Origin of the sequence: Shewanella sp. Isolate11 (assembly GCF_022398315.1) — a bacterium.
GTDB lineage: Bacteria > Pseudomonadota > Gammaproteobacteria > Enterobacterales > Shewanellaceae > Shewanella.
This window is the reverse complement of record NZ_JAKEVF010000002.1, coordinates 806,865-864,535: the sequence shown is the minus strand read 5'-3', so window position 1 is coordinate 864,535 and position 57,671 is coordinate 806,865. Positions and strand designations below refer to the sequence as shown.

The window sequence follows — 57,671 nt, the reverse complement described above, 5'->3', positions numbered from 1 at the left end:
GTGCCTGTTGCAATCTTGTTTACAGTTTTAATATATTTCCTATCCCCTTATATTGCAGGTGCATTATTTAAAAAAAATGAACTAAATAGCGTACTGTCATCAATGTCACCATCAATTGTTGGGTTTTGTATAGTCTATTTATTAGCAATGAGTTTACAGGCCAGACATAAACTTTTGGCTAGTATCCCTTGCCAGGGAATTGCTCATTTTTTGCTTTGTGGTAGTGCAATTATAGGTTTTAATGTAAATAATGCAGAGCAAGCTTCGCTATTATTTAGTTTATCGTTAGGATTATCGGCAATTTTTTTCTACAGGTTAAGTATTCGAGGTCTATCTCATAATGAGCTAGATTTTGATGAACATGACAACTTACCAAAGAGTATAAGTTTGAGAGATATACGGAATAGTGCTATGCCTAATTGGGTTATCACTATAATGTTACATATTGTACAGTGGTCAGCTCCTATATTTATAGGTGTTTATCTTGTTGCTGAACAGGCTGCTTATTTTAGTGTGGCTCAACGAGTAGCGATGTTATCTAGTTTTGTTTTAATGGCTGTTAATTTGGTTGTTGCCCCTAAATTTGCCGCTTTTTGGAATAAAGGTGATATTGAAGGAATACGCACAACTGCATTATTTTCAGTTCGTCTATTAATTTTAAGTGCAATGCCAATAGTATTACTAATGCTTATTTTTCCTGATTTTTTGATGGGTTTATTTGGTGATGAGTTTAAAAAAGGTTCAACTTTACTACAGATCTTGGTGATTGGTCAGACTGTAAATGTATTAACGGGTCCTGTAGGTTATTTATTAACAATGAGTGGAAATGAGCGAGACTTGCGTTTCTCAGTTTTAGTTAGTGGTTTTGGGGTACTGTTTTTGGTACCTATTTTTACTTTCTTTTATGGTGCTATTGGGGCTGCGTTTGTAACCGCATTCTTTGTTAGTATTCAGAATTTACTTGCTGTTGTATTTGTAAAAAAACGACTCGGATTTAATACCTTAAAGTTTTGGAACAAAATATAAAATATCTTTAAATCATAAGGTTATGGTTTTAATGCTTAATGCTTAATGCTTAATGCTTAATGCTTAATGCCTACCACCTACAAAATTTTTTCTTATTGAGGACCGATATGAAAGTTGTTATTCCCGTTGCTGGACTTGGAACACGGATGTTACCTGCGACCAAGGCGATTCCTAAAGAGATGTTGCCTTTAGTGGATAAGCCGTTAATTCAATATATAGTTAATGAATGTGTTATGGCGGGCGTGAAAGAGATAGTGTTAGTGACTCACGCCAGTAAAAATGCCATTGAAAACCATTTTGATACCTCTTATGAGCTGGAATCCACGCTTGAAAAGCGGGTAAAACGTCAGTTATTAGCGGAAATTCAGTCCATTTGTCCACCAGATGTCACCCTTATTCATGTGCGTCAAGGTGAAGCAAAAGGCTTAGGGCATGCGGTGTTGTGTGCTAAATCTTGTATTGGTAATAGCCCGTTTGCGGTGGTGTTGCCGGATGTGATTTTAGATGAATATACCGCAGATCAAAAAAGCGAAAATTTAGCCGCAATGATTAAGCGTTATAAAGAAACCGCTATAAGCCAAATTATGGTTGAGCCTGTACCAGAGCAAGACGTTTCTCAATACGGGATTGCTGATTGCGCTGGTGTTGTGCCTGCTATTGGCGAGTCTACCAAAATTCTTTCAATGGTAGAAAAGCCCAATGTTGAAGAAGCACCGTCAAACTTAGCTGTAGTAGGACGTTATGTATTATCGGAAAAAATATGGGAATTACTCGAAATCACTCCTAGAGGGGCAGGTAACGAAATTCAGCTCACAGATGCCATTGATATGTTGATTGAATCAGACGTTGTTGAAGCCTTTAACATGGCCGGTCGTTCACACGATTGTGGTAACAAATTGGGTTATATGACCGCCTTTGTCGAGTATGGTCTGCGTGATAAAAAACTAGGTCATGAGTTTGAGCAGGCCTTAAAAAGCATGTTAGGCGTTGCTTCTAAAGCGCAAAGCGAAGATAAAGAATCGCTAAATTATGTTGCCTAAATTTGATTTTGTGGCGCTAACATCAAGCCTGACTTGGCGCGAGTTTAGGTCAGCTAACTAGAACTAACAACTAACAATAACCTCTGAGGCCCGTATTCTGCTGGTCTTTTTACTAATAATCATAATATCGATGGACAATAATTTATGAGAACCTCGGCAGTTGTTTTCTCTCTGCTTGGCTGTACTATTTTTCAGGTAAATGGTGCAGAAAGTGTGGTGGGAGAGAGTAGCAAATACATCCATAAATCCTATTCACTACAGGCATTTACCGGGGCATTTAATACTCCTAGTGCAGAGGTTATCGACTATGGTGATTTCGCTTTTGGTTATAGCGATAATTATTACGATCAAGGCCATATTGTTAATAAGCAAGACGGATTTCAACGGGCGACAGATTTAAAGTTTGGTGTGGGATTATTGCCGAACCTAGAAATTGTGGGTCGCTTGGGTACCCGAACCATGGACTGTAATCATTATTTTGATAAGGGTTGTGGCTTTAGGGATCTTTCTGGCTCAATAAAATGGCAGTTGCCTTATATCCCTGAAAATTGGTTTAAGGTTGCCGTTGGTGGCCAAGATGTCGGTGGCTCAGTGATTAAGTCGCAGGCTTATTATGTCAGCGCTTCCAAAGACTTTGATTTAGGCATGCTGGGCGGTATGCGTACTAGTGTTGGGGTCGGGAAATCTGATAACGCCGTTAATTATATGGATGGCATATTTGGTTCGCTTGAATACCAGCCATTAGAGTTTGTGCAATTGGTAGTTGAATACGATGTTAATGCCGTCAATGCGGGACTGAAACTGTTTACCCCTGAAGACTGGCTACCTAAAGGTTGGCAAGTATCTGGTTCGGCACAGCTTTATTCGAGCGATCCTGCGCATAATCAAAAAGATCAATGGTTTGGTGTTAATTTAACTGTGCCTATGGGAACGACTCAGCCTCGTGCGACAACGAGTAAATTAATCCGTTCAGCGACAAGTGTTGAACTTGATAATGACACTTCTTATTCTGGGACAATTAATGAGGTAGTGGAAAATAGTGCTACATCAAAATCTGCTAAAGAGCCAGTTGAAATTGCAGCCATAACTTCTGAGTCAGTTTCTAAATCGGTCAAACATTCAGAATCAAGCTTATCGATTGCTGATGTTCAGGCCTTTGCCGACATCCTTGATGATTATGGCTTTGAGTCAATAAGTATTGGTTTAGACGAGCAACATCGCCTTGTTATTGAGTTTGAAAATAACCTTTATAACCGTAATGAAGATGATGCCATGCAAGAGATGGCAAAGTTAATTGAGCAGCATTTACATACCAATGCCATTGTAAAATTAACTAACTTTGGCTTAGTGGTTAACACAGTAACCTTAGATTTTGATGACAATAAAACAATAACATCGACAAGTTACCCTTCGAGTAAAGATGGCAATTTAGTCTCGCGTTGGCTGATGAATGATGATGTGAATTGGATGGTAAAGAACCAATCAAGTGCACACTTTGTTCCGCGTTTAATCGTTGCACCAGCTTTGGCTTCATTAGTTGGCACTGAGTATGGTTCGTTTGATTATCAACTTCTGATGAGTCTCAACCTGCAAATGTCTTTGTGGCCAGGTGCTTTAGTCGATTTTCGCTATATGACAGATTCTATTTTGGAATCTGATGATTTCGAAAATAATAGCTATATCTATAACCGTTTTGGTATTAAAGAGGGCGTCGATCGTCGCTTATTCCATCAAGCGTTTTCATTGCCATTTAACGTGTTTACGCAATTTTCGTATGGACGGATTTATGGACAGTCAGATGGCTTTTTAAATGAATCTCGCTGGCAGAGTAATAACAGCCTGCATCGTGTTTCTTTCCTTGGTGGTGACTTTGAAACACCATCGGCAACTTCACCTTATGGACACATTCATAATCAACCCATGCTATTGAAATATCGTTACCGATATACACCGTTGAATTGGGATCTTGAATTAACTGCGGGCCAATATTGGGGAGGAGATAAAGGCTTTACACTTCGTTCGTTACATTGGTTTGACAACGTTCAAGTTGGGTTGAAATACCGCCGAACCAAATTTGATGAAACTGATGGTGGCGAGCAAGAAGACTTTTTCGCCATTGGCTTTTCTATCCCTCTTAACTTTAAAAAATCGATGACACCTAAGTATGGTTTCCAGGTAAGAGGCATAGAGCAGTGGAATTACTATGTCGAAACTTCACTGACAGAGAAAAACACCGGTAACCATATCAAATCCGGCTTTGGTCAAGAGCCTGCGTTATACAACAATGTTAACCAAGTTTACTTCAATCGAGATCGTTATTGATGAGTTTTTGATTGACCTGATTGGTCAGTTTTCTAGTTCATACCGTTCGAAAGTTATTAATAACATTAAATATTTTTTAAAATATTGGATGATTTTTATTTACCAATGAAAACAAGCTGCGCTAAGATGAAGCAAAGCATAATAATCAACATTCATTTGAGGGAAAATCAATGAAATATAAACTTCTGGCGATGTGTGTTTCAGCTGCAATTATTGCTGGCTGCCACGATCATAAGGATGATGAGACGATTACCGTAACGCCACCACCGCCACCGCCACCAGCCTCCGTATTAGCAATTCAAGCTTTTGATGGCGCGGTATGGGGTATGGATGCTGAGGCCGTTTGTGACGGTGTTACGATTGAATTGGGTGCGACTGATTATTATGGTTTTGTTTATGGCGAAACTATTACCGATCCCTCTATTTGTTCATTTACTTTCTTACCTACAGAAAATGCTATCGATATTTCTAACGGTAAGGATATGAGCGATGTGACATACAAAGTGCCAGTGGGCTTAGTGACTGCCGATGCCGAAAAAGTGTCTGCTTCGCCTATTTCTACGTTAATTGCAAATACACTCGGTGATTTACCTTATGACGAATCAACCGCCGTTGAAGTGTTGGGCGCATTAGGTTTAAGCAATTTAACCTCTGTGAGTGGTATTTCGATTGCAGATTTCTTGCTTGATGTTGAAGGCAGCTTAGCCACGATTAAAGAAGCCGGAAACGGTGAGCTATTTAGCCAACTTTCTGTTGTTAACGTGGTTTTATCTGATGCGTTGGTTGCGAACGTAGATGTTGACCCTGCTAACTTAGCGACTGCAGCGGCTAACCTTGCAGCTTTGGTATTAGCAGCATATCCAGATTATCCAATGAATGCAGATGGCGAGGAAATTGTCATCGATGTGAAAGAAATCGCTAAAAAGATTGAAGATTTAATCGATCCTGATTTCGATCCACAAAACCCTCCTGGAACAATCGTATTGCCGACACCTAAGCCGACGACGCCTCCAGAAGAGCCTGAAGATCCAAATGAGCCTCCTACCGGTGGTACTGGCGGAACAGGTGGTACTGGTGGTGGCGGTACCGGCGGTTAATCTGTAGCATTTGATATGAGAGCCAGTTGAGAAATCAACTGGCTCTTTTGTTTTCTGTACACTTTATTCTAAAAAGCATTGTTTTAAATAGGGACTATTTGGATTTTCTAAAGTGTATTAATCTAATGGTTCTACTTCATCCTCCTCATCTAGAGCCAAAGTTGTGAGCGGGTTGCTATTCAAATATTGATAGAAGTATTCCACTAACAAAGTATATTCATCTTCGATCAGACCACTATTCATCAGTTTTTCACGAACTGAGCCTAGTAGGCCTTCGCGTTCTGATACATCTTCGAAGTCTTTATCTCTAATATTCTCAAGTTCTGAATCAATAACTTCATCGAATGTTTTGATAATGCTTTTAAGCCAGATAAGGTGTAACTCCATCCCTGAGCGCATAAATATTTCTCCTGATTTTAAAAATTAAAATTATTTATGGTCACCATGACCATGTTATTAACTAAGAGCAGGTGAGGAGAATTTTTAGTGAAAAGGTTGGTGTTCTATAAAATAAATTTTTTAATCATAAAAAAAGCGAGCCTGTCGGCTCGCTAGTAAGTGTTACAAAACATCATCCWATCGATTTGCCCAGTGCTGCTCAGCGAGTTCAAAATATTCAGTAGGGTAGAGACCAAAAATATCCAAGAACTCAGATTTAAACAGCTCACAAAAATGTCTGATCTCTTCCTTCAACAATAAGAGGATGATGTACATCTCAATCCCCTCGAGATATAGAGTAGTGAACTCAGGAAAATCTTCTAGGATAGACTTACTAACGCTTATCCCTAAAATTCTCCCAGCGGTGTCCCTGTGTTGATAAATGTATTGAGAAAACCCCAGTTTGATGGTGCCTTCATCGTCGATTTGGTGGTCGGCGAGTAATAGCACTGTACTGTGGTCTGTCCATGGGCTCTTTGATTTCCTTTGATAGACCCTGACGAATTGTGATTTTTTGTCGCTCATTGCTGTTCCTTGTTTCCTAATGAATGTCCTCCTGGATAACTAGGTTCGCTGGCGGCGAATTATGTAAACATTCCTCTAAAAAGTTCAACATGAGCTCTGCTGTACCCTCATCTAAACCATTTCTTCGGAGATACCTGCGCACTGAAATTAGCAGAAATTCTCGCTCAGTTATCAATTGAAATTCCTGTTCACTCGCGTAGTTAAGCTCTTCATCGATAGCTTTACAGAGTTGTTTGATAATGCAGCTCAGCCAGTTCAGCTGAAGGTTGAAGGATGTGTGACTCATACTCTTTCCTCAATTGTCTTGATGCGACCCTATTGGCCGTATGAGTAGTTAGGTGCGTGGATGGAGAATTGAATGGGTTTGAATAGATTAAAAGGAATTGGGGAAATTGATCTGATCCCACACAAAATCCTATTGGAGAGAGTATCTGTAGATAATGGGGGAAATTCTGTTACAAAGAGATATTAAGCACCTTGAACCCTTAAATCATTACAAAAAGTAATTAAAAGGTAAGCATTTTAACAGCTGATTTGCGTTGTAGGTTTGACCAGAGTTTGACCGGAGTTTGACCATGTTAAAGTATTTAACAATTAAGAACTGGCCACAAAAAAGCCTGTAACTTATTAATAAGTACAGGCTTTTTTGTTTAAGTATTTGGTCGGTATGAGAGGATTCGAACCTCCGACCCCTGACACCCCATGACAGTGCGCTACCGGGCTGCGCTACATACCGATTTTTGCTTAACAGTAAGACATTGGGGTCTGCTAAGACAGGCCGAACTTTATCAACTCAATCAGGCCTGTGCAAGTGTTTAACGCTGTTGTCTTTACTAATTGCTTAGATATTAATCGTCAGACTTGTTAGCCGCTTAATGATTGTAGAATCGGCGGCTTTCACGCATCACTTGGATAAACTCTGGTGCACTGATCTTTTTACGTAAGCGCTTATTGTAATCTTTGTCATAAATACGGTATTTACCATGACGGTCGATCACTGTGATTTCATCTTGCTGATAAATACCAAACACTAAATTGTCACCGACATAGGTCCAGTTGCTGGTACTGGGCTGTAACAGACTGTGGCCTGAACTGTAATCTTGCGGATTGTTGGTACAGTTTAGCGCCTGAGTCATTAAGGTTGGTACTATTCCGTAATGGCTGGTGGGATAGTCGATTAACTTTCTTTTGTTCAGCCCTGGCCAGCTGATCACTAGCGGTACATTAACATTGGCAGGCGATAAATCGGTACGCTGTTGATCGCTATCACTAGTGAACACCTTGCCACTAACGCCTGTGATTAATACTAATGTTTGCTCTGGCAATTCACTCAAAAGGTTTTCTAGTTGGCCATCGATAAAGTTGAGTGATTGACGATATTGATTAAACAAAACCTTTTGTGCCGCTTTGAGAGGCTGTTTAGGTTTTACCGTTTCGATACCCAAGAAGCCAATGGGAGTATCGTAGCTATCAGGGCTTTGCAAATTGATTAAGGCGAACCAAGGTTGCTGCTGAGTTTGATACCAAGTATTAAAGGCGTCGACACTATGGATATCGGCCGAGGCAATGCCGTCAGTTTTATCTTGAGTGTGTTGTTGCAGATCTTGGAAAATGGCACCGGGCACAACATCCTGCATATCAGGAGAAAATAGCGCTAAGTTATAGCCTTGTTGCTTCAACTCTTGAGTAAATACCGGAGAGCGGTAATCTAAATCATGGGCCGAGATATAGCTGCCTTGTAGGCTGTATAGCAAGGAGAACATGCCGCTGGAGTTAATGTTACCGCCGCTGTGATGCTGGCTAAACGAGGTATGTTGGCTGGCATACTGATTTAAAAACGGCATGGTGTGTTCATCTACCATATCGGCTCTAAAGCCATCAATAGTAATCAATAAGATATTGAGCTTATCATCACTGCTGCATTGTAGTGGGGCAATAGGATAGTTGAGTGTGGGTTTGAGATGACTCGCCCTATTATCCGATTGCATTTTCTCAATACCGTGACGCTCCATAAAGGTGCGCGCCGTGGCAGGATAAGATAAAGGATAGATGTCATCCAAACGGGTAATTTCGCTGACGTCGGCAGCATCGGCCCAAATATGGATTAGGTGACTACTGACAAAACAGGCGCCAATAAACAACACTACCTTGTTGCCATAATTCGATTTGCGGATTTTTTCGATGCGTTTCCACAGAAAATTCGCTGCCGTCAGCTCTAAGATCAGTATTCCTAACGGCGTGACAATATAAGAGGTGCCTTGCAGCAAGGCGTTTAAGTCTGCCCAAGCTATATCGAAAACGAAGGGGCTTAAATGCAGGCCGTAATCATCATAGATAATGGTGTCATACAATAAGATACACAGGCCGAGAGTGGCTGCGATGGCCGCTAAACCTCTGAGGATTTTGGAATAGGGCAAGATCAAGCTGATGGGAAATAACACCACCAGATAGACGATAAAAGCCAGAAAACTAAAATGACCTAAGGTGCTAATGGTTAAGTAGCCCCAACCAATCCAACTCTCTGGTGCGCCCACAGTCTGAATATAACGGACACCAACAATCATAGCTAAGAAGCCATTGAAAAAGGCAAACCAATGCCCCCAACTGACTAGACGAGAGACGCGATCACGCCCCATCTCTTTTTTACGCTCGATCATAGGGATCCGTTATTGATTGAAAACCATTTAATTTTAAATATTTTATAACCGACTTTGCCAGTTTTTTACGAATAAAAACAGCATTTTTAGACGTAAACAACAAATCAGCTTACGCTTTTACCGATTGAGTTAGGGCTTTGGCAAACTGTTCGGCAACTTGGCATCGAGCGGCTTCAGGCACGCGGCGGGTCAGTAGATCGGTCACACAATTACCCAATACCATTAGGCCAAGATCGGTTGGCGCTTGATGTTTATCGAGTACCGCAAGCATTTCAGCGATGATAGCTTCGACTTGCTCGTTAGAATATTTAGATTGAATAGCCATATTTGAAATTTTTTCACTTTAATTTGAAATAGCAGCATATAATAGCGGATTTCTACCATTATCACTATCGAGGCTTATGAGTATTCACGTCGAACAAGCAATTATTCACGCTATTTCTCAAGATGGCGAAGGTCAATTGAGCTGTCGTTTGCGTCCGCAACCACTATTAAACAGCCAAGCCGTAGAAACCATGCTCGAAGAGCTACACCAAACTTATACCACCAAGGCCGGTAAAGGTTTTGGCCATTTTGGTACCCATGGTGATGATGGTGAAGCAAATCCACAGTTTAAAGATTCGTTAACTGAATATCGCAATGGCAACCTTGGCTTTGTGGAATTTTCAGCAGCGGCGGGTAAATTACTGCAAGAAGAACTGGCTAAGTACGATTTTAGTCAAGGCGGCTTCCTGTTGATGGCTTGTTATACCCACATGACCAGTGACTATCTGTTTGTTTCTTTATTGAATGCCAAATCATCGATGACGGTATTAGATGATATGGAGCTGTCGCAAAATACCCATTTGGATCTGAATAATGTGCAGTTGGCTGCGCGTATCGATTTGACTGAGTGGCAAGCCGATCCTGATTCACTCAAATATATCTCTTTCGTTCGTGGCCGTGCTGGTCGCAAGGTCGCCGATTTCTTCCTCGATTTTATGGGCTGTGTCGAAGGGGTAAATCCTAAAGTACAAAATAAACAGCTGATGAATGCGGTTGAAGATTTTGTCGCCAGTAGCGAACTGACTAAAGATGAGCGTCAACAGTGTCGTGAGAAAGTGTTCGATTACTGCACTGAGCGCTGCGAAACTGGAAATGATATACAACTAAAAGATTTAGCCGACGAGCTGGCTGACTCAGGTATGGATTCATTCTACGATTTTGCCAGCGGCGGCGAATACGAGCTTGAAGATGAGTTTCCAGGTGACAAGCCTACCTTACGTCAGTTGAAGAAGTTCTCTGGTACTGGCGGTGGTGTGACGTTAAGTTTCGATGGTCAGCATCTTGGTGAACGAGTGATCTATGACCCTATTTCAGATTCGATTCTGATCAAAGGGGTGCCTGCAAACTTAAAAGATCAATTGGATCGTCGTTTAAAAGGCGGCCAATAACTAAATTTAGGCGAGTCAAACAAAGACGCCCTCATGGGCGTTTTTTGTTGCTTAAAAATTTTACCAATCCCCTTGTTGTTTTAGGCAAAAGCCGTCTAGGATTTTTTAATCGCCCGGACTTGATTGCTTGCTAAAATGGCTCAGATGATGTGAAATCGTCACTTAAACGTTTTTTAGTCCGTTGGCCAGTTGCCGATGGGACGAAATAGGGCAGACTGTACTTCTGCCTAGGAGATTAAATGCAACTTTTTGTTAGAGATTTAACCGTTATCGACTTTTCCTATTTGTGCCCAATCAGAGGCATGGTGGGCGAAAGTTGGATAGTGGATGTGTTACTCGATGGTGGCCTGGATGAGCAAAATATGGTGCTCGATTTTGCCAAAGTTAAACGCACTATCAAAGACACCATAGATAATGTCGCCGATCATCGATTATTGATCCCTACTGCCTGTTCTGAGGTGCGTTGGCAGCAACAAGGCGACCGAGTGTGGATGGATTTCAACTCTCTTCAAGGCGATATTCACCTTGCCTGTCCAGCCCAAGCTTTTGCCTTGGTGCCTACCGAAATTATTGATTTCGACAGTGTTAACGCCTTCTTGCAAAAAGCCCTGCGTGAAGCCTTACCCGATAACGTCAATGGCATTGCGCTAACCTTGCGTAACGAGCTGCATGACACGCCGTTTTATCATTATTCTCATGGTTTAAAGAAACACGATGGTAATTGCCAACGCATCGCTCATGGACATCGCAGCCCGATCAATGTATTTGAAAATGGTGTAGCCGCGCCTAAATGGGATGAATATTGGAGCCGTCGTTGGAAAGATATCTATTTAGGTTCTGCCGATGACTTAGTCGAAATCGACGAGCTTGAGCTTTCGCCGCAAACTGTAGTCAATGAAGAGACACATTACGGTTTCCACTATGTTGCGCCGCAGGGCGATTTTCAGCTGGCAATGCCTAAAAAACGCTGTGAAATCATTCCCCATGATACGACTGTGGAACTGTTGGCTGAATTTATTGCCAACACCTTAGTAGAACAAGCACCAGATTCCTCATTTAAAGTGATCGCCTATGAAGGCGTTGGTAAGGGTGCGATTTCAGTCAAAGGCTAGGCCGAGAAAACCCTATTAATGCAAAGGAGTGGTTTTGAAAAAACGAGCAGTATTAAGCAGTCTGTTAAGTTTGATTTTGTGTGGCACGGCGATGGCCGATGTCACTTTGCAGGGCAAGATGGAACAAGGTGCGTTGATTCGTGCTAAAACCACTCCGGGAACCCAAGTTTTTCTGAATGACAATCCGATTAAAGTGACTCCTCAAGGGGAATTTGCCTTTGGCTTTGAGCGCGAAGCTGAGCTAACTCAACAGCTAAAATTGGTTTATCCCGATGGCTTAACTCAGATTAAACCTCTGACGATTGCTCAGAAGCAATACAAGATTGATCGAGTTAATGGTATCGCTAAGAAGATCATGAAGCCGGCTCCTAAAGCGGTAGAACGTGCTGCAAGGGACAGTAAGCAAGTAAAAGCAGCAAGAAATCATTTTTCTGAGCAAACCGCTTTTGCTCAAGATTTTATCTGGCCATTAACCGGTAGGATCTCCGGCGTGTACGGTAGTCAGCGAGTGTATAACGGTAAACCTGGAAATCCACATTATGGTGTCGATGTCGCAGCCAAAACCGGAACTATTGTGGTCGCTCCTGCAGATGGGGTGATAAGCCTTTCTGTGGCCGATATGTTTTACTCTGGCGGCACTATGATCATAGATCATGGGTATGGTGTGAGTTCCAGTTTTTTGCATTTAAGCAAGCTGTATGTCAAAGAGGGTGACACAGTCAAACAGGGACAAGCCGTGGCTGAAGTCGGCGCGACAGGGCGGGCGACCGGCCCACATTTAGACTGGCGCATTAATTGGTATCAGATGCGACTCGATCCCGTCACGATAGTGCCTTCGATGGCAAGCGTGTTGAAACAAAAATAAGCTAGGCTTCCTTCTTTAAAGCGACCACATTGATGGTCGCTTTGTTGTTTATGGGGTATTGACATAGCGATATTAAGAGAGAGCAGGCGGAGGTGATCTAATCCTGTGCGGCTGACGTATCTGTAGTATTGCTTCAACCCGAGAAATATTGTGATAGAAAAAGCCCAGTATATTGCCACAGGTCAAACAACGAATCGTCAGTTGGCGGTATTTCCTTTGCCACTGTTTATTTTACCCGATGGTATACAGCGTCTACGTATTTTCGAGCCTAGATACCTTTCTATGGTGGCGGAGTCTGTTGCCAACAGCGCAACGACCTCTGGTGCAATATCAACTGAATCGTCAACCGAATCATTGCTGTCTGAGAATGACCCAGGTCTTAAACCACGCTTAGAAAATCAAGCCGTACCTTCGTCAGGGTTTGTGATTTCCCGTTTCGATGACAGCTTACCTTTTAAAGTACCTAACTGGGGAACTCGAGTTGAAGTTATCGATTTCCATGCGGGTGAAGATGGCATCTTAGTTATCGATGTTAAAGGCATGCAACTGGTTAATTTAAGTCAGTTTTATTACCGCACTGACAAATTGTTGATAGCCAATGTCGATATGAGATCGCATTGGACAGAAGCAGAGAAGGATGCGGAAATCTTGGCGATCAGTGATGCACTCCAGCAAATCTTCGAGCAACATCCCGCACTCGCAAAGCAATATCCTCAGCCTCGTTTTGATGATCCGATTTGGGTTTGTAGTCGCTTTTTAGAAGTATTACCTTTATCTTTGAATGAAAAGGAAAAATTTATTCAGCCCAATAGGTTCCACGCACTTAAAACCTTTTTGTATACCTACCTATTTGGTAACGATAATAAAAATTGATCCATTTGCTTTTGGCTTACGTAATGCTTTGTATACTTCAATGATGGTTGGTTTGAGATGCAGCAGAGTGTGAGTAAAAGCGATCCAAACAGGGAGAGCGCAATTATTGCCAGTCAAACCGAGTCAGCGGCTAGGGAAGTGCCCACGGAACTGTCTCATTGGTTGAATTTAGTGGCCCAACATCGTGATAAACAGGCATTTACGGCTTTGTTTCAATTTTTTGCACCCAAAATAAAGCGTTATGGCGTGCAGCAACTTAGCAATGAGGCTCAGGCAAGTGAACTGGTACAGGAAACGATGACTAATGTTTGGCGTAAGGCGCATCTTTATCATGTTAAAAAGGGGGCGGCGACCACTTGGGTTTATACCGTGATGCGTAATGCCTGCTTCGACATGCTTAGGCGAGTAAAAGCTAAGAATGAACAAAATCTCGGTGATGATATTTGGCCCATCGATCAGGCACAGCTTGATAGCGAAGCCGATGTTGAGCATTTCGCCGATCATTTAATGGAAAAACAGATGCTCAGTTATGTCGATTCGCTTCCTGAAACTCAGCGAGCCGTGGTTAAAGGCGTGTATTACCAAGAGTTGTCTCAAGAGCAGTTGGCGCAACAATTAGGGGTTCCAATAGGAACCATCAAGTCGAGATTAAGGTTGGCGCTTGCCAAGTTGAAACTGCAAATGGAGGAAGATAATCATGATTAAATATCATCCTACATCTGAGGTATTACAGCAATTTGTTTGCGGTGAGTTGCCTGCGTCGGTATCGGTTATCGTTGCCAGTCATGTTGAGATGTGTAGTGAATGCCATCAACGAGTGCAGCAATTCACTTTGCAGCAGGCCAACACGGTTTTCGAATTGGTCGATGATCAATTCAAACCGACGCTTGATGATTCACAAACTTTGATGCCGTTAACCGATGATGCTCTTGCCATGATAGATACCATCACCGATGAGCCTGCCCAAGAGTTTTCAACCAAAGTTCAAAGAGTGAATGAGATTGAAGTCGCGGGTAAGCGGATTAATTTGCCACAAGCCATGAAATCGATTGGCCTTAAAGAGTGGCAAGGTTTAGGTAAGTTGTCGCGTTCACGTTTAGCGTTGGATGATGGTGATTTACGCGCTAGCTTACTACATATCGACAAAGGTGGCAGTGTGCCGACCCATACCCATAAAGGCTTTGAGATCACCTTGCTGTTACAAGGTAGCTTTGCAGATGAGATGGGCGTATATCATGCCGGTGATTTTATCTGGCTCGATGGTAAACACACTCATCAGCCGACCACCAGTGAAGGTTGTGTCTGTCTAACGGTATCGAGTGATGCTATCCATTTTACCCAAGGGGTAAGTCAGTTACTTAACCCGATTGGGCGATTTATTTATTAAATCAAAGTCGAATTTGGTAGGTAATCGTGATGACATATCAGCCTGAAAATAAGCTCAAAATAGGCATTAGTGCTTGTGTGGTGGGCCAGGAAGTGCGATTCGACAGAGGTCATAAACGCTCGAGTTTTTGTATGGAGCAACTCAGTGACTTTGTCGAATTTAAACCGGTTTGTCCTGAAGTTGCTATTGGTTTGCCTATCCCCAGAGCCAGTATCCGTCAAATCATTAATAATGGTGTCATCACAGTTTCACGTCCCGACGGTAGTGGTGACGTCACTGATAAACTAACTCGGTTCGGCCAAGAGTCAGCTAAAGGTTATGGCGATTTAGCCGGGTTTATCTTCTGCGCGAAGAGCCCCAGCTGTGGCATGGAGAGAGTTAAGGTGCATCACCATCATGGAAAAGGCTCGGAAGCGACGGGCGTTGGGCTGTTTGCCGAACAAGTGATGCAGCTTAATCCCTTGTTACCCTGTGAAGAAAATGGTCGGCTGAATGATCCCATTATTCGCGAAAATTTTATGACGCGTATTTTTACTTATCAGAAATGGTTAGATTTACAAGCTGAAGGCCTGACGAAACATAAGCTTATCGCGTTTCATAGCGCGCATAAGTACTTGGTGATGAGCCATCATATTGAAAGTTATCGTGCTTTAGGTCGACTATTGGCAAGAGCTGATATCGAGCTAGACTCGTTAGCGCAGCAATATATTGCAGGTTTGATGCAGGCACTGAAAAATAAAGCCTCTAGACGTAGCCACACCAATACATTACAGCACCTGCAAGGTTATTTTAAGCGCCAATTAGATGAAGCCCAGCGTAAAGAGTTATCTGATGAAATCATTGCTTATCATAAGGGGCTTTCACCGCTGTTGGTACCGCTGACCTTGATAAAACATCACCTTAATAATCATCCTAATGGCTACCTACAGCAGCAGGTTTATTTAAATCCTCATCCGAAAGAGTTGAAACTGAGGTACGGCTATTGAGTGCGATTTATTGGCTGCGCCGTGATGTACGTTTACATGACAATCCTGCTTTGTGTGAGGCCATTAAAAACGGTGCGACAACCGCATTGTTTATTACCACTCCGAAACAGTGGCTGCAGCATGATGTTGCGCCAATAAAGGCTGATCTATTTCGCCGCCATTTAAATCAGTTTGCTACCGAACTCCAGCAGCTCGGCATGCAGTTAGTTTATCTTCATAGTGACGATTATACCGAGCAGGCTAAGTTACTGGTCGATTATTGCCGCCAAAACCATATCGATAAGGTCATAGCAAACAGTGAGCCAGAGCTTGATGAAATGCACCGTGATAAAACTGTGGCAGAATCTATCTCACTCACTTTATTCCAATGTGACACCATACTGCCTCCAGGGAGCGTACTAAGTCAGCAGGGCAGTATGTTTAAGGTGTTTACCCCATTTAAAAATGCTTGGCTTAAACGATTAAGAGAAGTTGGAGTTGAGTGTGTTGCCACTCCTCGTGTTGCCGAGCATCAACAAGCCGATAATAGGATTCAATTGAACAGCTTGCTAAGTGAGCTGTTACATAATTCACAGACTTTCAGTAATCAGAATAGTAACGAGAGTATCGAGCAGAAGAGTGACTCGAGCGCTTGGCCATTAAGTTCGCAGGTGATGAGCCAAGTTATCCCTTCGTTTTGGCACCATAAACTACTGGACTATAAAGATAAGCGCGATATTCCTAGCATTAAAGGGACCTCGGGTTTGTCGCCTTATTTGGCGATAGGTGCTATTAGCTCACGTTGGTTGGCGCTGCAGTTAATTCAGACACATCCCGAAGTGATCTACGATACTCAGCATGCAGCCTTTGCATGGTTGAACGAATTGATTTGGCGCGACTTTTATAAACATCTGTTGTTTCATTATCCAAACTTGATAAAAGGTGAATGCTTTCAGCCCAGATATCAGCAGATAAAGTGGCAGAATAGCACTGATGATTTTAATGCCTGGTGCCAAGGTCGTACTGGTTATCCCATTGTCGATGCCGCGATGAAGCAGCTATTGCAAACGGGCTGGATGCACAATCGTTTGAGGATGATCGTCGCCAGCTTTTTAACCAAAGATTTGTTGATTGACTGGCGTTGGGGTGAACGCTTTTTTATGCAGCACCTAATTGATGGTGATTTCAGCGCCAATAATGGCGGCTGGCAGTGGGCGGCCAGTACAGGATGTGATGCGCAGCCCTATTTTCGTATTTTTAATCCCATCACTCAGAGCCAAAAATTTGATCCTAACGGTAATTTCATTCGTAAGTATTTACCTGAGCTAACTGAGGTGCCTGATAAACATATTCATTTTCCTCATGAGTATTTGACTAAAAATGGCATGGACAATCGCTATTGTCCGCCGATAGTCGATCATAAGCAGGCGAGGTTAGCAGCGTTAGCGTTATATCAAGCATATTAGGATAACAACATCATGGCGCAATCCTTGTGGTTACAAAACTTTATCTCGGTATACAGTGAGTTATCGAAAGATAACCTTGCCGCACTTGGACAGGTATATCATCCCGATATTGAATTTTGCGATCCATTACATCGACTCAATGGGTTGCCGTCTCTGGTCGATTACTTTGAGCATCTCTATCAGAATTTACTCAGTTGTGATTTTAAGGTCGATCAGGTTCTTGAGTCTCAGCAAGAGGCCGCGGTTTATTGGACCATGAGTTTTCGCCATAAGCAGTTGAACGGTGGGGAGCTCATTACAATTTCTGGCCATTCACACCTTCGAGCCCAAGACAATAAAGTGATTTATCATCGCGATTATCTCGATGCCGGAGCCATGTTGTATGAACATGTGCCGGTGTTGGGGGCATTAGTGCGGCTGATAAAACGCCGAGCGGTGAAATAGATGAAGACCACTCACGCTACTCAAAAAAACATCCTTATCACTGGCGCAACTTCAGGTATCGGTGAGGCGCTTACTAAGGCCTATGTCAGTCAAGGCCATCATGTTATCGCTTGCGGCCGTAGCCAAAGCAAACTCGCACAGTTGGCCTCCGCTAAGCCAGCCCAATCGCAGGTAGAGCAGGGGACTGAACAAGGCAGGATTAGTCATTTGTGTTTCGACCTAACCGGCTTTGAGGCTTATCCCCAACTTAGTGCAGAACAGGGAGAATTAGATTTACTGATCCTCAATGCGGGTGATTGTGAGTATATCGACGATGCGCTCAATTTTGATGCTAAAAAGTTTGAGCGTGTTATCCAGATAAATCTTATCTCTGTGGGCTATGCCCTGCAGGCCTGGCTCAGTGCCATAAAACCCGGCGGTCGTTTGGTGTTAGTTAGCTCTAGCGCGCAGATGTTAGCTCTGCCAAGAGCTGAGGCCTACGGCGCATCGAAAGCGGCGCTAACTTATCTTGCTAAGGTGTTAGCGGTCGATTTGGCTCAACACGATATTGAGGTGAGCTGGGTTCATCCGGGCTTTGTTGAAACGCCCTTAACCGATCGTAATAACTTCGCCATGCCAATGATAGTGTCACCGCAGCAGGCGGCTGAACACATTATTAGTGGGCTTGAAAAGGGAAAGCGTGAAATCTGTTTTCCTCGCCATTTTATATTCATTATGCGCGTTTTATCTTGGCTGCCTTTTTCCTTATGGCGCAGATTAGCGAGAAGGATGACTAAAGCATGAAAAAAATCGCCATTATTGGGTCAGGCATTTCAGGGTTAACCTGTGCCTATTTACTCGATAAGCAGTTCGATGTGACTGTTTTTGAAAAGAATGATTACGTGGGGGGGCATACCGCGACGGTAGATATTACACATGAAAATCAAGATTATGCCATCGACACCGGCTTTATTGTATTCAATGACAGAACCTACCCACATTTTAATCAGTTATTGAACTTGTTAGGTATTCAAGGCCAAGCCACCGAAATGAGTTTCAGTGTGCATCATAGGCAAAGCGGGTTTGAGTATAACGGTCATGGCTTGAACTCGTTATTTGCTCAGCGTCGTAATATGTTTCGGCCACAGTTTTGGTCATTGATCCGGCAAATTCTGCGATTCAACAAACTCTGCAAACAAGCATTTCATCAACAGACTATTGCTGAAGGAAGCACCTTAGGCGACTTTTTACAACAACATGGCTTTAGTGAGTTTTTCTGTGAGCATTATATTTTGCCCATGGGCGCGGCAATTTGGTCGACCAGTTTGGATGAAATGCGTCAATTTGAGCTGAAATTTTTTATCCAGTTTTTCTATCACCATGGCTTACTTAATATTAGCGACCGACCACAATGGTATGTTGTGCCCGGTGGCTCTCGAGTGTATGTGCAAAAAATCTTAGCTGAGCTGTCTAAACCGGTGCAAACCCAAGCTCACATCGTCTATGTCAGTCGTAATAGTGACGGCGTGTTACTGCAGTTTAGTGATGGTCGCAACTTGCAGTTCGATGAGGTGATTTTTGCTTGTCATTCCGACCAAGCTCTAGGGTTACTGCAAGATGCGACTGCAGATGAACAAGCGATATTAGGCGCGATACCCTATAGTCGCAACGAAGTTGTACTGCACACTGATATCAGTTTGTTACCCAAACGACCCTTAGCTTGGGCCAGTTGGAATTATATGTTGGATGACAATTTAAGCCGACCTTCTTGCGTGACTTACAATATGAACATACTGCAAGGGATCGACAGCGATACCACTTTCTGTGTCACTTTAAATCAGAGTAATGAAATCGCCCCAGAAAAAGTGCTACGCCAATTTGTTTATCATCATCCGGTGTTAAATGAGTCAAGCGTTGCAGCGCAACAGCAGCGCAGCAAGATCTGTGGCAAACAGCACACTCACTTTGTCGGTGCTTATTGGTACAACGGCTTCCATGAAGATGGTGTGCGTAGCGCCCTCGATGTGACGCAGCGATTTGGACTGACCTTATGAGCCAGAATGATGACAGACCGAGTGCTAGGAAAGAGCAGCCTGAGGAGCATAGCGGTATCTATGTAGGGCAAGTTCGTCATCGTCGCTTTGGCGCAATCCCTCATGCCTTTCGTTATCGACTTTACATGATGGGGCTAGATCTCGACGAGTTGCCTCATTTGTTGCAGCGCAGCTTCATTTTTGGCAAGCATTGGTTTAATCCCATCCGCTTTAATGAAAAAGATTACCTCATAAGTGAACCTGGCAGCCTTAAGCAGCGTATTGCACAGAAAGTTAACGCGCTCGGAGGCGAGTGGCAGGCCGATGGCAGAGTGTTGATGTTGGCTCAATGTCGTTGTTTAGGGCTGTATTTTAGTCCAATCAATTTTTACTTTTGCTATGACCAACAGCAGCAATGCCAATATATGTTGGCCGAAGTCAGTAACACTCCGTGGCGGCAACGACATTACTATTTGGTGTCGTTAACTGGGTCGATGAAAGTCGATAAAGCTTTTCATGTTTCGCCCTTTATGGAGATGGAGATGACCTATCATTGGCGTGTCACTCCACCTGATGATAAGGCATTGATACATATTGAAAATCATAAAAATAGCAAAGTGTTTGATGCCACTTTAGCCATGACAAAGCAAAGAGTAACAGCAAAAGCTTTGTCGAAACTCTGGCTAGGAACGCCATCGATGACACTCAAAATGTTGCTGGGGATCTACTGGCAGGCATTGAAATTATGGATTAAACGAGTGCCCTTTGTTGCCCACCCCGAATCGAATGTGAAAGCCGATTAACTGTAGCGAGGTTGAAATGGAACAATTAGTTAAACAAAACAGGACACTTAAATCTCGCCGAGTTGCTTTCACTCTGGGAGATAATGCCAAATACCGTAAATTGATCATCAGACTATTGGCCGAGCTAGATGATGCCTGTATCGAATTGATCGAGTGGGATGAGCATCTGCTATTGGGTCAACGCGATGCTCAATTGACGGGGCAAATTGTGGTACACGATCCAAGCTTCTATAAAGATGTGATTATGGGCGGCAGCATAGGTGCGGCAGAAGCCTTCATTGATGGAAAATGGACCAGCCCAAATTTGACCAAACTGATCCAAGTGATGGCACGTAATCAAGCCAAACTGGATGAAATCGAAAGCAAAATGGCCTGGTTATCACGAATTAAAAACCTGTTTATTAGACAGAAAAACAGTAATACCCAGCAAGGTTCAAAGCGCAATATTCTTGCTCATTATGATATCGGTAACGAACTGTACCAACGCTTTTTAGATAACAGCATGCTTTATTCTTGTGCGGTATACAGCGACGAGGCCAAGAGTTTAGCTGAGGCTCAGCAAAATAAGATGCGCACCATCTGTGAAAAGCTGGCGCTTAAAGAGTCTGACCATGTTATCGAGATAGGTACTGGCTGGGGCGGATTAGCCATTTATATGGCAACCCATTACGGCTGCCAAGTGACCACCACGACTATCTCAGAGGCTCAGCATGAGTTTGCTCAGCAAAGCATTATCAAGGCAGGGCTTAGCGATAAGATCACGCTGCTGAAACAAGATTATCGTTTACTCCAAGGGCAATATGACAAGCTGGTGTCTATTGAGATGATTGAGGCTGTGGGGCATGAATATCTGCCGACATTCTTCGACACCTGTAACAAGCTTCTGAAGGCTGACGGCAAAATGTTGCTTCAGGCGATCACCATCAGTGATGCTCGCTACGATAAATACCGTAAAAGCACCGACTTTATTCAAAAGTATATTTTCCCCGGTGGTTGTTTACCTTCGGTTGCCGTGATGGCGAAACATCTTGCCGAGCGTACAGACATGGTGATTTGCGACATCGAAGATATTGGTTTGCATTACGCCAGAACCCTCAATGATTGGCGTATAGCTTTTGAGCAGCGTTGGACAGAATTAGCCGAGTTAGGTTACAGCGATACCTTTAAACGCTTGTGGTTGTTCTATTTTTGTTACTGCGAGGGTGCATTTAAGGAGCGAGTGATCAGTACCCATCACATTGTGAGTCGTAAGCCTCGCTATCTGGGCGCCGGTGATGAAACGGTTTTGGATTATTAATCTACTGCTATTTCAGCTTTGCTGGTTTAGCGCTGCATTACTGCCAAGTTATGCCGAAGTGCTGCTGGTGGGGTTATTGGCTGTGCACTTTTTGTTGTCACCCTCTCCAAGGCGAGATTGCAAGGTACTGCTATTGGTGCCGATAGGATTGCTGGTCGATAAATTGCAATTTGAGTTTAATGTTGCGGGCGAGACTGATGTGTTTTTTCCGCTGTGGTTACTGCTGCTGTGGTGCATGTTTATCATCAGTTTTAACCACAGCTTAAATTGGTTGACCCGATGTAACATGGCAATCGTATCGATTTTGGGTGCCTTGGGCGGCGCATCAAGCTATTGGGCTGGAGTGAGCTTGGCTCGTTTAACGACTCATCTGAGTGATATTCAGTTGTTGATGTCACTACTGCTTATCTGGGCTGTACTCATGCCTCTGCTGGTGATGAGTTACAGACAATTAATGCCCATCAAGATTGATTCCAAATGACCTTGAAGTGGCTTAATGGAGGTATTAGATGTTACGGCTAATTTCAGTATTCATCTTGTGGTTGTGTTTGCAGCTTGGCATCAGCCAAAGCTGCTTTGCTGCAGCGTCAGATACCATGCCAGCTGATCAAGTCACTGACAATGGGCTCAATTTGCAGACGTTAAACTTGTTAGGCGAAGGCGAGATGAGTTACCTGTTTTGGACCTTGTACCGTGCTCAACTGTTTAGCTCGACAGCCTCTTTTATCGCCGATGACAATAATCCCAAAGCGCTGCGAATCGAATACTACAAACATATCGACAAACAGGCGTTAATCGAAGCGACTGGCGAGCAATGGCTGCATCTGGGTTATAGCGCGAGTGCGATTGACACTTGGCTGAAACCGTTAAATCAAATATGGCCAGATGTCACGCCTGGTGACGCACTCACTCTTTATGTGACTCAAGGCGGAGAGAGCCAGTTTTATTTAGACGATAAGCTGATAGGCATGATTAATGACCCTGCTTTTGGTCAGGCTTTCCTATCCATTTGGCTGTCTAAAAACACCACAGAACCTCAGCTGCGCAGGCAACTGCTAGGAGAAAACCGATGAAAGCTTATTCTTATCTATTGGCATGGGGAAGCCTTTGCTTGATGCTAGTTGGTGTATCGGGTTGTGGTTCTGCCAGTCTTGATGAACATAAAGGCACTCAACCTGAGCTGAAATTAGAGCAATTTTTTACAGGTAAGCTAAAGGCTTATGGCATGGTGTTCGATCGCTCGGGCAACTTGCTGCGTCGTTTTAATGCTGACCTAATCGGTCATTGGGAAGGTGATACCGGCGAGCTAAAAGAATGGTTTGAATTTGATGATGGTGAAAAGTCGACCCGAGTATGGCAATTGACTAAAACCGCGGATAATCAATATCAGGGACAAGCTGCCGATGTGGTTGGTATCGCTAAGGGGCAAACTCAGGGCTCAGCGCTGTATTGGCAGTATGATTTGCTGGTGGAGGTTGAGGGAGAAACCTATCAGCTAACGCTAGATGATTGGATGTTCCTGCTGGATGAAAAACGATTATTCAATAAAACCGAAATGACAAAGTTTGGTTTTAAAGTGGGCGAAATAGTTCTCTATATCGAGAAGCTAGATGATTAATACCAATCAGTATAATGGTTTATTGTGCTTCGGATGCAATGATAGCCTTGATGCTATGAGAGTGCACTTTAATACAGACGTCTGCGCGCTTAAAGGCAATAGTGGGATTAGCTAAGCGTTCATGTTCACCTTGTGGAGAGCTGTGCTTCACTTTGATATCAGTCCTTTGCTCGAAAATTTCATTAAGCTGGGGAGCCACCTCAAGTAGCTGCTGTTGAAGCTGTTGTGTCGTTTGCGCTTCGCCGGGTAAGATGATTTCGATATGTTCCCAACCTTCAGCAGGATATGCCTTTTCGCTAGGGTAAGGTAGCTCCACACATTCAATAGCTAACTCGATAGCATTACTGCTAAGAATTAACGGCTTATCAAGCTGAAAGATCAGAATAGGGCGGCCATTAATCATATTGTTAGAAATGACTTTGCCTTGGGTTTGAAAATAGTGAGATAGACGGTCGGCAGCGGTTATAGTATTGACTCTGAGCGCGACATGGTCGCATTCAAGATTCAGTTTATCCAGTTGCAGCAGGCTGAGAAACTCGCCTATCTTAGCTGAAAATCTTGCCCAGCTTTGCTGAAGGTCGTTTGCCGTTATGCTGTCTAGGGTTTGGTGCGCGATAGGCGCTGATGGCTGTGTCATAGGGTTCACTTACTGAATTAAGGCCAAATCTCGATAGGCGTTCCGGTATCGATAGCGCGCCATAGTTCATCTATTTCATCATTTTTCAGTGCAATACAGCCATCGGTCCAGTTCAGACGCTGGGCTTCATCTGGCGTCAGTGATGAATTAGGGTTTTGTCCATGGATCATGATTTGACCACCGGGATTAACGCCTAAGGCTTCTGCTCTCAGTCTGTCTTCTTCATTGGGGTAGGAGATATGAATGGCGCGATAGTAAGCACTATCAGACTTTTTATAATCGAGAAGATAGCGCCCCTCGGGTGTGCGCTGATCGCCTTCTTGCAGTTTATGACCCGTGGGACGATCGCCCATCGCAATTTTATAGCGGCGTAATACTTTTCCTTTTCGCATTAGCGACATGCTGGCATCAGACTTGTTGACCACCACAAGATCGACCTTGCCAATATCACTTTTACTCATGTTTTCATAGGTGCTTTGACTGCTAGCTGTCGCTAAACAAAAGCCGCTAAAACAGAATAAAGTTAGCAGGAAAAAAGGTTTAAAAAGTATGCGCATCTTATATTTAACTAAAATAAAGCCATTGCTCGGCTGTTCATGATACCTCATTTTAGATTAAGCTGGAGCTGTTTCTTCCAATAACTGTGGTTAGCGACACAAACATTGTCTAGGTCACTGTTCACAAGGATTTTTGTTTAGGATGCAAGAAAATAGTGAGACTACCCGTCAAAAGTTACGAGTGATTATCTTTGGGACAGATACCAAGGCTGGTCGATATTTCGATATTAGTTTGATTGTCTGTATTGTGCTCAGTGTTGCACTGGTGTTTATCGATACCGTTGATAGTATTCATCAGCAATATGGCGAATGGATCCGCGTTGCTGAATGGTTTTTCACGCTGATTTTTACCATCGAATATTTACTGCGTCTTTATTGTTCGGCGCAGCCGGTACAATACGCTCGTAGTTTCTATGGCGTGGTTGATCTACTTTCCATCTTGCCGAGTTATCTGGCCTTAGTGTTCCCTGGCGCCAACTTCACCTTAGTGATTAGGGTATTGAGGCTATTCCGTATTTTTCGGGTACTCAAGTTATTGCGCTATCTCAGCGAAGGCAATATTTTGTTGCGTGCCATGATGCAGTCGAGCCGCAAAGTGTTTCTGTTTTTCTTCTCTGTCAGTTTGATTGTGATGGTGCTCAGCGCAGTAATGTATGTGGTCGAAGGCCCTGAAAATGGCTTTAGTTCTATGCCGAAATCTATCTACTGGACGATTGTGACTATCACCACCGTAGGTTATGGCGATATTACACCGCAAACGACCTTGGGTCAGGGCATCGCCGCATTAACCATGTTGATTGGTTATTCGATAATTGCCATTCCTACAGGGATTTTAACTGCGGAAATTTCTCAAGAGATAGTGCGTAAGAAAGACCTTCGTCGTTGCAGTAACTGTCTTAAAATGGGCCATGAATCTAATGCGGTTTATTGTGATAAATGTGGCAGTGAACTTGAAACCGATATGTAGAGTAACGGGCTTTAGTCCCTTCATCCAAGGATTGAGATGAGCAAAGCGAAGTTTGTTGAAGGCGATATCATGCGCCATATTTGGGTGATGAGTTCAACAGCAGCTATTGGTATATCGGCGCTGTTTGTCGTCGATTTATTGGATATCTTTTTTCTCAGTTTACTGGGTGAACAAGAGCTTGCTGCGGCCGTAGGTTATGCTGGCTCAATTTCTTTTTTTATCACATCTATTGGTATTGGGCTTTCTATCGCCTTAGGTGCGCTGGTTTCTCGTGCTATTGGGGCAAAAGAGTTGGCACTGGCTAAGCGCTTATTACTCAATTGTGCCGTGGTGAGTCTCGTTGTATCAGTGTTCGTCGCAATAGTGGTCTCTTTTTCCATTCCACAACTATTAGCCTTAGTGGGGGCTAGTGGAAAAACGGCCGAATTGGCAGCAGATTACTTATATATTTTAGTCCCTTCTATGCCGGTTATTTGTTTAGCGATGGCCCTAGGAGCCGCATTGCGAGCCGTGGGGGACGCCAAACTATCTATGATGTCGACCCTTTGTGGTGGCGGCGTCAATTTGGTGTTCGATCCTATTTTCATTTTCCTGCTTGCCATGGGGATAGAAGGCGCGGCTTTAGCCTCAGTATTGGCCCGTTTCGCAGTATTGTTTGTGTCAGCTTACGGGGTATTTGTTAAACACAAACTGATTGGACGCTTCGAATTCCCCGCTTTAAAACAAGATCTCAAACCTATTTTTGCTGTCGCAGGCCCTGCGATGATGACCAATATTGCCACACCAATAGGCAATGTGGTGGTCACTCGAGCCATAGCCGATTTTGGTGATAGTTTTGTGGCTGCTTGGGCTGTCTTAGGGCGTTTAACGCCAGTCGCTTTTGGGATGATTTTTGCCTTATCAGGTGCGATTGGACCGATAGTTGGACAAAATTTTGGTGCGCGACAATTTGAGCGTGTTAGGGAGAGTTTAACTAAGGCGATTCAGTTTTGTGCCGCTTATGTGGTATGTCTCTCAGTGTGCTTGTTTATCCTCAAAGAGCAGATCATAGTGATCTTTGCGATGCAGGGAGAGGGCGCTGAGTTGATCCGCTTTTTCTGCAATTATATCGCGGTATTTTTTGTGTTTTCCGGTGCACTGTTTGTGGCTAATGCCTCATTTAATAATTTAGGTAAAGCCAAGTATTCGACGTTGTTTAATGTGGGTAAGGCGACTCTGGGGACGATCCCATTCGTTTATTATGGTGCTCAGTGGGGGGGCGTTGAAGGCGTATTAGTGGGTCAGGTAATAGGCTCAATATTATTCGGCACCTTAGGTGTGTGGACTGCTTATCGATTGGTCGATAAGGTACAAAATAGCCCTGTGGTTGCAAAAACTGTCAGCGTTGATGCTTTGGATGAAGAACTGAGTCCTATTAGTCCTAATCCACTTTCTTCCTCGTGCGCGCAAATGGCGCAAATAAACGAAGAGCAAGATAGTGAGGCAAGTAATAAAGTCAGCGAACTCGTGGTGGGTGAGCGACGGGATTAGCCCGCTTAAATGGGCTAACTCGTGGTGCGGCAGGTGATTCGTGGATTTAAAGCCAAATCAATATTAAGCCTAGAAGTGTGACTAGGCTTGGCTTTCGCTTTTAACTGTTTCAGTTTCCGTACTTGTTTCAACTTCCGCTGTAGCTTCAACATCATCTTTCGATTCAATATCATCGTTAGCTTTGGCAAGTTCATTGGCTTTTGCTGCCATTTCGGCTTGTTCACGGGCTAACTCTTTAGCGCGATCGCCTTTAGACACGTACTTTTTTACCGTCGGTGGGGTATGTTTATTGTGACGCGCTTTGGCTCGTTTAGCGGTCTTTTTCATCATCTTTTGTTTTCTGTTCATACCTACCTGCTTATTCGGCTCACTGGGATAGCGTGGAGTATTTAGGATGCTAATGGTTAGTGTAACCGTTTTTAACTGCATACACCTAAACTGGGGGCGGATTCTAACCTAATCTGAATCGAGTCGCCAGAATTACTCGCATAGAGACGATGCGTGTTTGGATAGCATCTTTAGGGATTTAATCAACAAAAGCTGCTGATTTTGGCTTATCAGTCACCAGTGGGAATAGCAAGGTGATTTACACTCTTTACCCTTATTATCTTATTGTTTTAATTTAATTTTAAGGTTTACAAATCTTTACCTTTTGTTCGGGTGAAAATTTGATCTAGCTCAAAACTTGCTATCCCAGTGAGATGTTTATAATTAATCTATTCAATAAAATGTTGTCCTTACAACAAAGGAGTTAGCTTTATGTCTGCAAGTAAATGTCCGATGCATCACGCAGTGGGTGGCGGTACTTCCAATAAAGATTGGTGGCCGAATCAGCTTCGAGTCGATCTGTTACATCAACATTCTACTAAATCTAATCCTATGGATGCTGATTTTGACTATGCCGCTGAGTTTAACAGTCTTAATCTTGAAGACGTTAAAAGTGATTTACGTGCCTTAATGACCGTCTCTCAAGACTGGTGGCCGGCAGATTTTGGCCATTATGGTCCACTGTTTGTGCGGATGGCTTGGCATAGTGCTGGTACTTACAGAACGGGTGATGGCCGCGGTGGTGCAGGAACTGGGCAGCAACGTTTCGCTCCTTTAAACAGTTGGCCGGATAACGTCAATTTAGATAAAGCTCGCCGTTTGATTTGGCCTGTTAAACAAAAATACGGCCGTAAGATCTCTTGGGCTGATTTAATGATTTTAACCGGTAACGTTGCTTTAGAGTCTATGGGCTTTAAAACCTTTGGTTTTGCCGGTGGCCGTGCGGATGTGTGGGAACCTGAAAACGATGTGTACTGGGGTGATGAAACGGTTTGGCTTGAAGGTAACAAGCGTTACTCCGGTGAGCGTGATTTAGATAACCCATTAGCTGCGGTACAGATGGGATTGATTTATGTGAATCCTGAAGGGCCTGAGGGTAATCCAGATCCTGTTGCAGCGGCTAAAGATATTCGTGAAACTTTCGCCAGAATGGCAATGAATGATGAAGAAACCGTAGCGCTAATTGCGGGTGGCCATACATTCGGTAAGACACATGGTGCAGGTGATGCTGAACTTGTGGGTGAAGATCCAGAAGCCGCAGGCCTTGAGCAACAAGGCTTTGGTTGGAAAAGTGCCTATGCTAGCGGTAAAGCGGGAGATACTATCTCTAGCGGTCTAGAGGTGACTTGGACACAAACACCGACTCAGTGGAGCAATTACTTCTTTGAAAACCTATTTGCCTATGAGTGGGAGTTAACCAAGAGTCCAGCGGGCGCCCATCAATGGCAACCTAAGGACGGCGCTGGCGCAGGTGAAATCCCTGATGCATTCGACAGCAGCAAGAGCCATGTTCCAACCATGCTAACCACCGATTTATCGCTGCGTTTCGATCCTGCGTATGAAAAAATCTCTCGTCGCTTCTTGGAAAACCCTGAAGAGTTTGCCGATGCGTTTGCTCGTGCATGGTTTAAGCTGACACATAGAGATATGGGGCCTCGTGCATGTTATTTGGGTAGCGAAGTGCCAGCCGAAGAACTAATTTGGCAAGATCCGCTACCTCAAGCGCCGACTAACATCATAGGTGCCAATGAAATTGCCTTGCTTAAAGTTGAGATTGCCGGTTCTGGGTTGTCTATTTCGCAAATGGTTTCAACTGCTTGGGCATCGGCTTCAACTTTTAGAGGTTCAGACAAGCGTGGTGGTGCTAATGGTGCCAGAATCAGATTGAGTCCACAAAAAGATTGGCCTGTTAACCAACCTCAGGAATTGGCCAAAGTGTTGGCGGTTTATGAAAACATTCAGCAAAACTTCGCTCTACCTGTCTCCATTGCCGACATTATCGTGCTTGGTGGTTGTGTCGGTGTTGAGCTAGCTGCAAAAAATGCGGGTGTGGACATTGTTGTGCCATTTACTCCAGGTCGTGTCGATGCAACAGCAGAGCAAACCGATGTTGACTCTTTCGCTGTGCTTGAACCCTTTGCCGATGGCTTTAGAAACTATGTCAAAGGCCGTTACCGTATTCCTGCTGAAGCCTTGTTACTGGATAAGGCGCAATTACTGACCTTAACCGCACCTGAGATGACGGTTTTAGTGGGTGGTATGCGTGTACTAGGAACCAATGTGAACCAAGTACCACATGGGGTATTTACTGATAACGCTGAAACATTGAGCAATGATTTCTTCATTAACCTGCTTAGTATGGATAGTGAGTGGAAGAGTACCTCAGAAACACAGGAATTGTATGAAGCGGTAGACAGAGCGACGGGTAAACCTAAGTGGAGCGGAACCCGTGTGGATTTAGTGTTTGGCTCGAATTCAATACTGCGTGCGGTCGCTGAAGTTTATGCCTCTGCCGATGCGAAAGAGAAGTTTGTTAAAGATTTCGTAGCGGCTTGGGATAAGGTGATGAACCTAGATCGTTTCGATTTAGCTTAATACTGATTGGTATAAATCATCAACCGGAAGGCTAAATAAAAACGGTGGTAAGTTTTGACTTACCACCGTTTTTTTATGGGATTAGCGAGTAAATTTGGCGATGTCATCATCGCTGGCGCCATCGTTACATTCACCGCGGATCTCACCGCGACCCACTTCGATAATACGGCTTAATTCAATATAACCTTCACGGCAAAATTGCGTCATTGCAATGGTTTTATTTAACCCAAGTTCAACCTGCTGTGTCCATTGTGAGAGATCAATTGACTTCATCGAGCGTCTTTTGCCGCCATTTTGCCGCTGCATTCTTTTTAGGTCGTCAATTCGTTGCTGATGAGGCTGCTCCATGGTGGGGAGCTCAGCGTATTTAATGCTGTAGGTAAATAGCTTGATGCCATCTCCCTTAATTGCGGTGACAAATTTATCATCCACCACGGTATCAAAGTCTTCTACATCGAGTTTACGGGCTGAGCAAGCGCCGAGGCCAATAATGAAACATAAGCTAATGAGTAATTTTATATGCATGATTTTATTGTCTTTGTATGCAAGAGGATAAGCAGGAATAGTGTTATTGATTAAGCATACCGTAAATGCTTTGGGATATCATCTATCGCTGTAGATGGACAGCGATAGATGAGATAGAGCACCTTTATCTAAGGCGCCCTCAACAGTGAATGCAAAGTGAGAAGACGTTTGAGATTAAGCGAAACGTTGATTCAAGTAGTTAATAATGTCTGAAGATTCGTACATCCATTTCACTTGGCCATCTTCTTCGATACGCAAACACGGCACCATGGCTCGGCCACCTTGCTCTACGAGAGTTTGTTGATGCTCGGTTTGTTTGGCATCGATTAAGTTGATGTTCAAGCCTTGGCGACGCATGGTGCGGCGCACCTTAACGCAGAATGGGCAAGCGGCATACTGATAAAGCTGCAGACTGCGGGTTTGCTCATCAACCTTCACCTGCTCGGTGACTGGACGCTGACGTTTTTTAGGGGCGAAAATAGCGTTAAGTAACAGAATAATACGGCCAAGTAACCAACGAACAATAAACATGAACAACTTCCTCATTGTGTTTGATGGTCTGGATTCTAACCTAAGTGTGATTTGGATCAAACCTTGAATTGGCATGCGACTTTTGAGAAAGCAAGCCGACAGAGTAAGACAAGTATAAATTAGCTGCAATCACGGCAGATATTAATCAAGAGAGCGAGTAAGACTCGCTCTCTTGTGGGATGCTAAATACAGTAGGTTAATCTGCACTCAAGGTTAATAGTGCTTGACTGCCACTGGTATTGAGTTCGGCTTGGCTGTCGAGTACGAATACTCTATCGGGGCTAATTTGTGCGTGTTCAATCAGATAACTTTTCACCGCCACCGCGCGTTGCTGAGCCAGAGCTCCTAAGGCTGAATCTGCAATAGCTTGCTGGTTTAATAACATATTGTACATTGCGATATGCCAGCGGTTTTGAAGTTCCTCATCACCCAAGGGCTGTTCTTGCTGGCTGGTTATCTGAGCCTTTATCTCATTGGCCGATTGTTTTAGCTCAGCATCATATAGCTGCTTTAGCGCATCGGATAGCGGGCCAGATGTTGGGTATGTACTTGGCGTTAGATCGGTTGGTATATCGACTTTTGCCGTGCTGGCTAACTTTTGTAGTAGTAGGCTAGTCTTGAGTGCCTGGCTATCTTCAACAAGGCTGACGGCTCCGCGAGCACTGATGCTGAGTTTAGGTCTGTCGATTAAACCTTTAGCTAACTTATCTAGCAGTGATTGACTATCGTCACTGAGTATTGGACTTCCTGGGTTAAAGGCCACTTTATCCAGTTCATCATCAGAGCCCAATAGGCCTGCAATTAAGCTAAATGGCGCGGTTACCGCTTTGGTGATCACGTTAGTAAAGGCGGTTAGTATGATACTGCCGAAACTAAAGTCGGGTTCATTTAAGTCGCCAGAAACTTGTACTCCCAGGTCGATAACGCCATTTCTATCTTGCAGCAGCGCAATGGCCAGCGTCACAGGCAAAGAGGTGGCAAGGCTGCTTTCACTTTGCTTACCTAATGCTAATTGATCGATAACTAAGTGGTTATCGCCGACCAGTTGATTGTTTTCAAGTTGGTAGGTGAGATCTAATGACATTAAACCTTTGTCGATGTAGTAACCGGCATAAGTACCCGAGTAGGGGTTTACTGAAGTCAGCTCAACATGTTTAAAGCTTACGGCTAAGTCTAAATAAGGCTCGGGCAATAGTGGGTTCACTTCGCCTTTTACGGTCACAGGAGCATAACGGTCAATTTTACCTTTAATATCGACTTTAGCGGCTTTGTCGCTACTAGAAGATAGGTGAGAAATCGTGCCTTCAAGTTGTTCTATCCCACTGGCGAAATTAGGTGTCAGCGAGTTATCGGCAAAGAAGGTTGCACCGTCTTTGATAATCACTTTATTGATGGACAATGCCATAGCTGCTTGTTCCGCCTGAGCTTCCTGCATTTGCTTATTGGTAGGAGGTTCCGCATTGATTTGCGCTTCAGTCGTCTTAGTTTCTGTAGACGGTGCCGGCGTTTTGACTAACTCTTGGAAGTTAGTGGTTCTGTCTGCGGCGATTAAAATACGGCCATAGGGTTGAGTCAAAGTCACTTGGTCGATGGCGAGTTTATTGGCGGTTTTATCAAACTCTAACGTATTGATATCGAAGTTTTGCCATTTGACCAGCGTCTCTTTATGAAGCTCATCTTTGATTAACAGATCATCGACTTGCATCGCGCCCAGATAGTTAGCCTCAGCTTGAGCGTTGGCACTCAGTTCGCCTTGGGTGCTGAATAAGCCTTTCTCAAGTTTGATGTTGAGATAAGGAGCCAGGTAAGGCTGGAATTGAGCTAAATCCAGTTTGTCGAGTTCAACATGAGCTTGTACTTGCTGGGCTTTGGCATCCACTTGTCCCTGGCTGCTAAAACTGCCTTGTTGATTAATATTGAGACTAAGTTGGTATTCAATTGGCTTAGATAATGCGGCATCGACACTGCCGGTGGAGAGGGCGATATTGCTAATAATCCATTGGTTTTTACCATTAACAAGTTGTTCGCTTAAAGCCAGTTGATAATCATTTAAGTTAATTCCACCCAGTACCGCGCTCCAGTCATTTTCGGCATGAGATTGGGTATTCGCTGCGGCGTTACTTTCGGTATTAGGGGCAGAAGCCGTCTCTGTTGTCGCTGCGGTTTGGTTAACGTCGTCAGCTTGAGTTTCTGTACTGACTTGCGCTGCTTGCATCGACTTAGGGGCAAATAATTTAACTAGGTCGACCCCTTGTTTATCGACATTGGCATTAAGGCGTAACTTTTCAGAGTCGAGACTGCCGATAACTAGCTGTTTTTCGGTTAAATTAAAATCAATATCGCTTAGGGCAAACTGATCTAGTTGTAATACGGGCTGCTGTAGATGTTCAACACTGATTTGTTTAAAGGCGAATTGGCCGTTACTGGTGCTTGCAAGCAAATTTTTGTCATCGATAGCTACGCGATAACGAGTCGAGAAATCGACCAAGCCTTGAGTCAGTACCACATTGAAATCTTCGGCAACAAAGCCCCAGAACTGGGGTAAATCGATATTGCTTAGTGCAATATCACCTTGTACTTCAAAAGGTAATAATTGCACTTGGCCTTTTAGCGCCACAGTACCACCGTGTTTACCATGAAATTCAATATCGTAACGGTTGGTATCATTCGTTGTTTCGGTGTTATTCGCGACAGCTGTACTCGCTTGCGCCGATGTGGGATTACGCTTGTCTATCGCCAATGGATTGTGGGAATCAAAATATTTTATATTGAGATTGATTCTGGGATAAGTCACTTCGCTGCGGGTGATCTCATCGGCAAGATTGAGATTAGCATCGACAATAGCAAAATTAGCCAGCATAAAGTGAGGGATCACTGCGGGTTTATCTTTTACTGGTTCGGGCTCTTGAGACGCATTAGCCGCTAATGTAGCCAAGATATCAGAGAAGTTAAATTGCAATGGTTGGTCGCTGATCACGCGTCGGACTTTGGCATATGGCTCGACAATGTTGATATCGCTAAAGCTAAAGCCCCAATTAAAAATGGAGTGCCAAAATTGGTATTGAAGGCTGACTTGCTTAAAGCCCACAAAGGGGCTGTTGTCTTGTTCAGCAATGCCGAAATGGTCAAGCTGTATCGCTAAGGTAAAAGGGTTAATGCTGACATCATTTAATACGACAGGACGATTTAATAAATTGGAGAGTTGTTTCGGTGCTTGTTGAACGATAATGTAAGGAACAAGCAAACCTAAGATCAGAGTCCATACTAGATATAAAGATAATAAAATTCCACTATAGCGTTGATATTTTGGAAGTTGTTTGTATTTTTGTCTTAAACGTGCAAACACTGATGGGACGGAAGACATAATCACCTTTTAAAAAAGAAATATGGACTGTGAACTAGAATTAGTGGCTAGAGCCTGAAAAAATACACTGGAAAAATGTACAACACGCCAGCCAATTATGATTCTAGTCCGATTACAATCGATATTGAATGGTTAAAATAGAAATTTTCAAAATTAGACGGAAAAACAGATTGATATGACAGTATTTTACCTCGATGGCCAAGAGGTCGAATTTAAGCCTACCGAAACCGTATTAGATGCGCTGATCCGTCATGGCCAACAGGTAAACTATTCTTGCAAAAAAGGGGTATGCAAAACCTGTCTGCTCGAACAGGTCGAAGGGCAGATAAAGCTGGGCTCCCAACGTGGCTTAGCCCCAAGACTAAAGCAACGTAACTATGTTTGTGCTTGCCAATGTCAGGCTACTGCCGACATAAAATTTAAATCAATCTTGCCCCAAGATCTGTTTGTCGGCGCAGTGATCCAGCATAAAAAGATCCTTAGCGATACCGTGGTTAGTATCGGATTAAAGTTAGAGAACAAGTTATTTTACGAGCAAGGACAGTACCTAAACTTGCGACGTTTCGATGGCTTGACCCGAAGCTACTGCCCAATCAATGCTGCTAATGACGACATTGTCGAATTTCATGTTAAGCGTAAATATAACGGTCAGTTTAGTGACTGGTTATATCATCATGCTGGGGTGGGCGAGCAAATCTTAGTTCAGGGGCCTTTAGGTAATAGCTACTATAAAGCTGAGTATCAGGATCAAACTTTGATTGTGGTGGCTTTTGGCAGTGGATTGGGTGTGGCCTACGGCATTGTGGCTCATGCGCTGCAAAATAACCATCAGGGCGAGGTGTTTCTGTATGCTGGTGGTCGCGATGAAGGTGAGCTCTACCTGCATACTCAATTGCTCAAAATGAACTTAATTCATCGCCAGTTTACCTACCAAGCTTGTATTACCGGCCATAAGCCTTCTGTAATGAAAGGTAGTCGGGTGGTGATGGCCGATCCCTTCGTTCAAGCAGTTAAAGCCCATCGTTTCGATCGACAACAGCAGCTGTTTCTTTGCGGTGATGCTATGGCGGTTAATCACAGCCGTGAGCAGGCATTTTTAAATGGTTACCCAATTGAACGTGTACATACTTTGTCTTTTGAATATAAAGATCTGCGTAATCGTGCACGCCGATAATATTAGCAAGTTGAAATTTAACTCATTGACAAAGATGAAGTTTCTGCGCCATTATTCTTATTGATAGCAATCTCCTAAATTGTTTATGCCGTTCTTCGCTATAGGTATTGCGACGATTAATCATGAAAATACTGATTTCAAGGATGGAATATGTTGATTCGAATTGCGATTGAAGACGATCAATCAAGCTTGGCTGAGCTGTTTAATCAATACCGACAAAGCTTAGGGCAAGCCGCTGAACTTGCGGCTTGTGAAGACTTTATACAATCGAGATTACTCGAGAATGACTCGGTGATTTTGGTTGCGATTTTTGAGCAAAAAATAGTGGGTTTTATTCAACTTTACCCCTCTTACTCTTCACTTTTATTGAAACCCATTTGGTATTTCGATGACATCTTCGTTATCGAGTCGCTGCGAAAGCAAGGAGTTGCAACAGGTCTTATCGAAAAGGCAAAACAGCTTGCAAAAGAAACCAATGTCCTTGCGGTTCGCCGTACTGATTTATCAGACCATGGTTTTGTTTTACTGGAATAACTCTGCTCAACGTTGAAAGTTTACGTCTCTTGCTTATCAGGCTGTGAGCGACAATTTTCAATGTGATAAGATAGCGCGGTTTTGTTATCTGAAGATGTGGAGATATAAGTTGAACAAAAGCGTTGTAACGAATCTATTGGCCGCTTTAGTGGTGCTTGCTGGCTACCTGTTTGCTTCCCCTGTAGTTCTGAGTATTGGTTTATTCGCTCTGTCTGGCGCAGTGACTAACTGGCTGGCAATCCACATGCTGTTTGAAAAAGTTCCCGGTTTATATGGCAGTGGTGTGGTGCCTGCACGTTTTGAAGAGTTCAAAGCGGGCATTGCGCATTTGATGATGGAGCAGTTTTTTACCGAAGAAAACATTGATAAATTTCTTTCGGCCCAAGGAGAAGGCGCCAAGCATATTAATCTGCAACCCGTGATTGAAAATGTCGATATGACGCCAGCGTTCAACGCATTGGTCACTACGGTCGAGCAATCTTCGTTTGGTGGTATGCTAGCCATGTTTGGTGGCAGTGAGGCCATTACTCCATTGAAAGATCCCTTTATTCAAAAAATGAAAAGCTCGTTAATTGAGATCACGCAAAGCGATGACTTTTATGAGTTAATCAAACAAGAAATTGAACAGCCTGATGTGATGGCCGACTTACGAAGTCAGGTTGAGAGCATAGTGCATCAACGACTTGCCGAGTTAACGCCTCAATTAGTTAAAGAGATAGTACAGCAGATGATTAAGAAACATTTGGGCTGGCTGGTGGTTTGGGGCGGTGTATTTGGTGGCTTAATTGGCCTATTTGCTGCGTTGATTGCATAATCAATTAACGATGTTTTCATTGGGTTAATGGTCGCTGTCGTTACAGCAATGGAGAAGCGAATGAATAAGCACTTAACTATCAATTATCTTGAAATCCCCGTTAAAGAAATTAAGCAAACTAAAGCTTTTTTTAGCCAAGTTTTTGCTTGGGAATTTGTTGATTACGGTGACAGTTATACCTGCTTCACTAACGCAGGGATCACGGGTGGGTTTTATTGCAGTGAGACTCATTCTGAGCAAGGTTTTGATTTGGCAAATGGTGCGCCATTGATTGTGATTTATTCGTCGCAACTTGAGCAAACCATGGCGGATGTTGAGCGCGCAGGTGGCGTGATCACTAAAGCAATTTTTAGTTTTCCTGGCGGCCGCCGTTTTCATTTTAAAGACCCTAATGGCAATGAGTTTGCCGTGTGGTCGGAATAGACGTTACCAGATATAACAATAAGGATATTTTTGTATGCCTCACTGTATTATCGAATACTCGGCAGCTTTGACCGACAAACTGGATGTGAGTGACTTGGTTCAAGCCGTACATCAAGGTGCTATCGCTTGTGGATTGTTTGAACCTTCGGCGGTGAAAACTCGTAGTTATCCAAGTCAACACAATCAGGTGGGATTACTGACTGACGGCAGCTTTGTTCATATCACCTTTAAAATTATGCCCGGCCGCTCTGAGGAGCAGAAACAACTGCTGACGCAAACCGTGTATCAACACCTCAATGAGTTAGCTGAGAACGTTAATAGCATCACCATGGAAGTATTAGATATTGCAAAGTCCAGTTACTTTAAACGACTGAATTAAACGATATTTAAGTAAGCGATTGCAGTAGATGTTGAAGCTGGTTTACTCAACTCAGCTAGTGATAAAAATTCGTGTATGTGTCGAAATTGTCGGAAGACAATATAGTTTGTCGATTCCAATAAAGTTTGATCGTTTTTGAGCAATGTCAGAGGGGGATGGGGCGGACAAGCTAAAGCATTTATGCTCCAAAGTGAGTTAGCCTTGGAATGAAGGTTTGGCATTTTTTGATATTTGCTGAGTAGCGGTTGGCTGAGTACTTTTTAGAAAGGGTGTTTGAAAGTGTGCCTTCATGGCAATCTATCACCTGCGGTGAGCGAATGTGCAAACACGCTTTTGGCACGCCGCAAGCACGTCCATGTGGGCTCTGCGAAATCATCCATGATTTCGCAGGCCAAAACCGCGTTTACACAGGGTTATTTCATCTCTTCGATTTTACTTCATCTGATGCGAGTCGCTAATTCAAAAGCCAACTTGGGATTGCCCCAAAATGAGTTTCACGCCACGCCGTCAATCGAATACTCTTAACTTTTTTTGCCAAATTTTAGTATTGACGCACAGTGTCTATTGAATTGGGGGCTTACCAGTTTTATATAACTCTAACGTGTGCGTAGTTGGCACTACATTATCGTAATCTGTAATTTCAATCACTCTTCGAAGCTCAGGAATACATTGCACAGATACATCACCTTGTTCGTATTGTTCTGAAGCAGAATTTACTTTACTGTATGATTTACGATAATTTTTTTGAGTCTTACTAGTGTGTCTATACATGCTNTCTTCGAAGCTCAGGAATACATTGCACAGATACATCACCTTGTTCGTATTGTTCTGAAGCAGAATTTACTTTACTGTATGATTTACGATAATTTTTTTGAGTCTTACTAGTGTGTCTATACATGCTTGGCCTCCTACCTTACAAGGTAGCGTACCTTGCAAGGTCGCGCTAATAAGCTGTTATACGTACTAGTGAGTGCCATCGAGATAACTCAAAGATGAACTAAGGATAGATCATGCCTAAAAATATAAACTCGGCATATCGAGTTAGACAAATAATAAATGAAGCAAAGGGTAAGCCTGATAATATTCCTACTCATCAAGTGTGGGGGGAAGTCTTCGGTATTAATGAGGAAGACCAAAACAAAAAGAGCTTTGCGATATCTAGATGTTTGGCAGACCTTCATGACGAAGTTGAGTCAATCAGAGTTAAAATGAGTGCTCTAAACTATAGTGTCAATTTATATAGTGTGAGTTTAAATAAGTGCAACTCTATTTTGGCAGTGCAAAATCTATCATCTAGCTGGAAGTCAATGAAGCAGAAAATAACTCCAGAAGTTGCCGTTGCACTTGGTTTTTGCTCTGAAATACTGCCCGGTGAAGAAGAGTTGGTTGAACCAGAGCAATTGACGGAGTTGAATGGGCTCGTTTCTGAGCTAAGAGAGTGCTTGTCAGAATCAAATTTGCCGGAATATACACAAAAGATTATCCGCAAACACTTAAGTAAAATAGAAGATGCGCTCGTAGACTACAAGGTCGTCGGAAGCAAAGCACTTAATGAAGTGATGCAGTCTGCGTATGGAGAAGTTATTTCAAATGAAGCTATCTTCAAAGAAGCGCAAGGTACACAAGAGCTGAGTAAGTTATCCTCTATGTGGCAGAAAACGAAATCCATACTGGATGCGGTTGCTAGTGCTGATAAGCGTCTTGGGGCAATGCAAGGCATGGCTGAAAAAGGGCAAAAGGTAATGGAGTTTCTTGATAACTTCAACGTATAACAAGAGTAACCAAGATGCTCGTTTCACTCGCCGGACCGGCCAACGGCCGGCCCGCTGTTACTGGCGTTATATTTCTAGGCAATAAAATGAATGCTAAATATAGACATTTAATTAAATTAGCGCGTAAGAAATCCATTTATCATCATGACGATTTAAAGAATAGTAATCTTTGTGGTTGTTTCCATTGCTTAGCGGAATTCGAATATAAAGATGTTGTAGAATGGGTTGATGACAATGACACTGCACTTTGTCCAAATTGTGCTATCGATTCTGTAATAGGTGATCATTCAGGTATACCAATTACAAGAGAATTTTTGCGTGCAATGAAAAGGCGTTGGTTTTAAAATTCGATTTAAAATATAACAAAAACAATTAAGTCGGACAGCTAAACGTTGGTTGCTGTTCGTTCCTCACAACAATTATAACCAACGTTAATCTGACCGCTTATTGAAGCGTTATATGACTAAATGAAATATAAAATCAAAACTTCAGATCTTATTATTGGATCGACCAACTTAGAGAATGTTGATTCAAGTATGGGTATAGCTCACGGTATATTTTTGCCTGAAAAAGATTATGGTAAAGTACAAGATGTATTTCAGTTATTTATAAGTGAACACTTTGAAGAATACTATAAAAGCAGGGATAACTTGAATCTAGAATTGATTGATGAAGATGGGAATACAATTCTTACAGACTGTATTCACATTGAAGATTATCTAGCAAAATTTGACGAAGCTACAATAGAAATTAAATTTTCAGAATCAATTAAATAAGTATATCAGTACGTTCATATAACAAAATTAATTAAAACCGATGCAAACACTCTGCTTGTTTTTGTGTTTCGCTTCGCTCAGTATTACACAAAAAAAGCGCCGTGTTTGCACGGCTTATTAAGGCGTTAGCCCATAGAAATATTAATCTGAAACTCACATATATAGAGCTAAAGTTCTAACTCACAAATGTCCAAAAGCGTTTAGGGATTCATAATAATCTTTAATATCACTGGTGGTGTAGTTTTGAATTTCCTTCTATCACGCCACCTTCGCGCATGTATTGTAAACATTCATCTTGCGTCATTATGTTTCCTTGTTATTGTGCTCAAAATGCCAACAGCTAATAAATTATCATGCTGGTTTATAGATTTAAAATACAAGAAAGCGCCTGTTTTAACATTAAAAACAGGCGCTTTTTATTCGCATTACTTTAAGACTGGTAAGCGCTATCGTGTACTGATTGTACCGCTCTACCTGATGGGTCGATGATCCCTTGTAAGCTGGCATCCCATGCTAAAGCTTCTGGAGTCGAGCAGGCCACAGACTTACCACCAGGGACGGTTTCTGCCGCTGACGTGAGTGGGAACAGCTCGTCGAAGAAACAGCGATAGAAGTAGGCTTCTTTGGTTTCTGGCGTGTTATACGGGAAGCGGAATTTAGCGTTCGCGAGTTGTAGATCGTCCACTTGTTCCGCTGCGTGGTCTTTCAGACCATCAATCCATGAGTAACCTACGCCATCACTGAACTGCTCTTTTTGACGCCATGCCACTTCTTTAGGTAATTTGTGCTCAAAGGCGGTACGCAGAATATGTTTTTCAATGCGGCCATCTTTAGACATCTTGGCTTCAGGGTTAATGCGCATCGCAGTGTCGATAAATTCTTTATCGAGGAAAGGAACCCTCGCTTCTAATCCCCATGCTGCCATCGCCTTGTTAGCGCGCAGGCAATCGAACAGATGTAGTTTATCGAGTTTACGTACTAGCTCTTCATGGAAAGCTTGTGCGTTTGGCGCTTTATGGAAATATAGATAACCACCAAATAATTCATCGGCACCTTCGCCTGATAGCACCATCTTAATGCCCATTGCCTTGATTTTACGAGCCATTAAATACATAGGTGTTGCAGCACGAATGGTGGTCACATCATAGGTTTCAAGGTGATAAATCACATCTTTTAACGCATCTAAACCATCTTGGAAGGTAAAGGTGATTTCATGATGTATGGTGCCAATAGCATCGGCTACTTTTTGCGCTGCGGCGAGATCAGGAGCACCTTCTAAGCCCACTGCAAAAGAATGCAGTTGAGGCCACCAAGCATCTGTAGCACCATCATCTTCGATACGGCGCTTAGCAAAGGTTTGAGTGATTGCCGAGATGACCGATGAGTCGAGTCCACCCGATAGTAATACACCGTAAGGTACGTCTGACATTAGTTGGCGTTTAACTGCAGCTTCTAACGCTTCACGTAGTTCATCAACACTGGCTTTGTTATCTGCAACGGCACTGAATTCTTGCCAATCACGTTGGTAATATTGTTGATATCCCTGATCAGTGAGGTAATGGCCGGGTTTAAATTCAGCAACGGTTTTACATACTGGCATTAAAGCTTTCATCTCGGACGCGACGTAGAAGTTGCCTTCGGTGTCATGACCTGTGTAAAGCGGAATTATGCCCATGTGATCGCGGCCAATAATGTATTTGTCTTGCGCTTTGTCATACAACACGAAAGCAAAAATACCGTTGAGTTTATCGAGGAAGTCACAGCCATACTCTTGATAAAGCGCCAATATCACTTCGCAATCTGAGTTGGTTTGATAGCTGTACTTATCACCCAGTTGGGCTTTCAATTCTTTGTGGTTATAGATCTCACCGTTAACGGCAAGAACTAATGATTCATCTTGCGAAAGTAGCGGCTGCGCACCATGTTCGATATCGACAATTGCCAAACGTTCATGGGCGAGAATGGCCTTATCGCTGCTGTAGATCCCTGACCAGTCTGGACCTCGGTGGCGCAGTAACTTGGACATTTCCAGAGCTACTTGACGTAGTGGGGTAGCGTCAGACTGAATATCTAAAATGGCGAAAATTGAACACATACTGCAAGCTCCGAAAACGATATAAACCTTAGTTGCTAATCACTTTGACAGTATTTTATTCAGTTGCCAAGTCTATTTTTTGAATAAACATAGGTTGAATGGTGTTTTTGCTGTTGTTTTTATTGTTATTGGTGGGGTTGTAATGGTTAATATCTATTTTTTGCATTGCTTTATTAATGGATCTTTAATTTTGTGTGCTATATGAGGCCAATGATTTAATAATCCTAAATCTATTTGCTGCTTTTTATCAAACAGGAAAATAGGGTGATTTTTTGAGATGGAACAACTCAGTTCAACTTGGGAAATACCAATAAAAAAGGCTTCATTAAGAAGCCTTTTAAACTTAAAACTCAATAGTCATTGCTATTTAACTGCCGTTTTTGCTGGACGTAAGCTGTGGAACTCAGTACCTGGATAATAGCCTGGCCAATCATTGCTATTGGCAAGAACTTTAGCGGCTTGGAAGTACACGCCTAAGTCTTCAAGCGCGCCTGATAGATCCCAATCAGCACGATATTCATCGCAGACATTGTGGTAACAGCCTTTGAATTTTTCTTTCATATCAGCTTTATATTTTGCGGTTGCTTCATCAACCGGTTGGCTGCCGCCACCGGCAAATACCGCTGGAACACCAAATTTAGCAAAGCTGAAATGATCTGAGCGGAAAAAACCACCAGATTCAGGTCGTGATTCGGCGACCACTGCACGGTTTTGTGCTTTTACGGCATTGGCAAGGTAGTTTTCTAGCTCTGACTTACCTTTACCGACAACAGTATAATCTGATGTACGACCATAGATATTAGTGCTATCTAAATTAAATACCGCTACGGTTTTATCCAATGGATAGATTGGGTTTGCTGCGTAATAGCGTGAACCCAATAAACCTTGTTCTTCACCTGTTGTGGCAACGAAAGTGATAGAGCGTTTTAATGGCGAGCCATTCTTAGCTTGCAGCGCAAATTGGCGAGCAATCTCTAAGATGCCTGCGGTGCCTGAAGCGTTATCTAGTGCGCCATTATAGATTTGATCGCCTTCTCTAGAGGGGTCTATGCCGATATGATCCCAGTGTGCAGTGAAGAGAATGTGTTCATCGTTGGCACTTGTACCGGGTAAGGTGGCTACCACATTGTAGCTATTGGCATATTCAGCCTTATTGGCAAAGGCGATATTGGCCTCTTGCTCAAGAGCGACATGAACTGGGCTACTGGCAGCTCGATCGGTTAAGGTCGCTAAAGATAAGCCGGCTTTTTCAAATAGTGCATTGGCTTTGTCTTTAGTGATCCAACCTTCAACTTGTACGCGACTATCTTGAGTCTTTTTGTCGAGCACTAAGTCTTGTTGAGCTCCCGTCCAGCTATTTTCGACCACTGACCAAGGGTAAGCGGCTGGTTTGGTATCATGAATAATGATCGCTCCGAGAGCACCTTGACGACTGGCTTCTTCATACTTGTATGTCCAGCGACCATAATAGGTCATGGCTTTACCATCGAATTTACCTGAATCTGGCAGGGCAAAGCCGGGATCATTGACTAAGATCACCGCGATTTTGCCTTTCATGTCGACACCTTGGTAATCATTCCAGCTGTATTCTGGCGCATTGATACCGTAGCCGACGAAAACCAGCGGAGCGTTTTTGATATCAACTTGCTTGGTGTCATGACGGCTACCCATGACGATATCTTTACGATATGTCATTGGAATGCCACCCAGACTAATTTGTTGCTGCTCGCTGGCAGTGTAGCTCACCATAGGTACTGCTTGTAAATAACTGCCGCCATTGGCGCCTTCAAGCCCTGCTGCAGCAAAGGCTTTGCTGAGGTAATCTAGGGTCAGGGTTTCGCCATGTGTGGTAGGAGCACGTCCTTCAAACTTATCTGATGACAAAGTTTGAATATCTTGACGAAAGCGAGCTTCATTAAATTCTGGTGCGGTGAGACTCGATTGTGGTGCTGTAGAGTATTGACTGCATGCGCTGAGAACCGTTAGCGCACATGCGGATACAAGTAATCGCATGGAAAATCCTATGTCGGTTATTTATTGTTATTTTGTTCGATAAATTAACAGGTTAAAAATCGTCATTTATCTTCAACGAGTTATCATGAATAAGGCCGCAAACTTAATCAAGCTTACGGCCTTATTAAAATGTTACGCTTTATTACTAGATTGTTAACCGTCTAAATAACGTCGATGCTTCCGGCACAGTCGAAGATATGATTGGGTCTAAAGGGTTCTTTATCGATATCGTTCAGCTGGCTTACCCCACTGGTGACCAGAATGGTTTCAAGGCCCGCCTGAAAACCTGCCAGAATATCGGTTCGCATATTGTCGCCGATTATCACGGTGTTTTCTGAGTGTCCGTTGATGTGGTTCAGTGCGCTACGGATGATCCAAGAGCTAGGCTTACCAACGTAAAAGGGCTTACGACCTGAAATTCGCTCGATTGGTGCGCATAACGCCCCACAAGCAGGGCTGTGAGCTGGGCCATGAGAGTCGGGGTTTGTTGCGATGAAGCGGGCACCTGCGGCAACAAACTGGGCGGCTTTATGGATCATATCCCAGTTATAGGAGCGAGTTTCACCCACGATGACAAAATCTGGATTGATGTCGGTTATCGTGAAGCCTGCTTTATAAAGCTCATGGGTGAGGGCACCTTCACCAATGACAAAGGCTTTATCACCCTTTTGATGCTTGAGAAAATCAGCTGTCGCCATAGCAGAGGTGTAAAAACACTCTTCTGGTACTTTGATTCCCGCAGCGCCGAGTCGATTTTGTAAATCTTTACCCGTTTGAACTGGATAGTTAGTGAGGATCACTAACGGATTACCTTGTTCAAGGATACGATGAATAAAAGCGTCGGAGCCGGGGATTAACTTATTGTCATGCAGTAGAACACCATCAATATCACAAATTACATTCTTCATATTGAGTCTCATATAGCTAACAGAACTTATACCGCTTGGTATTACCTACATTCATATAAAACTAATTGTGTTTTAAAAACAATGCTATTCGGTTAAATATTTGAGTTGCAGTCACTTAAAATAAAAAAGAGACCTTAAGGTCTCTTTTTTAACTATCACAATAAGCGATTAATCTGCGGCGTATCCCATGATATCCAGTGGCTTATCATCAAGATAAGCTATGCCATCAGTCATGCGTAGTCGACCTTGGCTAAACCATTTAACGACTAACGGATAGATAGCATGTTCTTGTTCATGAACACGCTCGGCTAATAGTGTCGCGTCATCTTCAGGATAGACAGGCACTTTAGCTTGTAAAATCACCGGACCGGCATCAAGCTCTGGTGTGACAAAGTGTACCGAGGCACCATGCTCGCTGTCACCTGCATCAATGGCACGTTGATGAGTATGCAACCCAGTATATTTGGGTAGCAATGAAGGATGAATATTAAGCATTCGTCCTTGATATTGCTCGACAAACTCATCGGTTAATATCCGCATAAAGCCAGCTAGCACGATAAGATCGGGTTGATATTTTTCGATAGCGACTTGTAGGCGAGCATCGTATTCGGCGCGAACTTCACCTTGGTGGGCTATAACGCAACTGGTATCAATTTCACTATGATGAGCGCGTACCAGACCATAAGCGTCGGGCTTATTGCTTATCACCCCAACGACTTCGGCTTGCAGGTTATCATCACAGCCATCGATAATGGCTTGCAGATTGCCGCCATTACCTGAAATTAATACAACAATGCGACAGCACTTTGGCATTAGATGATCTCCACTTGCTCTTCGTCGCCATCGCGTGCAGCGATGTTACCGATAAGCCAAGCGTTTTCACCTTCAGCTTTAAGTAGAGCTAACGCGCTTTCAACTTTATCTTGAGGTAGCGCGATGATCATACCTACACCACAGTTAAAGGTACGGTACATCTCAAATTCAGCTATGTTGCCGTTTTCCATTAACCAGTTAAATACGGTTGGCCACTGCCAAGAATCACCTTGAACAACGGCTTTAGCCGTTTCAGGTAGTACGCGTGGGATGTTTTCCCAGAATCCACCACCTGTGATGTGTGCCATAGCATGAACATCACTTTGCTCAAGCAATTTAAGTAGTGGCTTCACATAAATTTTAGTGGGTTCGAGTAGGTGGTCGATTAGTGGCTTGCCTTCAAGATCCTGCTGCGGATCGGCTTGGCTCACTTCAAGCACTTTACGGATAAGTGAATAACCATTTGAGTGAGGACCACTTGAACCTAATGCAATAAGCGCATCACCAGCAACTACTTTGCTGCCGTCTAACACGTCTTCTTTCTCAACTACGCCGACACAAAAACCGGCAAGATCGTAATCTTCACCTTCATACATGCCAGGCATTTCAGCCGTTTCGCCACCGATCAATGCACAACCAGACTGAGCACAGCCTTCTGCAATACCGTTGACAACTGATGTTGCAGTTTCAACATCTAGCTTGCCTGTTGCATAGTAATCGAGGAAGAACAGAGGCTCTGCGCCGGCAACGATGAGATCGTTAACGCACATAGCAACTAGGTCTACACCGACACTGTCGTGTTTTTTATAGTCGATAGCCAGTCTAAGCTTGGTGCCAACACCGTCGGTGCCAGAAACAAGAACTGGATGTTTGTACTTAGTTGGTAGCTCACAAAGGGCACCAAAGCCACCTAGGTTACCCATAACTTCTGGGCGGTGGGTACGTTTTACTGCAGATTTGATATTGTCTACAAGCGCATTACCTGCGTCGATATCAACACCTGCGTCTTTATAGCTTAGCTGGGTAGGAGTGCTCACGGAGGATCCTCTCGGGTACATCGTTATTGGATTTTATGCGGCGCTATTCTATCAGCTTGTGACAGCCCTCGAAAGTAATGTTTTGGAATATTCAGATGGACTTAGCTCACGATTTGCCGTATCCGTAAAACTTTATGTTTTCGATATTAAACTAATCAACTAAAATCCTAGCAATTTGCTAAAAAAATACTGCAAGAGTATCAGGAGAAAACGATGAAAGTAGTTGAAGTTAAGCATCCTTTAGTACGACATAAAATTGGATTAATGCGTGAAGGTGATATTAGTACTAAGCGTTTTCGTGAATTAGCCGCAGAAGTGGGTAGCTTGCTGACTTATGAAGCGACCGCAGACTTCGCAACTGAGAAAGTGACCATTGAAGGCTGGAATGGCCCTGTAGAAGTAGAACAAATTAAAGGTAAAAAAGTCACAGTCGTCCCGATTCTACGTGCCGGTCTTGGCATGATGGACGGTGTGTTAGAGCACATACCTAGTGCACGTATCTCTGTTGTGGGGATTTATCGCGACGAAGAAACCTTAGAGCCTGTGCCATATTTTGAAAAATTAGCCAGCAACATGGAAGAGCGTATTGCACTTGTTGTAGACCCTATGTTGGCAACCGGTGGTTCGATGATTTCTACTATCGACTTACTTAAAGAGCGTGGTTGTACCGCAATCAAGGCGTTAGTGCTTGTCGCTGCCCCAGAAGGATTACAAGCGCTGGAAAAAGCCCATCCAGATATCGAGCTGTACACGGCATCTGTGGATGACTGCCTGAACGAACAAGGTTATATCTTGCCTGGTTTAGGGGATGCCGGTGATAAGATTTTCGGTACTAAATAAGTTGATTTAGCACATTAAAAAGGAGCCTAAAGGCTCCTTTTTAATGTCTTGTATTCGCCAATAAATAGCTTGTTATGGCTATAACACCATGGCTGCTATCCAGCCAAACACCAGAAGTGGGATATTGTAGTGAATAAAGGTGGGGATCACGCTATCACGAATATGGTCGTGCTGCCCATCAGCATTTAAACCCGCAGTGGGACCTAAAGTTGAATCCGATGCCGGAGAACCCGCATCACCCAGTGCCGCCGCGGTACCCACAAGTGCAATGGTGGCCGGGATCGAAAAGCCAAAACTGATGGCCAAGGGGACATAGATAGTCGCAATGATGGGGATGGTTGAAAATGAAGAGCCAATTCCCATGGTGATTAACAGTCCAACCAGTAACATTAAGAAAGCGGCTAAGGCTTGATTATCGCCAATCATATCTGACAGCGATGAGACTAAGCTGCCTACATCGCCAGTTTCTTTAACCACCGCCGCAAATCCTGCCGCAGCAATCATAATAAAACCAATAGAAGCCATCATACGAACTCCTTGGTTAAAGATATCTTGGTCGGCCACATGCTTAAGTGCACCTGAAAAACTGAAAATAATGAAACCAACTAAGGCACCGAAAATCATCGAATCTGTATAAAGTTGCACCACCAAGGTCGAGACAATCGCAATCAGTGCGATACTGATGTTTCTTGGGTTGAGCTTCTCTTCAGGCTCGGCGGCTAAAATCTGCTCTTCTTTATAGTCGCGTGGTTTGCGATAACTGAAGAAGACGGCGACCAATAAACCAAAAATCATTCCCATTGCGGGGATAAGCATTGCTGGGGCAACTTGTTCTCGTACTGCATGCAGGTTATTGCTGTTTAAGTTAGCCAACAAAATATCGTTTAAGAAAATACCACCAAAACCAATAGGCAAAATCATGTAAGTGGTGACAAGACCAAAGGTCAGTACACAGGTCACTAAGCGGCGATCCATTCGCAGTTTTGACATTACATGTAGTAGTGGTGGGATCAAAATCGGGATAAAGGCGATATGGATCGGCAAAATGTTTTGCGATGAAATAGCCATCGCTAAAATTGCCAATAATAATAACCAGCGAACGCGTTTGATGTTGCTGCTAGTTTGCTTTTGTCCTAATTGAGAAATGACTTTTCGAGAAATGAGCGTGGTTAGCCCCGAATGAGATAAGGCAACAGCAAAAGCTCCTAAAAGGGCGTAGCTGAGGGCTATTTGAGCTCCGCCGCCTAAACCTGTGTTAAAAGCGTCTATCGTCTGTTGGAGGTCTAATCCACCAATGAGTCCCGCTATAAGCGCACTGATCGTAAGCGCAATAACCACATTGACCCGTGCAAAACTCAAACCTAGCATCAGGCAAACAGCAATAACGACTGCATTCATATTGATTTTCTCAACTTAGTTACCAATTGATTAATCATTATTTTTGACTGCAAAACCTTGGTTTGTCCAGCTTATCTGAATTTAATCTTAAAAAGGTGAAATATACGCCAATATTCTAGTGTTAAGCTTGCGATGAAATATTTTTTAGTGTTTGAACAGTTATTGGGCAACTAGAAGCATAATGGCTAAAAAAAGTGACAAAGGTCGCAAATTACTTGTGTCCCGCTGATGACTGCTTATAATGCTTTTTAGTTCAAAATTAAAAGCTTTTTCAATCCATAGATGGAGATATAAAATGAGCGTATTAGTAGGCCGTCCGGCTCCTGACTTTACTGCAGCAGCGGTTCTTGGTAATGGCGAAATCGTTGATAGCTTTAACCTAAGCGAAGCGATTAAAGGTAAGCCAGCTGTAGTATTCTTCTACCCACTAGATTTTACTTTCGTATGTCCATCAGAGCTGATTGCATTCGATCACCGCATGGAAGAGTTCAAGAAGCGTGGTGTTGAAGTTATCGGTGTTTCTATCGATTCTCAGTTTACTCACAATGCATGGCGTAACACTCCAGTAGACAAAGGTGGTATCGGCCAAGTTCAATACACCCTAGTTGCTGACGTTAAGCATGAAATCTGTAAAGCATACGATGTTGAACATCCAGAAGCTGGTGTTGCTTTCCGTGGTTCTTTCCTTATCGACAAAGAAGGTCAAGTTCGTCACCAAGTGGTTAACGATCTACCACTAGGCCGTAACGTTGACGAAATGATCCGTATGGTTGATGCACTTCAATTCCACGAAGAGCACGGTGATGTTTGCCCAGCTGGCTGGGAAAAAGGTGACAAAGGTATGGACGCAAGCCCAGAAGGTGTTGCTTCTTACCTAACTGACAACGCAGACGCGCTTTAATCTAACAATTTTACGCTTCTGAAAAAAAGCTGCGCCAGTGCGCAGCTTTTTTATGGGGCATTTAAGCTAAAAGCTTAATCTTGTTCAGTGGTTTCACCGTCAGCTTGGGCCTCATCATTAAGCATGGGCCAGCCGCCTAATGACTTCCAACGATTAACGATGTAACAAAACAACTCTGCGGTACGCTCAGTATCATAAAGCGCCGAATGTGCTTCCTTATTATCGAAATCGATGCCTGCAATACGACATGCTTTTGCTAATACGGTATGGCCGACAGCTAAACCGGAAAGCGCGGCGGTATCGAAAGTGGCAAAAGGATGGAATGGAGTACGTTTGAGGGCATTTCGTTCAATCGCTTTGGTGACAAAACCATGATCGAATGCCGCATTGTGTGCCACGATAATACTGCGATGACACCCTGATGCCTTTTGACGTTTTTTAACTTCTTTAAAAATTTCTAAAAAGGCTTCTTTTTCGGAGACTGCACCGCGAAGTGGGTTGCTGGGATCTATGCCATTAAAGGCTAAAGCTTCAGGTTCAAGATTTGCGCCTTCGAATGGTTCGATATGGTAATGCAGAGTTTTGTCGAGCAGCAGCTCGCCTTGTTCATCCATTTTTAACATGGTGACGGCAATTTCAAGCAACGCATCGGTTTGGGCATTAAAGCCTGCTGTTTCTACATCAATAACCACAGGGAAGTAGCCCCTAAATCTGTGGTTAAGCTTGTTCGCGTCGCAAATATCACTCATCAAAAAATTCCCAAAATTAGCCAGTGGCTATTATGAGGTATCAGGCATTGGCTTGTCATGTTTGATTGACCAATATATAGGCTAAAGGATCAGTAAATGAGGCCGATAGGGTTAAGTAACCTATTTTAAGAGAGTGGTTGTCTATGCAGATAAGAGTGATTTTGGCGATAACATTATGGTTGAGCTTAGGGATGTTGAAGACAGCCCACGGCGAATTACGCCATTATGTGGCCTCACTCGAGCAATCTCAGTGGCGCTTGAGCGATAACACTCCGATCAGCTGTAAGCTTGAACATGATATTCCATCTTATGGTAAAGCGATATTTGCCAGTAGTGCAGGCAAAGAACATCAGCTTAATTTTAGTTTAGACATGTGGGTTAAACCCGATGAGGTCACTGACGCTAAGCTAATCAGCTTAGCGCCAGCCTGGCGACCAGGGATTAGCGCCAAACCTATCACTAAACTAACTTACCAAAAGTATTTTAGCGGTGAGGTACCCAAAAAAGCAGCTTGGTCGATGCTCAATGAGTTAGAGCGAGGCATGCAGCCGACTTTTTATTATGCCGATTGGTATAACCGTGCAGACAAAGTGGCAGTAGGGTTATCAGCGGTTAACTTTAAGCGCAAGTATGCTGACTTTAAGTCATGTTTAGCCAACCTATTACCTTATAGTTTCGAAGATATTGCCTTTACTGTGCTTACCTATGAGTTTGGTGGTGCCGAGTTGACCCGATATTCAAAGGCCCAAATTGCCAAGGTTCAAGAGTATCTTTCTTATGATCCGGATGTTGAGCTGGTATTAGTTGACGCCTATACCGATAGTTATGGCGGCCGTTCGATTAATGACAAAGTGTCTCAAGAGCGGGCTAAATCAGTTAAAAACCTGTTTGTGTCGGCAGGGATCCCTCAAGAGCGTATTCACACCATGGGACATGGTGAGCGCCGTCATGTTGCCTCAAATGGAACCATTGATGAGCGCAGTAGAAATCGCCGGGTTGTTATTAGATTAAGTAAGCCTCTTTAAGCTTCCATTCTTAAGCCAGCATTTGCTGGCTTTTTTACGTCTGTTGTTTCTCTGTCCATAATTCAGCTTAATTAAAGTAAAAAAAAAGCCCACTTAAATTCTTAAGTGGGCCGCAAATAATTAATTGCAATCAACAAATTGAAGGAAGGAAGTCTAGCATAAGAACCAGGGATAAACTCACGTGCTAGGCACACAAGTTTGGAGTTCTTGTTTTCAAATCTACGTGGAGTAGACACTTCCTGAAAACAAGATGAATTATAGATTGAGTATTACGGCCCAACAAACGAGAAAAATTGCCGGTTTAGATTAGTTATTCTAATGCTTGGGTAGGTGGTTTTTTTGACTGAATTCATTGATTACGACAATTACCGAGGAATTAGTCAAACTAATTGCATAAATCCATATTTTACTGAATTTATCTATGTTGGTTTTTTATTAACATTTTTAAACAAAAAGAGTTTTAAGGAATGTTTCTCTGCCATTGCGCAGTTTTTATTTGCTTGTATAGTACGTTATTTCGAGCCTTGGCTCACAGTTTGCTCCTAAATCATAACTCGATATCCAGGATGGCTATAGATGGTTCTAAAAAAGATAATAACTAAGCAGCATTTATTGATTGCAGGACTCGGGCTAGCACTCGTTGGCTGCCAGAATAATCCGTCTCAAGAAGAAGTGACACAAACCACTCCAGTAGGCGTAGTAGAAACAATTCATGGTGTTGAGGTGGCCGATCCTTACCGCTACCTTGAAGAAGACAGCGAAGCGACTAACGCTTGGGTTAAACAGCAGCAACAAGCAGGACAAGCATACCTCGCCAGTATTGAAAATAAGCAGGCGATTGTCGATCGTATTACTCAATTGTGGAATTACGAAAAAGTGACTGCACCGACAGAGCGTGGTGACAATACATTTTTCTATCGTAATGATGGTCTACAAGCGCAATCGGTGCTTTATGTAAAAGATAAGGCCGGAAAAGAGAAAGTCGCTTTAGACCCAAATCAGTTTTCTAGCGACGGTACCGTTGCGCTAAATGGCGTGTCGTTCAGTGGTGATGGTAAAACCATTGCTTACGGTGTGTCTAAATCGGGCTCCGATTGGCAGCAGTGGCAATTTGTCGATGTGGCAACAGGCAAGAAACTTAGCGATGAGCTTAATTGGATTAAATTTTCTAGTGCACAGTGGAGTCATGATAACCAAGGTGTTTACTACTCACGTTATGATGCACCGGAAGGCGGAAACCTGCTTGCCGATGTTAACTTCAATCAAAAAGTGTATTTTCATAAATTAGGCACAGCCCAAGCGGATGATGTTTTAGTCTATGAACGTCCACAAAACAAAGATTGGGGCTTTTTTGCTAGCGTATCAGAAGCAGGGGATTATTTACTGATCTCGATTTCGAAGGGAACCGATAGCCGTAACCGCTTCTTCTATAAGTCGTTGACTGAGCAAAACGCCCCTGTGGTTGAGTTGATTATCGATCTTGAAGCCGAATATAGCTTCCTTGGTAACGATAAGTCAGTGTTCTATTTCAAAACCGATTTAGACGCACTGAATGGCAAGGTGATTGCGATTGATATTAATCACCCTGACAAAGCACACTGGAAAACCATTATCCCTGAGTCGCAAGACCCTATCGCTAGCGTTGCCATTATTAACGATCACCTTGTCGTGAGTTATCTCCATGATGTGTTAGGCCAACTGTCAATTTTCAGTATGGAAGGGGTTAAGCGTCTAGATGTGGATATGCCTGGTAAAGGTAAAATTGCTGGCCCTTACGGTAAACGCAGCAAAGACTACTTCTACTACACCTTCAACAGTTATGTTCAGCCACAAACGACTTACAAGTTTGATTTCAAAACCGGTAAGTCAACGGTCTATGATCAGCCAAAAGTGTCATTCAGCCCTGATGATTATGTGTCTGAACAAGTGTTTTATCACAGCAAAGACGGTACTCGTGTACCTATGATGATCTCCTATAAAAAAGGAGTGAAGCTTGATGGTAATAATCCAACCTTGCTTTATGCCTATGGTGGTTTCTCAATTTCATTAACACCTCGTTTCAGTCCAGCTAATATCGCTTGGATGGATATGGGCGGCATCTATGCGGTGCCAAACTTACGTGGTGGTGCTGAATATGGTGAAAGCTGGCATCAAGCGGGGATGTTCGATAAGAAGCAAAATGTATTTGACGATTACTATGCTGCGGCGCAGTACCTTATCGACAATAACTACACGAACACTAGTAAGTTAGGTGCTTACGGTCGTAGTAATGGTGGCTTATTGATGGGCGCGGCGTTAACTCAACGTCCTGACCTTTTTGCTGCTGTGTTACCCGCTGTAGGGGTGTTGGATATGCTTCGATTCCACAAGTTCACCATTGGTTGGGCTTGGACTAGTGAATATGGCAGCGCCGATGTAGCTGAGCAATTTCCGGCATTATTAGCTTATTCGCCGTATCACAATATCAAACAACGTGATTATCCGGCGACTATGGTGATGACGGCCGATCATGATGATCGCGTGGTGCCTCTGCATAGCTTTAAGTTTGGTGCCTTATTACAAGACAGACAAACGGGTGATGCACCTGTCATTATGCGTATTGAGTCAAAAGCCGGTCACGGTGCAGGCAAACCCACTTCGATGAAGATTGATGAGTTTGCCGACATCTATAGCTTCCTATGGCATAGCTTTGGTTTAACAGTGCCAGCCAAAATAGGCGGCTAATTTAAATCAACCATAAAAGGGAAGTGATAACTTCCCTTTTTTATTAACGAAATTTTATGAAGTTAGTGAAAACTGTTCAGCTTTGATCCATTCACAATTGCTTGCGCTCTAGGTATAGTAGGGCTCGTGTTTATCTTATGTTTGGTGATAAGGATCTATGTTTCGTTGGCCTATTTCCGTCTATTACGAAGATACTGATGCTGGTGGGGTGGTTTACCATTCCAATTATCTCAACTTTTTTGAACGTGCTCGAACCGAGTGGCTCAAAAGTATGGGGGTTAAACAGACTCAGTTGTTGGCCGATGATATCGCCTTCGTTGTAAAAAAAGCCGAATTAGATTTTAAAGTGGCGGCTCGATTCGAGCAGAACCTTTTTGTTCAATCGGCTGTCATAGAAATGAAGAAAGCCTCACTGGTTTTTCATCAGCAACTGGTTGATGACGCTGGTTTGGTTTACTGCGAAGGACAGATCCTTGTTGCATGTGTTGCCTTGTCACGTATGAGACCAAGGGCCATTCCCCAAAATATTGCTCAGGAGTTTAAGAGTGGAAGCTGATATCTCTTTCATCGGTCTGTTTTTGCAGGCTAGTTTATTGGTTAAGTTTGTTATGCTGACCTTGTTAGCATTATCGGTTGTCTCTTGGGCGGTGATTATTCAACGTAAACGCTTATTGAGCAGTGCCAGTGAACGTTCGATTAAGTTTGAAGATAAGTTTTGGTCTGGTGTCGATTTGAATAAACTCTACAAAGAGTTATCCGCGAGACAAGAAAGTAATACAGGTCTTGAAACCCTGTTCTATTCTGGTTTTAAAGAGTATGCCCGCCTCAGTAATCTCAGTGGTAAAGTGCCTAGTGCTGTGATGGATGGTAGTTATCGTGCCATGCGTGTTTCCCTGTCTCGTGAGATGGAAAAATTAGAAACTAACCTGCCACTGCTGGCGACGATTGGTTCAACGAGTCCCTATATTGGTTTGTTCGGCACAGTATGGGGGATTATGAACTCCTTTATCGCCTTAGGTGCCGTAGAAAATGCCACTCTTGCTATGGTTGCCCCTGGTATTGCAGAAGCCTTGATTGCTACCGCTATGGGTCTATTTGCCGCAATCCCAGCCGTTATCGCTTATAACCGCTTCTCAACGCAGGTTGATAAAATTGAGATGTCTTACGCCAACTTTATGGAAGAGTTTTCAAGCATCCTACATCGTCAAGCATACAGCGAAAAGGAAACGGTTTAATGCATCAAGGTTATCAACGTAAACGGCGTCGTCCGGTTGCTGAGATCAACGTTGTTCCCTATATCGACGTGATGTTGGTGCTATTGATCATCTTTATGGTGACCGCACCGATTGTGACTCAAGGCGTGAAAGTCGATTTACCTCAAGGGGAAGCGGAAACCTTGCCAGCCGATAGTAAGCCGCCCGTGGTGGCATCGATTGATGCCGATGGTGATTATTATCTCGATGTGGGTAGCAGTAGCTCGAAAGAGGTTTTAGATCTAGAAGAGGTAGCCATTCGAGTAGGCGCCATTATTCAGCTGGAACCAGAACGTCCGGTAGTGGTTAAAGCCGACAGAAACATTCCTTATGAAAAAGTGATCCAACTGATGGTGAGTCTGCAAAGGGCGGGTGTGCCTTCTGTCGGCTTGATGACAGATTCGCCAGAGGAGTAGTGGGTGGCAATTAAATCAGATTTTAAAATTCCGCTGATAGTGTCAGCAAGTATTCATGTTGGTGTGATTATTATTGTCGCCATGGGCGTCGATTTTGAAGACAAGCCTAAAGAGATGCCTCAGGCCAGTGCGCCAGCGGTTCAAGCAGTAGTGATTGATCAACAAAAAGTGAATCAGCACGTCGAAAAGCTGAAAGCGGAAAAACGCGAAGCCGAGCGTAAAGAGAAGGCACGTCAAGATGAGCTTGAACGTAAGGCGCGTGAAGCCAAACAGGCTCGTGAGCGTGAGCAAGCACAAATTAAAAAGCTTGAACAAGAACGTAAGCAGAAAGAGATAGAAACTCAAAATGCGGCTCAGGCTGCCAAAGCGGCCAAGCTCAAAGAGCAGCAAGAAAAAGAGAAAGCAGCCAAGGCTGAAGCGCAGCGTAAGCAGAAAGAAGCTGAGCAAAAAGCTGCCGAAGAGGCCGCAGCGAAAGCTGAAGCTAAACGTAAACAGGAAGAAGCCGCAGCGAAGAAAGCCGCGGAAGAGCGCAAACGTAAAGCCGAGGCAGAAGCAAAACGTAAGGCTGAAGAACAGGCGCGCCTCGAACAAGAGCGTATGATGCAAGAAGCTTTAGCGGCTGAGCAAGCCGCTTTATCACAGACTCGTAATAAGCAGGTGATGAGTGAGGTGCAGCGTTATACCTCAATGATCCGAGCGACGATTCAGCGTAATCTAGTGGTCGATGAGTCGATGCGTGGTAAGAGTTGTCGTATCTTTATTCGTTTAGCAAAAGATGGTTTTGTCACCGGCAATGAAATTATTTCAGGCGATCCGGTAGTCTGTCGTGCAACTAAGGCGGCCATTAATAAAGCGGGACGCTTGCCGGTATCCCAAGAAGCTGACGTTTATAACAAGTTAAAAGAAATTAATTTAACGGTTCAACCGCAATTTAATTAAAGGAGTTCCATGAAAGCACTGGGAAAATGGCTCATTTTAGGGCTGATGTTTTGTACTGTTCCTGCTAAGGCGGCATTGGATATAGTGATCACCGAGGGTGTTGATGCCGCTCGTCCTATTGCGGTCGTACCTTTTGTTTGGCAAGGCAATACGCCTATGCCACAGCAAATCTCCGATGTAGTCATGTCTGATTTAGCTCGAAGCGGCACTTTTAAGCCTATCGATGAGTTGGGTTTGCCTCAACGTAATTTGGGGGCTGTTGCTAATTTCAATGT

Annotated in this window: 57 protein-coding genes and 1 tRNA gene (2 of these 58 cut by a window edge); 40 read left to right on the top strand and 18 right to left on the bottom strand. The window is 43.4% G+C overall.

The window, feature by feature from the left end; genetic code table 11:
• The 4 genes from L1D21_RS09070 to L1D21_RS09055 form a co-directional block, all read left to right on the top strand.
• Positions 1 to 1,026 carry the 3' portion of an oligosaccharide flippase family protein gene (locus L1D21_RS09070; RefSeq protein WP_275658945.1) on the top strand. 303 nt of this gene lie to the left of the window's left edge, so the window shows 1,026 of its 1,329 coding nt (coding positions 304-1,329); its start codon lies beyond the left edge, outside the window; it ends in the stop codon at positions 1,024 to 1,026.
• A gap of 107 nt (positions 1,027 to 1,133) precedes the next feature.
• Positions 1,134 to 2,066, top strand: a complete 933-nt coding sequence (galU, locus tag L1D21_RS09065) for a UTP--glucose-1-phosphate uridylyltransferase GalU (protein ID WP_239844906.1) — start codon at positions 1,134 to 1,136, stop codon at positions 2,064 to 2,066.
• Between the two features lie 144 nt (positions 2,067 to 2,210).
• A complete protein-coding gene (locus tag L1D21_RS09060; protein ID WP_239844905.1) occupies positions 2,211 to 4,388 on the top strand; it encodes a YjbH domain-containing protein in 2,178 nt (725 codons plus the stop codon).
• 170 nt (positions 4,389 to 4,558) lie between these two features.
• Positions 4,559 to 5,485 (top strand): hypothetical protein, encoded by a 927-nt coding sequence (locus L1D21_RS09055; protein WP_239844904.1) that lies wholly within the window; start codon positions 4,559 to 4,561, stop codon positions 5,483 to 5,485.
• A 117-nt stretch (positions 5,486 to 5,602) separates the two neighbouring features.
• On the opposite strand, the gene L1D21_RS09050 is transcribed toward L1D21_RS09055, so the two are convergent.
• From L1D21_RS09050 to L1D21_RS09030, 5 genes are all read right to left on the bottom strand, one after another.
• Positions 5,603 to 5,884: a hypothetical protein gene (locus L1D21_RS09050; RefSeq protein WP_239844903.1), complete on the bottom strand. Its 282-nt coding sequence runs from the start codon at positions 5,882 to 5,884 to the stop codon at positions 5,603 to 5,605.
• 162 nt (positions 5,885 to 6,046) lie between these two features.
• On the bottom strand, positions 6,047 to 6,448 hold the full coding sequence (locus L1D21_RS09045) for a hypothetical protein (RefSeq protein ID WP_239844902.1): 402 nt from the start codon (positions 6,446 to 6,448) through the stop codon (positions 6,047 to 6,049).
• 659 nt (positions 6,449 to 7,107) lie between these two features.
• Positions 7,108 to 7,184: transfer RNA gene (locus L1D21_RS09040), tRNA-Pro, on the bottom strand.
• A 136-nt stretch (positions 7,185 to 7,320) separates the two neighbouring features.
• On the bottom strand, positions 7,321 to 9,105 hold the full coding sequence (locus tag L1D21_RS09035) for a DUF3413 domain-containing protein (RefSeq protein ID WP_239844901.1): 1,785 nt from the start codon (positions 9,103 to 9,105) through the stop codon (positions 7,321 to 7,323).
• A gap of 109 nt (positions 9,106 to 9,214) precedes the next feature.
• Entirely contained in the window at positions 9,215 to 9,430 is a 216-nt protein-coding gene (locus L1D21_RS09030; protein ID WP_239844900.1) for a YejL family protein, read from the bottom strand.
• A gap of 76 nt (positions 9,431 to 9,506) precedes the next feature.
• Here L1D21_RS09030 and yejK point away from each other — a divergent pair, with 76 nt between their 5' ends.
• The 16 genes from yejK (at position 9,507) to L1D21_RS08950 (ending at position 23,380) form a co-directional block, all read left to right on the top strand.
• Positions 9,507 to 10,538 (top strand): nucleoid-associated protein YejK, encoded by a 1,032-nt coding sequence (gene yejK / locus L1D21_RS09025; RefSeq protein ID WP_239844899.1) that lies wholly within the window; start codon positions 9,507 to 9,509, stop codon positions 10,536 to 10,538.
• A 239-nt stretch (positions 10,539 to 10,777) separates the two neighbouring features.
• Positions 10,778 to 11,650, top strand: a complete 873-nt coding sequence (locus tag L1D21_RS09020) for a 6-carboxytetrahydropterin synthase (RefSeq protein WP_239844898.1) — start codon at positions 10,778 to 10,780, stop codon at positions 11,648 to 11,650.
• 91 nt (positions 11,651 to 11,741) lie between these two features.
• Entirely contained in the window at positions 11,742 to 12,515 is a 774-nt protein-coding gene (locus tag L1D21_RS09015; RefSeq protein WP_239844946.1) for a M23 family metallopeptidase, read from the top strand.
• A 150-nt stretch (positions 12,516 to 12,665) separates the two neighbouring features.
• Positions 12,666 to 13,388, top strand: a complete 723-nt coding sequence (locus L1D21_RS09010) for an LON peptidase substrate-binding domain-containing protein (protein WP_239844897.1) — start codon at positions 12,666 to 12,668, stop codon at positions 13,386 to 13,388.
• Positions 13,389 to 13,445: 57 nt separating this feature from the next.
• A complete protein-coding gene (locus L1D21_RS09005) occupies positions 13,446 to 14,093 on the top strand; it encodes a sigma-70 family RNA polymerase sigma factor (protein WP_239844896.1) in 648 nt (215 codons plus the stop codon).
• Entirely contained in the window at positions 14,086 to 14,775 is a 690-nt protein-coding gene (locus tag L1D21_RS09000; RefSeq protein ID WP_239844895.1) for a ChrR family anti-sigma-E factor, read from the top strand. Before L1D21_RS09005 ends, L1D21_RS09000 begins: the two co-directional genes overlap by 8 nt.
• 29 nt (positions 14,776 to 14,804) lie before the next feature.
• Positions 14,805 to 15,761: a DUF523 and DUF1722 domain-containing protein gene (locus L1D21_RS08995; RefSeq protein ID WP_239844894.1), complete on the top strand. Its 957-nt coding sequence runs from the start codon at positions 14,805 to 14,807 to the stop codon at positions 15,759 to 15,761.
• Complete coding sequence (phrB, locus tag L1D21_RS08990; RefSeq protein WP_239844893.1) at positions 15,758 to 17,206, top strand: deoxyribodipyrimidine photo-lyase; 1,449 nt, start codon at positions 15,758 to 15,760, stop codon at positions 17,204 to 17,206. Before L1D21_RS08995 ends, phrB begins: the two co-directional genes overlap by 4 nt.
• A gap of 12 nt (positions 17,207 to 17,218) precedes the next feature.
• Complete coding sequence (locus tag L1D21_RS08985) at positions 17,219 to 17,650, top strand: nuclear transport factor 2 family protein (RefSeq protein ID WP_239844892.1); 432 nt, start codon at positions 17,219 to 17,221, stop codon at positions 17,648 to 17,650.
• Complete coding sequence (locus tag L1D21_RS08980; RefSeq protein ID WP_239844891.1) at positions 17,651 to 18,433, top strand: SDR family NAD(P)-dependent oxidoreductase; 783 nt, start codon at positions 17,651 to 17,653, stop codon at positions 18,431 to 18,433.
• Positions 18,430 to 19,683 (top strand): FAD-dependent oxidoreductase, encoded by a 1,254-nt coding sequence (locus tag L1D21_RS08975; protein ID WP_239844890.1) that lies wholly within the window; start codon positions 18,430 to 18,432, stop codon positions 19,681 to 19,683. The genes L1D21_RS08980 and L1D21_RS08975 overlap by 4 nt, the downstream gene beginning before the upstream one ends.
• Entirely contained in the window at positions 19,680 to 20,465 is a 786-nt protein-coding gene (locus L1D21_RS08970; RefSeq protein WP_239844889.1) for a DUF1365 domain-containing protein, read from the top strand. The genes L1D21_RS08975 and L1D21_RS08970 overlap by 4 nt, the downstream gene beginning before the upstream one ends.
• A 16-nt stretch (positions 20,466 to 20,481) precedes the next feature.
• Positions 20,482 to 21,762 (top strand): cyclopropane-fatty-acyl-phospholipid synthase family protein, encoded by a 1,281-nt coding sequence (locus L1D21_RS08965; protein ID WP_239844888.1) that lies wholly within the window; start codon positions 20,482 to 20,484, stop codon positions 21,760 to 21,762.
• On the top strand, positions 21,740 to 22,243 hold the full coding sequence (locus tag L1D21_RS08960; protein ID WP_239844887.1) for a DUF2878 domain-containing protein: 504 nt from the start codon (positions 21,740 to 21,742) through the stop codon (positions 22,241 to 22,243). Before L1D21_RS08965 ends, L1D21_RS08960 begins: the two co-directional genes overlap by 23 nt.
• Positions 22,244 to 22,271: 28 nt before the next feature.
• The gene (locus L1D21_RS08955; RefSeq protein WP_239844886.1) at positions 22,272 to 22,835 is read left to right on the top strand and encodes a chalcone isomerase family protein; all 564 of its coding nucleotides are present in this window, start codon (positions 22,272 to 22,274) and stop codon (positions 22,833 to 22,835) included.
• Positions 22,832 to 23,380 (top strand): DUF3833 domain-containing protein, encoded by a 549-nt coding sequence (locus tag L1D21_RS08950; protein ID WP_239844885.1) that lies wholly within the window; start codon positions 22,832 to 22,834, stop codon positions 23,378 to 23,380. The genes L1D21_RS08955 and L1D21_RS08950 overlap by 4 nt, the downstream gene beginning before the upstream one ends.
• Before the next feature lie 19 nt (positions 23,381 to 23,399).
• Here L1D21_RS08950 and L1D21_RS08945 read toward each other — a convergent pair whose 3' ends face one another.
• Entirely contained in the window at positions 23,400 to 24,017 is a 618-nt protein-coding gene (locus L1D21_RS08945) for a VOC family protein (protein WP_239844884.1), read from the bottom strand.
• 17 nt (positions 24,018 to 24,034) lie between these two features.
• Positions 24,035 to 24,478, bottom strand: coding sequence for a L,D-transpeptidase family protein (locus L1D21_RS08940; protein ID WP_239844883.1), 444 nt, complete (start codon positions 24,476 to 24,478; stop codon positions 24,035 to 24,037).
• A 238-nt stretch (positions 24,479 to 24,716) separates the two neighbouring features.
• Here L1D21_RS08940 and L1D21_RS08935 point away from each other — a divergent pair, with 238 nt between their 5' ends.
• Together L1D21_RS08935 and L1D21_RS08930 are read left to right on the top strand one after the other, a co-directional pair.
• A complete protein-coding gene (locus tag L1D21_RS08935; RefSeq protein ID WP_239844882.1) occupies positions 24,717 to 25,541 on the top strand; it encodes an ion transporter in 825 nt (274 codons plus the stop codon).
• A gap of 36 nt (positions 25,542 to 25,577) precedes the next feature.
• Positions 25,578 to 27,071: an MATE family efflux transporter gene (locus L1D21_RS08930; RefSeq protein WP_239844881.1), complete on the top strand. Its 1,494-nt coding sequence runs from the start codon at positions 25,578 to 25,580 to the stop codon at positions 27,069 to 27,071.
• Between the two features lie 81 nt (positions 27,072 to 27,152).
• Here the strand turns inward: L1D21_RS08930 and L1D21_RS08925 are convergent, their stop codons facing one another.
• Positions 27,153 to 27,419, bottom strand: a complete 267-nt coding sequence (locus L1D21_RS08925) for a DUF2986 domain-containing protein (RefSeq protein ID WP_239844880.1) — start codon at positions 27,417 to 27,419, stop codon at positions 27,153 to 27,155.
• 411 nt (positions 27,420 to 27,830) lie between these two features.
• On the opposite strand from L1D21_RS08925, the gene katG reads away from it, so the two are divergent.
• Entirely contained in the window at positions 27,831 to 29,993 is a 2,163-nt protein-coding gene (gene katG / locus L1D21_RS08920; protein WP_239844879.1) for a catalase/peroxidase HPI, read from the top strand.
• A gap of 81 nt (positions 29,994 to 30,074) precedes the next feature.
• Here the strand turns inward: katG and L1D21_RS08915 are convergent, their stop codons facing one another.
• The 3 genes from L1D21_RS08915 to L1D21_RS08905 form a co-directional block, all read right to left on the bottom strand.
• On the bottom strand, positions 30,075 to 30,518 hold the full coding sequence (locus L1D21_RS08915; protein WP_239844878.1) for a hypothetical protein: 444 nt from the start codon (positions 30,516 to 30,518) through the stop codon (positions 30,075 to 30,077).
• A 174-nt stretch (positions 30,519 to 30,692) separates the two neighbouring features.
• Positions 30,693 to 31,049, bottom strand: coding sequence for a glutathione S-transferase N-terminal domain-containing protein (locus tag L1D21_RS08910; RefSeq protein ID WP_239844877.1), 357 nt, complete (start codon positions 31,047 to 31,049; stop codon positions 30,693 to 30,695).
• Between the two features lie 196 nt (positions 31,050 to 31,245).
• Positions 31,246 to 34,413, bottom strand: coding sequence for a DUF748 domain-containing protein (locus L1D21_RS08905; protein ID WP_239844876.1), 3,168 nt, complete (start codon positions 34,411 to 34,413; stop codon positions 31,246 to 31,248).
• 175 nt (positions 34,414 to 34,588) lie between these two features.
• Between L1D21_RS08905 and L1D21_RS08900 the strand changes: the two genes are divergently transcribed.
• From L1D21_RS08900 to L1D21_RS08865, 8 genes are all read left to right on the top strand, one after another.
• Positions 34,589 to 35,587, top strand: coding sequence for a 2Fe-2S iron-sulfur cluster-binding protein (locus L1D21_RS08900; RefSeq protein WP_239844875.1), 999 nt, complete (start codon positions 34,589 to 34,591; stop codon positions 35,585 to 35,587).
• A 150-nt stretch (positions 35,588 to 35,737) separates the two neighbouring features.
• Positions 35,738 to 36,121 (top strand): GNAT family N-acetyltransferase, encoded by a 384-nt coding sequence (locus tag L1D21_RS08895; protein ID WP_239844874.1) that lies wholly within the window; start codon positions 35,738 to 35,740, stop codon positions 36,119 to 36,121.
• A gap of 109 nt (positions 36,122 to 36,230) precedes the next feature.
• Complete coding sequence (locus L1D21_RS08890; protein ID WP_239844873.1) at positions 36,231 to 36,935, top strand: DUF445 domain-containing protein; 705 nt, start codon at positions 36,231 to 36,233, stop codon at positions 36,933 to 36,935.
• Between the two features lie 60 nt (positions 36,936 to 36,995).
• Positions 36,996 to 37,358 carry a VOC family protein gene (locus tag L1D21_RS08885; protein WP_239844872.1) on the top strand — a complete coding sequence of 121 codons (363 nt, stop codon included), beginning with the start codon at positions 36,996 to 36,998 and terminating at the stop codon, positions 37,356 to 37,358.
• 34 nt (positions 37,359 to 37,392) lie between these two features.
• Positions 37,393 to 37,737, top strand: a complete 345-nt coding sequence (locus L1D21_RS08880) for a 5-carboxymethyl-2-hydroxymuconate Delta-isomerase (protein WP_239844871.1) — start codon at positions 37,393 to 37,395, stop codon at positions 37,735 to 37,737.
• 1,010 nt (positions 37,738 to 38,747) lie between these two features.
• Positions 38,748 to 39,509, top strand: a complete 762-nt coding sequence (locus L1D21_RS08875) for a hypothetical protein (RefSeq protein WP_239844870.1) — start codon at positions 38,748 to 38,750, stop codon at positions 39,507 to 39,509.
• 86 nt (positions 39,510 to 39,595) lie between these two features.
• Entirely contained in the window at positions 39,596 to 39,853 is a 258-nt protein-coding gene (locus tag L1D21_RS08870) for a cytoplasmic protein (protein WP_239844869.1), read from the top strand.
• 123 nt (positions 39,854 to 39,976) lie between these two features.
• The gene (locus L1D21_RS08865) at positions 39,977 to 40,285 is read left to right on the top strand and encodes a hypothetical protein (protein ID WP_239844868.1); all 309 of its coding nucleotides are present in this window, start codon (positions 39,977 to 39,979) and stop codon (positions 40,283 to 40,285) included.
• Between the two features lie 430 nt (positions 40,286 to 40,715).
• Here L1D21_RS08865 and asnB read toward each other — a convergent pair whose 3' ends face one another.
• From asnB to purM, 5 genes are all read right to left on the bottom strand, one after another.
• The gene (asnB, locus tag L1D21_RS08860; protein ID WP_239844867.1) at positions 40,716 to 42,380 is read right to left on the bottom strand and encodes an asparagine synthase B; all 1,665 of its coding nucleotides are present in this window, start codon (positions 42,378 to 42,380) and stop codon (positions 40,716 to 40,718) included.
• Positions 42,381 to 42,743: 363 nt separating this feature from the next.
• Positions 42,744 to 44,393: a M28 family metallopeptidase gene (locus L1D21_RS08855; protein ID WP_239844866.1), complete on the bottom strand. Its 1,650-nt coding sequence runs from the start codon at positions 44,391 to 44,393 to the stop codon at positions 42,744 to 42,746.
• Positions 44,394 to 44,554: 161 nt separating this feature from the next.
• Positions 44,555 to 45,301: an HAD-IIA family hydrolase gene (locus L1D21_RS08850; RefSeq protein ID WP_239844865.1), complete on the bottom strand. Its 747-nt coding sequence runs from the start codon at positions 45,299 to 45,301 to the stop codon at positions 44,555 to 44,557.
• Positions 45,302 to 45,469: 168 nt separating this feature from the next.
• Complete coding sequence (gene purN, locus L1D21_RS08845; protein ID WP_239844864.1) at positions 45,470 to 46,114, bottom strand: phosphoribosylglycinamide formyltransferase; 645 nt, start codon at positions 46,112 to 46,114, stop codon at positions 45,470 to 45,472.
• A complete protein-coding gene (purM, locus tag L1D21_RS08840) occupies positions 46,114 to 47,151 on the bottom strand; it encodes a phosphoribosylformylglycinamidine cyclo-ligase (protein WP_239844863.1) in 1,038 nt (345 codons plus the stop codon). Before purM ends, purN begins: the two co-directional genes overlap by 1 nt.
• Positions 47,152 to 47,364: 213 nt before the next feature.
• Here purM and upp point away from each other — a divergent pair, with 213 nt between their 5' ends.
• Positions 47,365 to 47,991 (top strand): uracil phosphoribosyltransferase, encoded by a 627-nt coding sequence (upp, locus tag L1D21_RS08835; protein ID WP_239844862.1) that lies wholly within the window; start codon positions 47,365 to 47,367, stop codon positions 47,989 to 47,991.
• Positions 47,992 to 48,069: 78 nt separating this feature from the next.
• On the opposite strand, the gene L1D21_RS08830 is transcribed toward upp, so the two are convergent.
• On the bottom strand, positions 48,070 to 49,389 hold the full coding sequence (locus L1D21_RS08830) for a Na+/H+ antiporter family protein (protein ID WP_239844861.1): 1,320 nt from the start codon (positions 49,387 to 49,389) through the stop codon (positions 48,070 to 48,072).
• Positions 49,390 to 49,684: 295 nt separating this feature from the next.
• On the opposite strand from L1D21_RS08830, the gene L1D21_RS08825 reads away from it, so the two are divergent.
• Positions 49,685 to 50,290, top strand: coding sequence for a peroxiredoxin C (locus tag L1D21_RS08825; RefSeq protein ID WP_239844860.1), 606 nt, complete (start codon positions 49,685 to 49,687; stop codon positions 50,288 to 50,290).
• A 74-nt stretch (positions 50,291 to 50,364) separates the two neighbouring features.
• Here L1D21_RS08825 and rnt read toward each other — a convergent pair whose 3' ends face one another.
• On the bottom strand, positions 50,365 to 51,039 hold the full coding sequence (gene rnt, locus L1D21_RS08820) for a ribonuclease T (RefSeq protein WP_239844859.1): 675 nt from the start codon (positions 51,037 to 51,039) through the stop codon (positions 50,365 to 50,367).
• A 143-nt stretch (positions 51,040 to 51,182) separates the two neighbouring features.
• On the opposite strand from rnt, the gene L1D21_RS08815 reads away from it, so the two are divergent.
• The 7 genes from L1D21_RS08815 to tolB all read left to right on the top strand — a co-directional run.
• Positions 51,183 to 52,064 carry an OmpA family protein gene (locus L1D21_RS08815; protein ID WP_239844858.1) on the top strand — a complete coding sequence of 294 codons (882 nt, stop codon included), beginning with the start codon at positions 51,183 to 51,185 and terminating at the stop codon, positions 52,062 to 52,064.
• Between the two features lie 576 nt (positions 52,065 to 52,640).
• The gene (locus L1D21_RS08810) at positions 52,641 to 54,788 is read left to right on the top strand and encodes a prolyl oligopeptidase family serine peptidase (protein WP_239844857.1); all 2,148 of its coding nucleotides are present in this window, start codon (positions 52,641 to 52,643) and stop codon (positions 54,786 to 54,788) included.
• Between the two features lie 157 nt (positions 54,789 to 54,945).
• Positions 54,946 to 55,344, top strand: coding sequence for a tol-pal system-associated acyl-CoA thioesterase (ybgC, locus tag L1D21_RS08805; RefSeq protein WP_239844856.1), 399 nt, complete (start codon positions 54,946 to 54,948; stop codon positions 55,342 to 55,344).
• A complete protein-coding gene (gene tolQ, locus L1D21_RS08800) occupies positions 55,334 to 56,023 on the top strand; it encodes a protein TolQ (RefSeq protein WP_239844855.1) in 690 nt (229 codons plus the stop codon). Before ybgC ends, tolQ begins: the two co-directional genes overlap by 11 nt.
• On the top strand, positions 56,023 to 56,457 hold the full coding sequence (tolR, locus tag L1D21_RS08795) for a protein TolR (protein ID WP_239844854.1): 435 nt from the start codon (positions 56,023 to 56,025) through the stop codon (positions 56,455 to 56,457). Before tolQ ends, tolR begins: the two co-directional genes overlap by 1 nt.
• Positions 56,458 to 56,460: 3 nt before the next feature.
• Complete coding sequence (gene tolA / locus L1D21_RS08790) at positions 56,461 to 57,396, top strand: cell envelope integrity protein TolA (RefSeq protein ID WP_239844853.1); 936 nt, start codon at positions 56,461 to 56,463, stop codon at positions 57,394 to 57,396.
• Between the two features lie 9 nt (positions 57,397 to 57,405).
• Positions 57,406 to 57,671: the beginning of a Tol-Pal system beta propeller repeat protein TolB gene (gene tolB, locus L1D21_RS08785; RefSeq protein ID WP_239844852.1), read on the top strand. The gene runs 1,060 nt beyond the window's last position; 266 of the gene's 1,326 nt are visible here — the first part of the coding sequence; the start codon lies at positions 57,406 to 57,408; its stop codon lies off the right edge, out of view.

Coding starts and splice junctions, on each gene's coding strand:
- L1D21_RS09000 (WP_239844895.1), top strand. CDS start 14,086: ATGATTAAATATCATCCTACATCTGAGGTATTACAGCAATTTGTTTGC.
- L1D21_RS08910 (WP_239844877.1), bottom strand. CDS start 31,049: ATGTTTATTGTTCGTTGGTTACTTGGCCGTATTATTCTGTTACTTAAC.
- L1D21_RS08875 (WP_239844870.1), top strand. CDS start 38,748: ATGCCTAAAAATATAAACTCGGCATATCGAGTTAGACAAATAATAAAT.
- L1D21_RS08935 (WP_239844882.1), top strand. CDS start 24,717: ATGCAAGAAAATAGTGAGACTACCCGTCAAAAGTTACGAGTGATTATC.
- L1D21_RS08995 (WP_239844894.1), top strand. CDS start 14,805: ATGACATATCAGCCTGAAAATAAGCTCAAAATAGGCATTAGTGCTTGT.
- L1D21_RS08885 (WP_239844872.1), top strand. CDS start 36,996: ATGAATAAGCACTTAACTATCAATTATCTTGAAATCCCCGTTAAAGAA.
- L1D21_RS08985 (WP_239844892.1), top strand. CDS start 17,219: ATGGCGCAATCCTTGTGGTTACAAAACTTTATCTCGGTATACAGTGAG.
- L1D21_RS08900 (WP_239844875.1), top strand. CDS start 34,589: ATGACAGTATTTTACCTCGATGGCCAAGAGGTCGAATTTAAGCCTACC.
- L1D21_RS09050 (WP_239844903.1), bottom strand. CDS start 5,884: ATGCGCTCAGGGATGGAGTTACACCTTATCTGGCTTAAAAGCATTATC.
- L1D21_RS09005 (WP_239844896.1), top strand. CDS start 13,446: ATGCAGCAGAGTGTGAGTAAAAGCGATCCAAACAGGGAGAGCGCAATT.
- L1D21_RS08905 (WP_239844876.1), bottom strand. CDS start 34,413: ATGTCTTCCGTCCCATCAGTGTTTGCACGTTTAAGACAAAAATACAAA.
- asnB (WP_239844867.1), bottom strand. CDS start 42,380: ATGTGTTCAATTTTCGCCATTTTAGATATTCAGTCTGACGCTACCCCA.
- L1D21_RS08865 (WP_239844868.1), top strand. CDS start 39,977: ATGAAATATAAAATCAAAACTTCAGATCTTATTATTGGATCGACCAAC.
- galU (WP_239844906.1), top strand. CDS start 1,134: ATGAAAGTTGTTATTCCCGTTGCTGGACTTGGAACACGGATGTTACCT.
- L1D21_RS08980 (WP_239844891.1), top strand. CDS start 17,651: ATGAAGACCACTCACGCTACTCAAAAAAACATCCTTATCACTGGCGCA.
- L1D21_RS08895 (WP_239844874.1), top strand. CDS start 35,738: ATGTTGATTCGAATTGCGATTGAAGACGATCAATCAAGCTTGGCTGAG.
- L1D21_RS08925 (WP_239844880.1), bottom strand. CDS start 27,419: ATGAACAGAAAACAAAAGATGATGAAAAAGACCGCTAAACGAGCCAAA.
- L1D21_RS08965 (WP_239844888.1), top strand. CDS start 20,482: ATGGAACAATTAGTTAAACAAAACAGGACACTTAAATCTCGCCGAGTT.
- L1D21_RS08930 (WP_239844881.1), top strand. CDS start 25,578: ATGAGCAAAGCGAAGTTTGTTGAAGGCGATATCATGCGCCATATTTGG.
- upp (WP_239844862.1), top strand. CDS start 47,365: ATGAAAGTAGTTGAAGTTAAGCATCCTTTAGTACGACATAAAATTGGA.
- L1D21_RS08950 (WP_239844885.1), top strand. CDS start 22,832: ATGAAAGCTTATTCTTATCTATTGGCATGGGGAAGCCTTTGCTTGATG.
- L1D21_RS08970 (WP_239844889.1), top strand. CDS start 19,680: ATGAGCCAGAATGATGACAGACCGAGTGCTAGGAAAGAGCAGCCTGAG.
- rnt (WP_239844859.1), bottom strand. CDS start 51,039: ATGAGTGATATTTGCGACGCGAACAAGCTTAACCACAGATTTAGGGGC.
- L1D21_RS08945 (WP_239844884.1), bottom strand. CDS start 24,017: ATGACACAGCCATCAGCGCCTATCGCGCACCAAACCCTAGACAGCATA.
- L1D21_RS09015 (WP_239844946.1), top strand. CDS start 11,742: ATGGCCGATGTCACTTTGCAGGGCAAGATGGAACAAGGTGCGTTGATT.
- L1D21_RS09030 (WP_239844900.1), bottom strand. CDS start 9,430: ATGGCTATTCAATCTAAATATTCTAACGAGCAAGTCGAAGCTATCATC.
- L1D21_RS08975 (WP_239844890.1), top strand. CDS start 18,430: ATGAAAAAAATCGCCATTATTGGGTCAGGCATTTCAGGGTTAACCTGT.
- L1D21_RS08940 (WP_239844883.1), bottom strand. CDS start 24,478: ATGAGTAAAAGTGATATTGGCAAGGTCGATCTTGTGGTGGTCAACAAG.
- purN (WP_239844864.1), bottom strand. CDS start 46,114: ATGCCAAAGTGCTGTCGCATTGTTGTATTAATTTCAGGTAATGGCGGC.
- L1D21_RS08825 (WP_239844860.1), top strand. CDS start 49,685: ATGAGCGTATTAGTAGGCCGTCCGGCTCCTGACTTTACTGCAGCAGCG.
- yejK (WP_239844899.1), top strand. CDS start 9,507: ATGAGTATTCACGTCGAACAAGCAATTATTCACGCTATTTCTCAAGAT.
- L1D21_RS09055 (WP_239844904.1), top strand. CDS start 4,559: ATGAAATATAAACTTCTGGCGATGTGTGTTTCAGCTGCAATTATTGCT.
- L1D21_RS08955 (WP_239844886.1), top strand. CDS start 22,272: ATGTTACGGCTAATTTCAGTATTCATCTTGTGGTTGTGTTTGCAGCTT.
- L1D21_RS08815 (WP_239844858.1), top strand. CDS start 51,183: ATGCAGATAAGAGTGATTTTGGCGATAACATTATGGTTGAGCTTAGGG.
- L1D21_RS08855 (WP_239844866.1), bottom strand. CDS start 44,393: ATGCGATTACTTGTATCCGCATGTGCGCTAACGGTTCTCAGCGCATGC.
- L1D21_RS08810 (WP_239844857.1), top strand. CDS start 52,641: ATGGTTCTAAAAAAGATAATAACTAAGCAGCATTTATTGATTGCAGGA.
- L1D21_RS08880 (WP_239844871.1), top strand. CDS start 37,393: ATGCCTCACTGTATTATCGAATACTCGGCAGCTTTGACCGACAAACTG.
- L1D21_RS08830 (WP_239844861.1), bottom strand. CDS start 49,389: ATGAATGCAGTCGTTATTGCTGTTTGCCTGATGCTAGGTTTGAGTTTT.
- L1D21_RS08915 (WP_239844878.1), bottom strand. CDS start 30,518: ATGCATATAAAATTACTCATTAGCTTATGTTTCATTATTGGCCTCGGC.
- L1D21_RS09035 (WP_239844901.1), bottom strand. CDS start 9,105: ATGATCGAGCGTAAAAAAGAGATGGGGCGTGATCGCGTCTCTCGTCTA.
- tolR (WP_239844854.1), top strand. CDS start 56,023: ATGCATCAAGGTTATCAACGTAAACGGCGTCGTCCGGTTGCTGAGATC.
- L1D21_RS08870 (WP_239844869.1), top strand. CDS start 39,596: ATGAATGCTAAATATAGACATTTAATTAAATTAGCGCGTAAGAAATCC.
- katG (WP_239844879.1), top strand. CDS start 27,831: ATGTCTGCAAGTAAATGTCCGATGCATCACGCAGTGGGTGGCGGTACT.
- ybgC (WP_239844856.1), top strand. CDS start 54,946: ATGTTTCGTTGGCCTATTTCCGTCTATTACGAAGATACTGATGCTGGT.
- L1D21_RS09060 (WP_239844905.1), top strand. CDS start 2,211: ATGAGAACCTCGGCAGTTGTTTTCTCTCTGCTTGGCTGTACTATTTTT.
- L1D21_RS08850 (WP_239844865.1), bottom strand. CDS start 45,301: ATGAAGAATGTAATTTGTGATATTGATGGTGTTCTACTGCATGACAAT.
- L1D21_RS08960 (WP_239844887.1), top strand. CDS start 21,740: ATGAAACGGTTTTGGATTATTAATCTACTGCTATTTCAGCTTTGCTGG.
- L1D21_RS09020 (WP_239844898.1), top strand. CDS start 10,778: ATGCAACTTTTTGTTAGAGATTTAACCGTTATCGACTTTTCCTATTTG.